Here is a 57,176-nt window from a genome sequence, read left to right as displayed (position 1 = left end):
TACTAATTTTTTAACTAAAACAGGTTGTTGTTTGTTTTATGTCCCTTGGTTCCTGTCAAAGGAGAAATGCGATTTGACTACGAAGATAGATACAAAACGTACAGAAGTGGATCACTTGAAAAAGGAATTGCAAACATTTAAGCGATTAACCTTTGCGAATGTTCCGATTGCACCTGAAAAACAACGGATTGAACAAAAAATAAAGAAATTAAACGAAGAAATAGCCAAATTAGCAGAGTCATAGGAAGATGCTGCTGCCTTTGGAAAAGGATATCAGTCCAACTTTAGTCAGATTATTCTGTTCAAAGCCAGAGAGCAGTCGATTCATGCTAATCAAGGTCAACAAAACGAAGAAGGAGTGTCTTTATGCGTCTTAGTGAATATCGTCAAACAGCCAAAGACCGTCTTAATGGTCAATGGGGAATTAATGTAGGGTTAGTAGTGATTGTCGGGCTGCTGACAGGAGCAATTAGTAATGTTTCTACGATGACTGATAATACGAATATTCAGTTAGGAATCTCATTTTTATTAGGTATTTTAGTACTTTTTGCTTTTAGCTACTCATTATATTATGTCAGCTTGTATGTCGTGCGGGGTGGTCGAGCTGAATTAGGTCAAATTTTTGTTGTTTTTCAGCAGGGCTATTATGTTCCATTGATGATTATCAATATTCTTTCCCAAATTGTACAATATGTTTTGGCAGCGATCTTTTTCATCCCGTTACTGCTGCAAGCTGGTAGCAGTGTATATGTATCGCTGATTTCAACTGGTGGATTAACAACGAACACAGAAAGTGTTTCTACGCTGATGAACATTGGTGTATTAGGACTTTATGTCATCTCAACGTTACTATTTTTACTTGTAACAACAATTATTAGTATCATCTTTAAATTTGCTGTTTGGGTAAAATTTGATTATCCTGATTTGAGCGTCGGCGATTGCATCAAGCGTGCGTGGATCTTATTAAAGGATCGCTGGGGGAAATATATCTTATTACAACTATCATTTATTGGCTGGTACATTTTAGGATTTGTCGCATTGATCGTGGGTTTGCTTTTTGTAGCAGTCTATGTAAATACGGCAAGTGCTGCTTTTTATGATCAAGCGTTAAAGGAAAAAATTGATCAGGGGGAATTAGCATGAAACTGACCGTACTCGGTTGTTTAGGCGCGTATCCGTATGAAGGTCAAGGAACCAGCAGTTATTTGCTGCAGGCTGACGGATTTAACTTATTGTTGGATGCTGGCAGTTCGACTCTTGTAGAATTGGAAAAGGAACTTGATCCGTTGGATTTGGATGCAGTGATTTTATCTCATTATCATCACGATCATATTGCGGATCTTGGAGTGCTGCAATATTATTGGCAGCTGTATCCAACACAAACACCAAAGCCTATTTTGCCGATTTATGGACATACGGAAGATGAATTTCATTTTAACGATTTGACAATGGATGGTGTTACTGAAGGCCGTGCTTACTTTGAAGCAGAAGAATTGAAACTTGGACCGTTTCTTGTTACGTTTATGAAGACGATTCATCCAGTGCCTTGCTATGCGATGCGTTTTGTGGAAGAAAAAACAGGTGCTGTTTTTGTGTTTACAGGAGATTCAGGTTATCTGGAATCCTTTAATGAGTTTGCTAAAAAGGCGGATCTATTCTTAGCTGACACCTACTTATTTGACGGCAACGAAAAACATAAAGCACATTTTACCGCAGGCGAAGCTGGGACATTTGCGAAAAATGCGGCAGTTAAAAAGTTAATTCTGACTCATTTACCGCAACATGGCGATTTAGAAGAGCTGCGTCGACAAGCTGCAGCAGCTAGCGGGAAAATTCCTGTCGAGTTGGCTCAGCCGCATAAAGTTTTTGAGATTTAAACGAATTTATTCCTTAATAGGGGTTAGGAGTTGGAACTATGTTATATGTACCAAATGACAAAGAACGTGATCCACGAGTAAATCTTGCTATTGAGACGTATTTATTACAAAATATGCCTCTAGATGAACCAATCTTGCTTTTTTACATCAATGAACCCTCGATTATCATTGGTCGTAATCAAAATACGATTGAGGAAATCAATAAAGAATATGTTGATGAAAAAGGTATCCATGTTGTTCGCCGATTAAGTGGCGGAGGCGCTGTGTATCATGATTTTGGAAATTTAAATTTTAGTTTTATTATGCCAGATGACGGCAACTCCTTTAGAGATTTCAAAAAATTAACGGAACCAATCGTTGAAGCCTTGCATAAGCTGGGGATTGAGGGTGCGCAACTAAAGGGGCGGAATGACCTTGTGATTGAGGACAAGAAATTCTCTGGTAATGCCATGTACTCAACCAATGGCCGGATGTTTGCTCATGGCACCTTAATGTTTGATAGTGATATTGATGAAGTTGTGAATGCATTAAAGGTGAAAAAGGATAAGATCGCATCAAAGGGCATCAAGTCGATCCGTTCCCGTGTGACGAACATTAAAGATTATTTACCTAAAGATAAGCAAGCAATGACGACAGAAGAATTTCGTCAAGCAATTCTTTTACAAATTTTTGGTGTTGATAGTGTGGATCAGGTGAAGACTCATGAGTTGAATGAGGAAGACTGGAAAGACATTAACCAAATTTCGGAGGAATACTATAAGAATTGGGATTGGAACTATGGACGTTCGCCAGAATTCAACTTGGAACGACAAAAACGTTTCCCCATTGGTTCAATCGAAGTTCGTTTGGATGTTGCCAATGGTGAAATTGAAAAAGCCAAGATTTTCGGTGATTTCTTCGGTTTAGGTGAGATCAAGGATGTTGAAAACCAATTGATCGGTACCCGTTACGATAAAAAAGCACTAGAAGAATGTATCGATGAAATTGATCTGACACATTATTTTGGGAATATTACCAAAGAAGATTTTCTATCACTAATTTATTAATAAAAAACGGTCTTTCCGCATTTGGAAAGACCGTTTTTTTATAGGGTTAGTGTGATCTTAAAGTATTGCTGCTTTTCTTTATTTTGCCAGTGCCATTCGCCATTGGACCGTTTAACCGCTTGTTCCAATTCTTGATGTGAATCGTTCGTGGTTTCTGTGACGACGGATTCATCAAGAGAGTGGTGAGTGAAGGCGCTGGTATTGCTTTCAATGATTAGTTGATTTTGCTCCTGTTTGATCAAAATATCGATGGTTCCAAAGCTTGGATCGCTTAGAAATTTTTCGAATAGTTGGATCAGCAAATACAATGTTTCATCGTTTAGCACGTTCGTCTCTTCTTCAACTGTGTACTGACAGGAGAAAAATTTTGCTTGTTTATGGAATTCTTTTTGATAATACTCTCGCATTTGTTGAAGATGAGAGGTTAGGGAGGCTGCTGGCTTATTTCTAGCAGCTTCTTTTTCAGCTAATAAGTTGAATGTCATCAATAGATTCTTTTGCTTTTCTTTTATGATAAGTTGCTGTTGCGCAAATTCCTGCTGCTTTATTCGATAATTCCGAATATAGTTGATTTCTTCTTCAAAATGATAGCCTGAGATTAAAAGCATTAGAGCGGTAAACAGCACTAACGGCCAGTCTGTTGTAAGATTTGCAGCGCCTGTAAACAATTGAATGTAGAAAAAACAGTGGACAAATGCAGCCATAATAATTCCTGGTGAGCAGATAGTATAAAAACGATTCTGATCGGCAGATTCAGCTAAAGCGATTGCTGAGGTGTATAACGTCATAAAGACATTAAACCCACTGAAAATCTGCATTGCAATTGGTAAAGATAGTTTTCCGATAGCAATACAAAATGTTCCGACAGTCAAAAGAGTGATCTGTGAACCGACACCATAGAGATAGTAGTGCTGATATTTTTTTGTCCGCAGCAAATAGTAATTCGTTAGAAAAACCGGAATCAAAATCGCCGTCAGATTATAAAGAATCGACAAGCTTTTCGGACTGAACAAGGTACTTGCTGGAACATTCAGAACGATTGATTGCAGCCCAATTAAGAACGTAAAACCGATTAAAAGCAGAGAAGAAAGCAACTGTTTCTTCGTATAGTTCGGTCTTAAAAAAAGCAAGCCCAGCATGAGGACAATTAAGGCCGAGCAGATACTTAAAAGTAAAAACTGTGGCAGTGAACGAAGCAGAAAGAATCGACTGACTTCTGTGGAATTTCCGATAAATACTTGAGCAGGAATCCCAGCGTAATATTCATAAGGTGTCTTCGTAATGATCCGCAGCTTGTGTTTCCGATAATCATTTGGCAGCTGGATGGTCGTCTGAAGCATGCCTGGTTCCTTGTGCTTCTCGGTAGCGGCATATTTGTAAAGGAGCCGCTCTCCGACAACTACCGAGACCCACTGATGATTAGACCGAACAACTAGCTGAGGTTCTTTGAGTGGTGTCTCTAGCTGTTGCTGCATTATAAGTGCATTATTCGGTTGTACATTTTTCAATCGCTGGTCTGTGTTTCCGTAAATATAGTAATCAGAATGATTCTTGACAATAAATGTCCAATGTTTTTTTAATTCTGTAACGTTTGTTTTTTTTAGTTCGTCAATAGTTTTTAATGTGATAGTTGAAATCACTATTAAAATAACTAATATTATTAAAATTAATCGTTGTTTTGAACAGAATTTTAAAAAGCGTTGGTTGCTTAGTTTGGTAATGATAAACAACACCCTTTCATTTGGAGGAAGGTAATCAAAATCGTTAAATACAATAATAATAGTAACACATTGCGATATTCAGTCAAAATTTTATTCAATTAGAAACTAAAAAATAGATTTTTTTGACGAGTGTGATATGATGAATACAGATAGTTTTTTCCTTTAAAGGGAGGTGGTTCCGAGTGTTGAAAAGCAGAAAAATAACACTAGTATATGCTGTATTGATTTTCTCGATCTTTCTCTTAGCGATTTTGACAATCGTTATTCCAAAAGTGTTGAATGTGACACCATATGTCATTTCAGACAATAAAATGGCACCAGAATATCAAAAGAACGGACTTGTTTTCGTAAAGGATGTGATGGAGCCTATTCATGTTGGCGACACAATCACTTATTACGAAAATCAGGGAAAATCGATCAAAACACGGCGAGTATTAGCGGTTGACAATAAAATAGACGGTTATTTTGTTAAAGGAGACAATTCTGTTAAAGCAGAGATGGGACTTGTTCATGAACGAAATTTGATCGGCCGACCACATTTTTACCTTCCATACATAGGTTTTTTAGCAGACACAAAAGTGATGACGATTATTAAAAGCAGTTTTTTTGTCGGAGCCATCTTGATGACACTCTTAACCTTGTTTTTCCAAACAGAAATGAAACGTAAAATTCGGCAGCAAGTCGAATAAAAAAGACCTTCGCGAAGGAAGGTCTTTTTCAATAGGATGATTATTTTCAAGTAAATTAACAAAAATCAGCTGACTTTAATACGACAATTCTAGACCATCCTTAAGCTCGTTTTTCACTTCTTTCATTTCTTCCTTGATTTCTTGTTGCTGTTCTGCCAGCTCAAGTTTGGTTGTTTTACGACTTTCCTTCAATTCATTCTTTACTTCTTTAGACGCTTCTTTAATATCATCTTTGCTGTCGTTCACATCTTCTCGGATGTCGCTTTTAACCTGTCTCATTTCAGTCCGAAATTCTGATTGCCATAAAGGGCGTAAAATATACCGATTCACTGTCAATAAACCAATGCAAGCAATTCCCAATATTACTACCGTCATATCTAAACCATTTCGCTTCATTTTTTATTCCTCCTAATTTCTACCAGCAACATTTACCAATTATGAATGATTATTTCTGTTTTATCTCTACACTCTCATAATAAGAGAATAGCGAAAGCGTTTCGTCCAATCAAAGTCCTATTTTCTTCTCGGAAAAAAGGCTGGATAAGTCTAAAAAATGAAAAATACATAAAAAAAGAACCTTAAAAGGCTCTTTTTGGCAAAAAATCGTTTATGCGACAGTATATCCACCTTCACGTAAAGCTGTAATGGCAGCATCAAACTTATCGGTCTTAATTAAAACATAGTCCGTATTGTAGGTTGAAACGGCAAAAATACTAATTTCCTTCTCTGCTAACAATGCAGCGATTTTTGCCAAAATTCCAACTAAGCTGAAATCCAATACACCTTCAATCTTGAAGGCTTTCCAACTGTCCTCACGATTGATCGTATTTGTAGGGACATTGGCAGTAGCGGAAACAACCGATATTTCCTCTTCGGTTACACTAATAAAAAGTGGTTGCTGGGTGAAATCTATTTCCTTCAGGTCTGCAACCTGATAGACAGATAATTCCTGTGGCAAAGTGACTAAGTTCATGGGCAAAGGACTCCTCTCAAGGATTTGTGTTCATTCAAAGGTATCAAACGCGGGGAGAAAATGCAATCTGATTCTTTGCCGGAAAAAAAGCTTCATAGTATATTTGAGAAAATAATCAATAAAAAAGAGGGACAGTTAATGAAAGCTTTGTATTTTGAAAATTTTGGCGACAGTAACGTTTTACAATATGGTGAGCTTCCTAAACCGGTGATCGGGGAAAATGATGTTCTAGTACAGGTAGCATATATCGGTTTGAACTTTGCCGATATCTATCGCCGCCGTGGTGAGTATCATATTGAAAAACATAAACCCTATATAAATGGCTATGAAGGTACAGGCATTGTTGTTGAAATTGGCTCTAAAGTAACGAAACAAGCGATTGGAGAAACAGTGCTGTTTGTCGATGTCCCTTTAGCGAATGCGGAATATGTCGTAGTACCAAGTGTGCAAGCGATTCCTTTACCGGCGGACATCGACAGTAAATTAGCGGCGAGCATTGGACTGCAGGGGATGACAGCCGATTTTCTTGCTCATGATCTCGGCAAAAATGATCCCGGCGAGAAAGTCTTTATTACAGGAATTAGCGGCGGTGTTGGTCAGTTATTGTCACAAATGCTGATAGCAGATGGGATAGAAGTCTATGGTTCTGCCTCTTCTGAAGAGAAACAGGCATTGGCGTTGTCTCATGGGGTTAAGCAGGTTTATCCAAGTCGAGAAAACAATTGGACTGAAGCGGTTAAAGGGCAATTTTCGACTGCTTATGATGGCGTCGGTTCTACCATTCAGCAAAGCTTAGATTTGATCAAGCATCGTGGAAAGGTCATCTTTTTCGGAATGGCTGGAGGCGATCCAGTGAAAATTGATCCAGTCGCGTTAATGGCTGAATCAAAAAGTTTGTTAACGGGAGATCTTTGGGATTATTTGACCAGCTATGAAGAAAGAAAAGTTCGTAGTGAGCGCTTATTCAGCTACTTCATTAAAGGACAAATTAGCATCAGCGAACCAACAATTTTTCCTTTAGCGGAGGGACGAAAAGCACATGACTATCTTGAGAACGGAAAGAGCATCGGGAAAGTGTTGCTGCAGCCTAATCAACCTTTGAAATAGAGATGGGAAAGTTGAGGGGATGTATGTTTGGCAATCTCTTTATTCTTTTTTCTGATAACTTATCTAATAAACAGCATCGTCCTTACTTTACTGCAGCCAAGCAAAGTAAGGTCTTTTTTTAACCTGACACGTGTTTGCCAGTTTACGATGCTATACTGATGATGGAGGTGAGTAGTGTGGCAGAGTATCGATTATTTCAGATGGTGTATTATTTGATGGATAAAGGCAATACGACCGCACCTGAATTAGCGGAAAAGTTCGAGGTTTCGATCCGAACGATCTATCGCGATATTGACATCCTTAGTTCAGCAGGGATTCCTGTTTATACGACACAAGGAAAAGGCGGCGGGATCTTCCTGTCGGAAAATTTTATATTGAACCGTTCCTTGATTTCAGAAGAAGAACAAAATCAGATTTTGGCCGCTTTGCAAGGTTTAAGTGGAGTGGATGAGAAAAACAATCAAGCGTTGTTAAAAAAACTGGGTAGTGTTTTTCAGAAACAAACCACGAATTGGCTCGAGATCGACTTTTCAGATTGGCATCCGCAAAATGAAGAACAATTTCAGATTTTACAAAAAGCGATTTTTCAAAAAACACGCCTTCGTTTTCATTATTTTAGCCGAGGAAAGCTTGGCTCTGATCGTAAAGTTGAACCATTAAAGCTGATTTTTAAAGCAAGAGAGTGGTATTTATATGCGTATTGCTGCGAGAAGCAGGCGTATCGTCTCTTCAAGCTGAAACGGATCAAGCAGCTCCAGCAAACTACTGAAACCTTTGAACGAACCGCACCAGAAAAAGTGCTTGACCCACAAAAAATTTATACCGAAAAGAAGCAAATGGTGCGGCTTGCCTTTACACCAGAGCTGGCCTATCGGGTTTATGAAAATTATGAGCAGGTGGAAGAAGCAGAGGATGGGCGTTTGCTGGTAGAAGGGGAATACCCAGTGAATGAGAGCTTTTATAGTTTTCTACTTTCCTTTGGCGGACAAATCGAAGTCTTATCTCCACGCTCCGTGCGCCAAGAAATGAGCAAGAAAATCGACCAATTGAAAACTATTTATTAAACCTGACACGAGGTTGCAGGTTTTACTCGCTATAATGAAGTCAAAGCTGAAAGCGAGGGAAAAAAATGAAGTATGATTGGAAAAAACAAGAGAAGCATCTATATGGAAAGAAAAAGAAGCCAGAAATTGTGACGGTACCACCGCAAAAATTTCTTACGATTAAGGGAGAAGGTGATCCTAACAACCAAGATTTCTCAGCTAGAGTCGGGACACTCTATCCAGTAGCCTGGAAGATTAAGATGGGATTTAAGAAGTTTTATCAAACACACGAAGAAAATCAGTCTGAGTTTGATTATAGTGAGTTTGCGATCTTTCCACTAGAAGGTATTTGGTCCACTAAAAATACGGCAGATATTACTGATAAAGCCAGCTTTGAATACAAAATTATGCTGCGACAGCCGGATTGGATCACGCAAGAGATGTTCGAGACGGCGCTTGCCGCTGTGGCAGAGAAAGAACCCAATGAGTTGCTGCAGGAGCTTTGCTTTGAAACAATCGAAGATGGAAAATGCGTTCAGATGTTACATGTAGGTTCTTTCGACGATGAACCGGCTTCTTTTCAAAAGATGAATCAGTTTGTGAAGGAGCAAGGGTTAACACGCAGAAGCTACCTTCATCGCGAGATTTATTTAAATGATGCTAGAAAAACTCCACCAGAAAAACGGCAAACGATTTTGCGTTATCAAGTTGAATAATTAGGGAAAATTCGAGATTGTGTGGGCACATTCTTAGTCTTCCATCAGGCTTTCTAGTATAGTGGTTCTGAGGGAGGTGAAGACATGGAAAATCTTATTTTAGTTGGTCACATCGTTTTTGGGTTCGCTTCATTTGTTGGTTCATTATTATTGACGATCGGTTTTAGAAATACTTTCGCCAAACTGACGGGAATCCAAAAATCAGGCATCGTTTTAACCGTTGCCAGTCTTTTCGGTACGATCGCCTTTGCGATGCTCACGAAAGGGAATGTCATGGGGGCAGTACTTTTCATCGTATTGGGATTAGCAATGTGTGTTTTACTTGTGGCACCAAAAGCAGTGAAAACGAAAATAAAATAATAAAGAAAAACCGATAGAGACTCAAGTCTCTATCGGTTTCTTTGACATCACAGGAGAAATTATTTATAGTAGAAATAGGTAGAATCAGATAGAAGAAACGTGATTAAATCAACGTTCTTTAAATCTGGAAAGAACCAGTTTTTTAAAGTTTTGGCACAAAAATTGGCTATGGTTTTTAATCGGAAATCACCGTGTTTTTGCCAAAATCGGAAAATATTTCCGAACAATTTAAGGCGTAGAGATTGGAGCATCCGTATTTTTTGCGTCCCTTTTGGAATTCGAACCATAAATGCTATCTATGGCCTTAGCTATCTTAGGTCGATTCTTCCTTTTCAATTCATCTAAAATATGAGAGTAAACTTCTTGGGTTACTGAAGTATCTTTGTGACCTAACCGTTCAGCGATAGATATTAGATTAATTTCTTGTGTGAGTAAAATCGAAGCATGAGTATGTCGCAAACCGTGAAAAGTGATCGGCTGCTTAATATCCAATTGGCACTGTATTTTTTTCAACTCTTTATTAACTGCACTGGAAGAAATAACTCCATCTCGATAATTGAAAAAAACTAAGTTATTCTCATTATCAATTTTTAACTCTTCGAACAATTCTTTCTGTTCCCTCTTATAATTTTTCAATAAATCATTCGTGCGATTATCAATGTCAATAATCCTATTTGACGATGGATTCTTTGTCGGAGCGAACCCCTGGTTAAGTATCCATGTTTTATTTATATCGATTAGTTGAGCATTTAGATCAACATCCTCCCAAGTTAACCCTTCTAGTTCTGAAAATCTAGCACCAGTCGCGCTCCCTAAAATAATTAGATAAGGTGAGGTGTATCTCGGATCTAATCTTCCTTCACAGTCATGAATCAATCTTTTCAGCTCATCCAGTTCTAAAAACTTTTCACTGGCTTTCTTTGTCTCTACTTTACCCTTAATTACAGGTTTTCGGGTTACATCATTAAGTACAATTTTATTATCTAAAGCATCGAGCATCATGGCTCTAAAATGCGTATGGAATCTCTTTGTTGTTGCTTTTGCATGAGACTCCGCAAATTCATTAAGCATCTCTTGATAATCTTTTTTTGTGACCTCGCTTAAAGAAGTAGTCGGAAGATATTTTTTTATATTGTTTAAAGTATGCTTGTAGCAACCGTAAGTTCTCTCCGAAACTTCATCCTTTTTATAATTTTTCATCCAAGTGGCGAAATAATCAGAAACTAGCATATTCTTCATATCTGGGTTGTATCCCTTATGCAACTCTAACTCCATTTCGGCAGCTGCAGCTTTTGCATCAGCTTTTGTACGAAATCCGCTTTTGCGCAGTTTTGCATATTTACCATCTTTTTTCTTATAAGAAATCTCATATTGCCATGATTTACCTCGTTTTACAAAATTCGCCACATTGAATCAATCCCTTCATTTTGATACAATAGGCATGCGAAAGAACCTATTGTATAGGTTTTATCTCAATACGATTCTGACTCTTGGAGGGGTGGGAATCGTATTTTTTTGTCTATCAAACTTGAACTACATAAACAATTACTTTCCCGTAAACAACTAAGTTCTCAGCTTCCGAGTAACTAACTACAATATCAGTGAACGAAATATCATTTGAATCAGGCCTGAAGATTATTCTTTCATTCGTTTTGTCATTAATAAAACGTTTAACAGAAAACTCGTTATCATTACTAAAGACTACAATGTCATTATTTTCTAAATCATAGACAGAATCTATTTTTTTTACGGCGAGCATTGATCTGTTAGGGATTATATTATTCATAGACTCCCCGTTTATAGTTGTAAAAAATATATCTGAACAACCGGCGTATTTTCCCATTAACATATCTGGGATTGCGATCTGTTCAACGTGATCTTCATCAAAAGCTTCTACAGTCGAAGGAGCGCCAGCAGAAATATTTGCATCAAAGTAATTATAATCATGTGCATCGTGATACAAAGCAGTGATTGAATTTCCTCTATCCGTGGTCATTGAAGATAGACCTATTCCCATAGAATTAGCTTTATCCGCTAACCTCACGAAATCATCACCTGTAATACCTTTTTTAGCCTCGTTTAACTCTTCAACAATTTCTTTTTTCAGATCAATGAAATTATAGTTTCTGGAATGTCTAGGATCAATGTCAGCTTTGTCTACATTAAAGGCTTTTGCGATCTTAGTTAAGTTTTCTTCTTTGATCGTTGATCTTTTTGCAAAATATCCTGAGAGAGTAGAAGTAGGTATTCCTGTGAGTTCTGAAATCTGTGCTTGAGTCATGCCCCTCGTAATGCTCTTCAAATTATTTGCTATCTCATTTCTAAGTTGTTTTTCAAAACTACTGATTGGTGGTCTGCCCATGTTATTTGAAGCTCCTTTCTTATAATCGATAATTGAATTCTAACGACTTTTCTCGTTTTTTTCAAGAGGGACGCTCTAAAATAACCTCGTTTTTTTAAGAAAATAACGATAAAATTGTTGACGAAACGAGTTTACTCGTTTATAGTTGTCTTATCGAAAGGAGGCGTAAGCAAATGAGTAAAAAAATTTCACTAGAGGCTGCACGTGTTTTAGTCGGGTTATCCCAGAGGGAAGCAGCTGAAAAGTTTGGCGTTCATCCGCAAACTGTTGCTAGTTGGGAGAATGATTCAAGTAAAGTAAAGCAGAAATATGTCCAAATGATTCCACAAATTTACTTAGTAAATCCAACAGATATTTTTTTTGGAACTAAAAACGAGTTTACTCGTTATTATGAAGGAAAACATGAAGAAACTATTTAAATAACTTCGTTTTGGTAAGGAGGGCCGAGAAATGATGCAGTATTTGGAAGCTAAGATACCAATTCCAGAAGATTGTGTAATAATTGCAAGAATTGAATATGAAGAACTGAAAAAAGCAAATGATTTAGGAGACACAATGACGCTTGAAGAAGTCGCGGATCGCTTGAACAGATCTAAAAAATGGGTAGTAGATGAGGTCTTAAAAAATCCAAAGTTTAAAAGACACCTAGACATTAGACATGGAGGCTTTGTTCATTACGAACAAGGCGGAGGAGACAAGTATATCTTTTTAAAATCAAAAACCTTAGATTTCATTGAAAATAATTTCTCGAAGTTACTAGGTTAGAGGAGGAGGAAACAAAATGAATCAACCGCAAATTATTGAATTGTACAATCAACGATTATTAACGACGGAACAATTAGCAGAGTTTTACGAGGCTAGTGAAACACAAATAAAGACCAATTTTAACCGCAACAAAGAAAAATTTATTGAAGGAAAGCACTTTATTACCCTGAAAGGTGACGATCTCAAAGGATTTAAGGACAGCGTTACAAATTGTAACCTTGTTGGAAAGAATGCAAATCAACTTATTTTATGGACCAAACAAGGCGCAAGTCGTCATTCGAAAATGTTAGGAACAGATCGAGCATGGGATATGTACGATGAATTGGAAGAAAACTATTTCAATCCTAAGTCACAAATTGACGAAACGAATCTTAGCCCGGAACTCCAATTCATGAATAGCGTAGTCAAGTCCTTAGCGAAACAGGAATTAGAAACGAAACGTGTGGAATCAAAAGTAGACAGCATCACTGAGATTGTCGCACTTAATACAACGGACTGGCGAAGAGAAGCACGCCGTTTGATTAGAAAGATGGCCAAAAATCAAGGTGGTTTTGATGCCTATCAAGAAATTCAATCTGAGATTTATCAAGAACTTGATCGGAGAGCTGGGTCAGATATTGAAAGACGACTGGTTAACCTTCGTAACAGGATGGCTGGAGAAGGTGCTTCGAAATCAAAATTGAAGAAAACGAACAAACTTGATGTAATCGCGAGTGAGAAACGGCTTCTTGAAATTTATTTGGCTGTGGTTAAGGAATTTGCGATCAAGTATGGCGTATGGAAAGACAAATAGGAGGAGATATCAATGAGAGTTATTTACCCGCCACTAGTGGAACAAGCGTATCAATTCATCGTCAATCAAGGAATCGATGCCACAAAAGAGGGAGTATACAAAATGATGGTGACTGATGGCATGTTGACTCCAACTGGTAATCCAACTGATAAAGCATTAAATCAAGGGGTTATCGCAGAATATAAGCAACATTACGATACTTTAAAGGAATTCAAGAGAGCTTACCCGTTGTTTAAACATTATCCGGTTAAAGAATTTACTCAGCAAGATGGCATTTGGTACGTGTCACAAAAAGTCATTCAAGATATCCAAGCAATTCTTGATGCGAACAATTGCGATAAAGACACGCTTATGCAAATTGAAACCTATTTTAGATTTCGAAACTATGATAATCCGCATGGAAGTATTGCAGAAACAAAAGGTGTTTATCATCCGTTGTATACACCGTATGAAGATGGCGAATTTCAGATTGTAGACGGGCTTGTTGCTATACCAAAAAGCATTATGTCAGACATTGTCCGACGCTGTGAAATTGGCGAGCTTGATGTCGAAGAGAAAACATTTCTGGGATTTAAAGAAATGCTTGCGAGGATGGAGGAATAAAAATGAAAAAAATATATTGGCTACGTCGATTAACACTTCTAATGGCGGTGATCGGCGTTGGTGCCGCAACAACTGGATTTATACCAGTATGGATCAAGATTCTACTTATTGCGGGCATGGGAGGAAATCTCTTATTGACTGAGGAGTTCGAGTTCGATCTTCGAAGTAGAGCTAGTGGGAGGTGATCAATTTGGCGAAAAACTGGACCACAAAAGAAATCCAATATTTAAAGAAGCATGCCTTACTGGCAGAAACCAATGAAGTTTTAAACATTGCTGAAATGGCAAGAAAACTAAATCGTTCTGCCCAATCGGTACGAAGTAAAGTTTACTATCTGCAACGATCAGAAGAGCTTCCCAAAATAGATCGTTCTAAATCATTTGATACTGTTGGGAAACCCTGGTCAAAGGAAGAAGACAATCGGCTTATTGCCATGAGAAAAAACGGATCTACCCACTCGGAAATTGCAGAGCACCTCGGAAGGACTGAAAACTCAGTAGTTAGTCGAGTACACCGATTAAAAAATTCAGGGAAAGTCAAAAGTATTCGAAATAGGTGGACAGATGAAGAAATCCAATTGATTCTTGACCACGTGAAATTCGATTCGAATGGATTCGTTTGTAATTACGATGAGCTTGCTCGTCTTGTAAGGAAACAACTCCAACAAGTCTACGCGAAAATCTCAAGGTTAAGAAAAGAAGGTGTAATAACCGAAGCTCCTATACAAGGAACTACCAGTGTAAAAGTTAAAGAATCAATGACTAGATTTAACGATGCTCGTTTTGCTCATGTTCCAAAGAAAAAGGAGGAGGTTCTAATGAATGGACCAGCTGTAAATCAACCAGATGTTTCTATTGAATCGAAACAAGTTAGTTTGATTTTAACCACAGTTATTGTTAGCGGTCAGCGAACAGACCAATATTTCACCCAAGAAGGGGAATTGATTGCAACAAAAAAAGAGCCTACCTCGTCTGCCAACGAAGTAAGCAATAAATAAGAATACATCTAAGGAGAGTTTAACACATGACTGAAATTTTAATCAATAAAATCAAGTACAAGCATTTCAAAGGATTAGAAAACTTTGAACTTGTATTGAACGGCACATCTGCAGTTGTCAGCGGTCGTAATGGGTTGGGAAAGACGACACTCAGCGATGGACTTCAATGGCTTTTCTTCGGAAAAGATACTACTGGAGCAAAAATTAATCCTAAGCCACGTGATGAACAGAATCAGGAGCGATTAGGTTTAGAGCCAACAGTGGAAGCTGAAATGATCATCGATGGAAAAGTAACAGTGCTTAAACGAATTCAAGAGGAAAAATGGACGACAAAAAAAGGAGAGCTTGAAAAGACTCGCGGAAACGACACTACAAAATATTTTATTGATTCCGTGCCAATCAAAGAGAAGGACTGGAAGTCTTTCCTCGAAAAACTAGGCGGAGATTTATCGTTACAGATGCTTTCTAGTTCATCTTTCTTTATGTCCTTAAATTGGAAAGAGCGCCGTGAAATTTTGATTGACTTCACTGGTTTGACTGATCAACAAATTATTGACTCTGATTCTGAACTAAAGGAAATAAATACATTTCTAGGTGATCATTCGATTGATGAAATAAAGAAAATTCTCAAAGGCCGAAAGACTGAAATCAAGCAAAATATTGATGGTATGCCGGCACGGATTCAAGAAGTCACTGACATGAAGTCGAACCTAAACCTTGGCGATCGGACTCAAACTGCCATTCAAAAAGATATCGATGAAATGAATCAGCTGATAAGCGAAAAGGAGTCTTGGCTTGTAGAGGCAAAGACTGGAGCAGTTAATACAGAATTGGTTGAACTAAAACAAAAGCAAGCTGACTTGAAAGTTAAACTTGCTGATCAAAGAGCGGTTTTTATTACTAATGCGAATGCTGCTACAGCCACTTTGACCGAAGATTTAAACAAGCAACAAAAAACCGTCAACTTATTACGTTCAAAAGTAAATGAGCTTGAAAGTAGTGAATACAGAACAAATCAAGCCATTCAAGAAAAGACCGATTTTCTAGAAAATCACTTAGAAAAGTATAAAGAACTTAAGTCGATTGAGTTTGATGAGAATCGAACCACCTGCCCAACTTGTCATCAAGAATTGCCTGCAGAAGAAGCTGAGCAAATGCGTTTAGATTTCAATCAAAGGAAAGCAACAGTATTAGAGCAAAATATATCTCTAGGGAAAGCGGCCCGGCAAGACAAAGAGAAACTTGAGGCTGAAATCGAAAAAATCAAGAAAGACTTAACTGCAGCTCGAATGGATCTGAAAGCAGCTAGTGATCGCTTAGACCTGATTAACAGTGAATTGAATTACGAACAAAAACGTAATGGTGAGTTCGAAGACTCTCAAGTATATAGAGACATAAATGCTGAAATGGCTCAGGTAGAGATCGCTATTGAACGTGCTGCTAATAAGGATACCAATGCTGAGGTAGAGAAACTATCATCTGATATTCAATCAGATAAAACGATCCTTGCTGGATTGAACCAAGAAATGCAGAAATTTGAGATGGTGAAAACTTACGATATTCGCCTCAATGAGTTAAAGGAACAGGACAAGTCGCTTAAGGAACAGAACCAAGAAGTAGAGAAACAATTATGGCTTATTGAAGAGTTTACGCGCCGCAAAGTGAAACGTATCGAGGATTCAATCAATGAGCGTTTCTCAATCATTAAATGGAAACTTTTCGATGTCCAGAAAAACGAAGGTATAAAAGAAATGTGCGAAGCAACTTATCAAGGCATTGAGTATAGTAGCGGTCTGAACAACGGCGCTCGGATCAATTGCGATCTTGACATTATCCGCACGTTGTCGCGGGAGCTTGGAATTACGATGCCAGTCTTTGTCGATAACGCCGAGTCAGTAAATACGCTACAACCAATTGAGGGGCAAATGATTGAGCTACAAGTAACAGAAGATGAAAAACTGAAAGTAGAGGTATAGGAAATGAAAATGTTTGTTTATGCAGTAGTAAATCATGAAAAAGTTTTTCTAGGAGTATTTGAAAACCCTGAAACCATCTATGAAGATGTTGAAGATAAATTGGAAAGCTTAGGCTTCGAATCTTGGGCTCACAAACATCCTATTTATATGATGGGCGCTCAACGTGAATCATATAGATTGCTTTGGGAGGATGAAAAATAATGACTAATCAAAACACACCGGCTTTACTTCAAAAAGATATTACGGATCAAGTCAACAGTAAGCTAACGGCTTTAAAAAACGAAGGGCTACACTTGCCAGCTGGTTATGCGTCAGCGAATGCTTTAAAGAGTGCGTTCTTCGAGTTACAGGAAGTCCAAGATCGTAACAAGAAACCAGCGCTGGAAGTTTGCACGAAAGATTCAATCGCTAATACTTTGCTAGATATGGTTGTGCAAGGCCTTAGTCCTGCAAAAAAACAATGCTATTTCATTGTCTATGGGAATAAATTACAGTTGAATCGCTCGTATTTTGGAACCCAAGCTGTATTAAAACGTCTTGCCAATGTTAAAGACATCTGGGCAAACGTCATCTACGAAGGTGACACCTTCGATATTGAAATTGTCGGTGGTCGCGAAACACTTAAAGAACACAAAACAGCTTTTACTAATCGAGATAACAAAATACTTGGAGCCTACTGCATCATCGAAAAAGTCGATGGTGAAAAAGTTCTCACTACAATGACCAAGAAAGAAATTGATAAGTCTTGGAGTAAAGCAAAAACCAAAAATGTTCAGAATGATTTCCCTCAAGAAATGGCGAAACGTACAGTAATCAATCGAGCAGCAAAAGCCTTTGTTAACACTAGCGACGACAGTGATTTACTCATTGAAGCAATCAATAACACTACTGCCAACGAGTATCAGGATGACTCAGAACGAAAAGAAGCGGAGATCATCGAAGAAATCAATGAAAACGCGAATAGCGAAGTATTTGATCCGAGACCAGTTGAAATACCGACAGAATCGAAAGATGAAATTGAGCCAGAACAGCCGGAGCTTTTCAATTCTGATGAACCAACTGAGGATGTTGATCCATATGCTTAAAATAAAAAGCTTTGGGTCTGGAAGTAGCGGTAATGGATATCTAATTGACGATGGACATTCTCAACTAATGATTGAAGCTGGTGTCCAATTCAAGAAAGTTCAGCAAGCAATGAGGTTCAATTTTTCAAAAGTGGTTGGATGCTTAATTAGTCACGAGCATCGAGATCATTGTAAATATGTACCGCAACTTATTGATTCAACTTCGATTGAGTTCTTTTCTACCCAAGGTACATTCAAAGGGGTGTCAGAAGATTCAGCTCTCCATTTAGAGGCTAATGATTATTATCGATTTAGCTTTTTGAAATACAAAGAAACGACGAGGGTGGGTACTTGGTACGTGACTCCATTCGAAACTGAACACGATGCAGCAGAACCCTGCGGATTTTTAATTGACAACACTTCAGGAGATCGGCTGGTTTTCATTACGGATTCCTATTATGTGAAATATCGTTTTCCCAATGTGACTCACATGATGATTGAAGCAAATTACTCAAAAGATGTGATCGATGAAAAAATGATCAGTGGTTACGACGCTAAAAGAAAGACTAGGTTACTTGAAAGTCATTTTGATTTTGAGCAAACAAAATCTTTTATCAAGAAGAATAAATCAAGTCGACTTCAAGAAGTTTGGCTTCTCCATCTCTCGGATTCAAACAGTATTGAAAAACAATTTAAAGAAGAGACCCAGCAGCTTGTTGGAGTTCCCGTCTATATAGCTTAGGTGGTGATCGGATGAACCAAGGCTATATAAAACTTTATAGAAAAGTGACTGGTTCATTCGTTTGGACTAACTCAAATATGTTAAAGCTTTGGATTCTCTGTTTAACGAAAGCCAGTCACAAAGAAAGTCGCTTCATTTTCAACGGTCAAGAAATAGCCGTGTCCAGCGGTCAATTCGTCACAGGGCGCGCCGTTATCGAAAAAGAGTTCAATGAGGGAGTGCCGCGTGACCGACAAATTGTCGGGCGCACGTTATGGAGATGGCTAAAACGATTTGAAAACGAGCAAATGTTGTCCATCAAATCAACTACAAAATACAGCGTCATATCAATAAATAAGTGGGACGAGTACCAAGGCAGTGACCAACAAGTGTCCAGCGGTCGTCCATCAACTGTCCAACAAGTGTCCACATACAAGAATGATAAGAATGAAAAGAATATACATGATGATGGAGATGGAGTCATGAAGGAAATTTTTCAACTTTACGAAAAAACGTTTGGCGTTCTCAATTCAGTCAATGTTCAAAGTATTCAGTATTGGTGTGAGGACCTTAGCCCTGAGTTACTAGTTGAGGCACTAAAGCGGTCAAAGGGATCACGATCCTTTAAATATACTGAGGGGATTTTAAAAAAATGGGAAGCAAAAGGCGTTAAGAATATGGAAGATGTACAAGCGTTAGATTCTGAGTTTGAAAAAAGTAAATCAGGTTATAAAAATAATCGTTCTACTCCTGATAACGAACTTCCGGAAACGGGGCTTGACTGGTAATGGAAAACTTAGGAACTGCAATCGAAAAATTGATGGACAAAGTTTTGGTGATCGTCGGTGATTGTCCAGAGTGTAACGGGCCAATGAGAAAGTGGAAAAACACAAATGCTGATGGCTCAGAGAGATGTGCACCTGTTTGCACCGTTTGCGGTCATCGAGAAATGACTAAACGGAATCAAGCAAAAGAACGTGTCATGTTTGACGAAGCAAAAATGAAAGACGCGTTAGCACGACTAAATAATACTTCGATCATTACAGACAAGAGTATTTTTACAAATCACTTTGAAAACTTCAAAACTATGGACCAAGAAACCCGATTAGCAAAGGAAAAAGCTTTGGCATGGGCAGCAGAGATTGTGAATGGGAATCCTATCCACGCAATCTTAACTGGTTCACCAGGAGCAGGCAAAACTCATTTAGGTATGAGCATTCTAAATTTTACTTTAAAGAAAACTAGCTATTTGGTTACTTGTTCCGTTGTAAGTTATCGCGAATTGTTGGAACAACTCAAATTTGCTATGAGTGATCCAGAAGCGCAAAAGCAGATTCAAGGAACGCTGATGTCTGAAATCAAACGCAGTGATGTTGTTCTGATTGATGATCTTGGAAGTGAACTCGGTCGATTAGAGGATAACCAGAAGGCGACTCCCTATGATGTCGATATTATCACTTCACTTGCTGAGGCTCGATTGAACAAAGCAACAATATTCACCACCAACCTTTCATCTAAACAATTGATCAATGCATATGGTGAGCGAGTATTTTCTCGAATCATGAATAATGCCGGCAAAGACTATGCATTGAACTTTACAGAGACATCTGACAAAAGGAGGAATCCAGTTTGAGTTTTGTTGTAAAGAAAATGTGTTACCTCGATGGTCGCGGCGACGGAAAACCCAGTTTAGCTCATGCGAAACATCATGAAGATTATGAGATAGCAGATGCTGTTGCTGCAGTCTGCGGCGGTCGAGTCGTCGAAGTCATAGACCAAAAAGATAGAAAAGTTGTTCGAACTAAAATCGAACCGAAAAAGAAAAAAGCACCTAAGAAGGCGAATCAAGCTTGGATGCGAAAGGAATGATTGAATGTCCAATAGTCCAACAGCATTAAACAAGCGCGGAAATAAAGTGATCATTGACGGATATACCTTTGATTCAGAGAAAGAGGCTCAATTCTATATCAGGTTCGTTCGCGACTGCGGATTACCGTTTGAAGTACATCCACGATTCAAATTGACGGAGTTGACCGAGTTACCAACTGGCGGCGGGAAAATATCTGCAATTGCCTATTCTCCGGATTTCATTATTAAGGACCATGCCGGAAAATGGCTGCATGTGATCGACGTGAAAAACAGCTTCGGTATTTATGGAATTGATCAGGCAAATAAGCTGCGGTTCCGGCTATTCGCAATCACTCACGGTCACCCGGTCGAAGCGGTCGTGACCAGGAAGAATGATTTCAAAGTGATCACTCAAGGCGTTACGAAGCCTTTGAATGATAAAAAACCGTTTGTTACTACCAATTTTGATTATCACTGGAAAGATGCAACGAATTATTAGGAGGACAATATGATAAAAGACTTATTCAAAGCAACGGGCGGTTGCCTCACTTTAGCAATTGGACTAGTGATCTTTGTCGCTATTCTAATGGCTGTAGTTAAGATAGTTGTTCTGATGTGGCACGTCGTGTTTTAGGAGGTTAATTAATGAAAATCAGTGATTTAGGAACCATCTTGAATGGTATTTCGAAAATTCACGGTGATGAATCTAGAAAAGTCACTATCGATGCAATCCAATACGAAAAAGGTAAAACGCTGCATGTGTCTACGTCAACGGATTCTGTAGACGTAATAGCGAGCGTCATGATAGACATCAAAAACGAGGAGGACAAATAAATGTCAATTGAATTTAAACCAACAATCAAGTCGATCAATATAGCAAGCGAGGATTTGACCAAGATTACTTTAGAGGTGAAGAACGGCTCTTTGGATGGTCAATACGAGGATTTAAGAAAATTATCAGGAAAAACGGTAGTTGTGGCCATGTTGCCTGATCATTATTCTTATATTCAAAAATTTGATCGTAGTACCAATAAACCCGTTCAGGAATGGATCGTCAATCCTGACGGTACAGCAGAAATGAAGGAAACAGAACAAACCCAATTAGATGTTGATGGAAAAGGCAACATTGATATTCGAGAAATCGAGAAGAAAGTTGATAAAGATTTGATTGATGAATACATCATGAAATCTAATTCGATTGAATTCCCAGGAATCATTAATCCTCGTGATGTTATTTCTCGGTTAGACCAAGGAGATGATCTAGGAGAAGTAGCTGATGCATATGAAATGTCTGACGCCGCTCTATTGGCAGAGATCGAAAAAGCTCGGAAACATTTTGCTCCGTTTGCGGATGCATGGAATAAGGTTCGAGATGAAGTAGTATTCCAAGATTCTGACGCTGAGGAAGTCGATGCAGAAGATGAAAATGAAACGGAATCGGCTGATTTGGAAACAAAAACACCAGATTCTGACCAAAGTTCATCTTCAAATGATGAAGAGGCTCCTAGAGTTGATGCAGAAACTGATGGTGATTCACTTGGTAAATCAGATCCTTACGGAAATGAACCGGCGGAAATTGAAAATTCTGAGTCTGATGATCAAACGGATGACGAAGATCCGGAAGATGATCCATATAAATAAAAAGGATCGGATTTTGATATTGGAAGAAGCGAAATGGATTTGGTCCAACGAGGAAATAGAGCGAGCTGTCTCGCTCTTTTCCCAAGGACTTAAACCTTCAGAAGTTGCGATCGAGATGAACCAAAAAGTGATCGATGTTGGATTGCTTTATCTGCATCTGCTTGAGAAGGGAAAAATTAAAATGGAGTGATTAAATGTATCGGATTTATCACGATGGAGTAGCAGCGATTATTGTCGATGAGACGAATCACTGTTTTTGTTACACGAGCCTTTCTAAAGCGCAGCAGGTTGCAAAAGGAATTGAAGTAACTATCAGTTGCAGACCGGCACTCAACCAGCGAGAAGAATTTTTGCTGGAGCTTGGATATAAGAAGGAGAATTTTATTTCGTAGGAGGATTTGAATAAATGAGTCTAATTGAAGAACTTAATTTAGCTAATACTCAGGCATATGATACTTGGTTTGAACGCTGGTATGAAAAGAGTGATTTTCCCAACATATTTAAAAAATCGGCCCAGCAGGGATATTCGGGTTATTTCATCGAGTTAAGGCGGACCACACCGTTACCAGAAAGTGATGAATATCTGAATAGACGTCTGCGTGATCCGCGAACGGTAGTCCGATTAAAAGAAAAATTGCCAGGTATACGTGTCGAGTTCCTCAAAGAGCAGGCAACAGGCCCATTCAGGCTGAGATACACGACTGAGAAATTAGAATTTAGTTGGAAGCAAGCAAACCAGGAGGATGGCGAATGATTGCAACAACCATAATTTATACCATCGTCGGCTTCATAGTAGCTGTTATGGGTTATATCTTATTCAATGCAAGTGACAAAAGTGAAAAAGGTTGGCGAGTATTTGGAGCCGTTCTGTTTGTTTTAGGAGCTTTAATAATTCTAGGCGCTGAACTAAATATTTATTTCAACGGAACACAGGAAGATTTAATTAAGTGGATGTTTTGGATGAAAGATTAGTTCCGGTAACCACACCTTTAGCAGAGAAAAACAACTGATCTCCGAGAATAGAAAAAGGGATAGACATTAACCTATCCCAGAAACGATTATTTGTTATTTGTATCAAAGGCACCTTCATTGCAACAGTATGGACAAAGGACAAATGATTTCTCGGGAAACGCCTTTTTCGCTCGGCAAAGGGCACGGGAAGGACTAGCAGCCATACCAAGGTAGCCTCTGTCAGGCTCATGTGATAATTGTGAACATTGGATTATGTGAATGACGAGACTAGCGTCGGCATTGGGTATACAGTCATAAAAATAAATGAATGGTTTCAGACTCATGATTTTCACCACCATAACAGTATTTCAGCAAGTCTTGCTGATAACTAAAGTATATCAGATAAAAGTAAAATAAAATGCTCGGGTTTTAGTTCCGGTAACAACACCAATCAAAAAAAAAAACACTGAGTACTAAGCTCAGTGTAAGTATTAATTATTCATTTGCGTTTGACAATCGTTTATCGCATCTTGCATTTTATCAAAACTATTGATGTCAAGGTCATAGATGAAAAGCTTCATTTTCATTGCTTTGATTTCCTTTAAGTTCAAAACAGCAAATAGACTTTTAATAGGCTTCGTATGGGAACTATCAAAGTTCGCTTTTTCTAGGGAAGCGTATATTCGATAATTAGAAACATAAACATGTACAGGATAAAAGTTAATCATTGTTTTCACATCCTTATGGTACTTAATAACCATAGCATCAAAAAGGAGATTAGTGTGAATAAGTGGGTAAACGTAAGTAAAACGTAACAATGCCGAGGATTGATGAATAAAACCAGCTGTTTCCGCAGCTGGCTTAGAGCTGAATTGATGTACTTCGACTGTTTTCTTCAGCTCTTCATCAGTATAACACGTATATTTATAAAACGATTAAAACAACTACGACTGACGGTAAAAAAGATCCGCAATCTCAGCGAATTATGGAGGCATGAAATGAACCAACAGGAAAAAGCAAAAATGCATAGATTTATAAATGATAACGAGTTTACAACAATGTATGTCGGTGGTGGTGCTGAATACGAAACGACGGTTGTTGATTCACAGCGATTACGCCGATTAATTAGCAAGATGAATGAACAATCAGAGTCACAGATTACCGAGGAACAAGCTTGGAACAAGATAGCTGAGTCCTATCCAGAAAGCCCTGTTTCATTGAGGAATCTTTTTGACAATATACTTTATAGCATGTATTCAGGCTATGAAGTAACAATAAATGATTTGTCATTTCTAACTGCAAAAGAACCGCATCTTAATTCAGGACAGAATCTATTTGAAAGAGCAGAAGAAATGGCTCAAGAAAAGTATAGGCAAACAATTGATTTTGATGCTAAAAATATCGGAGTAGCCTTTGCGAATGTTTTCAGGAAAGAAAAACTTTCCGAACCGCAATACAAAGATACTATTTCGAAAGAAAATTATCTTGAAGAAATGATCAGCTACATGGAAATGCTTTATGAAATGGATTGCAAAGACTGGAGTAAAACTATGGGAAAAACAAAATCAAAGATTAAGAAGAAAAAGCGTCGGTTGCAGCAAAAAGCCAAAGCAAATGGAACAGCTAAGAAGAAAAAATAAAAAAGCCGGATTCCTCCAGCTCTTACTAATTACTCGCATTTTTAGTATATCACAAGGGGGAATCGCGGTCATGGCACTTTTTGATGTTTCTAAATACGAAATGCCGGCTAAAGAAAATGTTGATATGGAGAGAACAAAATATAACGTGGGTGTCTTTTTAGGTGAATATTTGGCATCGAGAAGTAGAGTGGGACAACCGAGAGAACCTAAAATTACATCCAGTTTCTCCCTTGTGCCTCCTACTCATTCATCAGTGAATCATCCGGAAGCAGAGCAGTTACTTATCCAAAATGAGACAGCTCAAGAAGAGTTTACCTACTTCCATAAATTATTTGTGCAAGGTTTTTCAGCAGTTCAACATCCATTTAAGCCGGATATAACTAAACGCAGAAAACAAATTTTTTATGATAGATACATTCATGGTTACTCTGTTAATTTCACCGCAGAGCGTTGCCATGTTAGCGAAGAACTAGTTAAACAAGAATCAAGCGTGATATTGATTCAGTTCGCCTCTGCATTGGAATTAGTAAGGTTCAAATAATACACGTAAACTACCCTTTTTATACCTCCTTTTTACCTGCTATCTACCTATTTTCAGAGTTATTATGGTAGTGTCGAAAGATAAGGAAAGCGATCGACCACCTAATTTAGATTACTCACAATAAAATTTAACTGGTCGATTAAATCACGTGAAACTGGCAGCTCATTTATTGGGCTGCTTTTTTGATTTTAATTAGAGAGGTTGATTTTATGTGGAAAAGTACGGTGATAACTTTTGGTACATCATTCTAAATGATAAACGACCAAAAAACAGAAATGTTATTTCGATTCAAATTAAAAAGAACTATTCAATAATTGAACTATCAACAGAAGCCGATCCCGATATTATTGATCAATGCAAATTGATTTATCTAGGACAAGGCTTCTTTTTTTGATCCTAAAATTCAAATAGAAATAGCAAAGCATGTGAGGAGAATAAATATAAATGCGAATCGTTAAGATGAAATTATCTGATTTAAAACCAGCAGATTATAATCCGCGAATCGAACTCAAACCAGGGATGCCGGAATTTGAAAAACTATCGCGATCTATTGAAGAGTTTGGATTTATTGATCCGCCAATTTTCAATGAGAGGACAGGCAATCTGATCGGAGGTCATCAGCGTGTCGCTGTGGCCTCATATCTTGGCAGCTACGACGAGATCGAAGTGTCTGTTGTAGATTTACCTCTAAAGAAAGAAAAAACTCTCAACGTTGCTCTCAATAAAATTTCTGGACGTTGGGATGAAGAGAAACTTGCAATACTATTAAAAGATATTGATTCTGACGTGACTTTGACAGGATTCGATGATGATGAAGTAGATAATTTGATTGCTGCTTATGATTACAAAGAGGATATTGAAAAACCAATCGTAGAAGATGATTTCGATGTAAATCAGTTTGTTGAAGATCATCCTGAACCAAAAACGAAACTTGGCCAGCTTTGGAAACTGGGTGATCACTACCTATTATGTGGTGATGCGACAAAATCGGAAGACATCGACAAGTTACTACAGGGGAAGAAAGCCGATCTTGTTGTGACCGATCCGCCTTATAACGTAGCTGTTTCATCCGACAGCCAAGAACTGCAGGAATCTGGTCGCGGCAAGATAATGAATGACAATATGTCAGACAGTGATTTTGATGATTTTCTTACTGCAGTATTTAATAACTATTCAGCTTCGATGAATCCTAGCGCTGCTATATATGTTTTTCATGGATCTTCTTATCAAAGAGAATTTGAAAACGCAATGAATGCTGCGGGGATTGTTGTTAGATCTCAATGTATTTGGGTGAAGAATAACGCTACATTTGGGTGGAGCCAGTATCGTTGGCAGCATGAGCCTGTGTTTTATGCGTTCAAAAAAGGAGCTGCTCCTGCTTGGTATGGCGATCGCAAACAGTCAACGGTTTGGCAAGATGATCTGTTGGAAGATTTACCAGCGACGGTATGGCGTGTCAATCGGGATGATACGACAAAATACTATCATCCAACACAGAAGCCACTATCGTTAATTGCTATACCTGTTAGAAACAGTTCCAAAAGAAACGATGTTGTTTTGGATCTTTTTGGTGGTTCAGGAAGCACCTTAATGACTTGTGATCAATTGGAGCGTGTTTGTTTTACCTTAGAACTGGACCAAATCTTCTGTGACGTGATCATTGAACGTTGGGAACAAGCAACAGGGAATAAAGCAGAATTAATTTCATAAAAAAGAGGCCGGTGCGCTAACACCAGCTCTTTCTCAGGGACACAAGCCCCAAAGACACAGAAACCACACGCGCGTGCTTTTACCTCAGTTCTGTGTCTTTTAGCATTCTATCAAACGCGGGGTGCTTGTACAAATGAAATTTGAAGGTATAAACGATGAGAACTTGGAATATGAAATAGAAAAAGCCATAGAGCAGGCAGAATCGATCGAGGAGTATAAAAAGATCATTCGTGTCGCACTTGGTAAATGGTTAAAGAACCTGCAATCAGGTGAAATTAAGCTAAACACTGTCAGCGATTTGAAGCTGCTGATTGAAGCGGACCTGATGCTTAAAGATATTGAGAAATAGAAAAACGAAACTCAATTCTATTTGATTGTGAGGTGGTGGTGAATGGATGGCTAGAAAAAGAGACCCAAGGCGTGATCAAGCAAAGTTAATCTGGATTGATTCCAATGGCGAGAAGCTTTTAAAAGATATTGCAGCCGATCTTGGCGTTTCCGATTCTCAGATCAGAAAATGGAAATCTATAGATAAATGGGGTGATTATTTTAAAAGTAACGTTACCAATGGCAAAAGTAACGTTACCAATTCAATAGGGGCTCCAGTTGGGAATGAGAATGCTAAAGGAAACCGGGGAAATAGTCGTGCTTCGCCGCCAAAGGGAAATAAAAATGCATTAAAGACTGGCGAGTTTGAAACGATCTATTTTGATCTGCTGAGTGATGACGAGAAAGCTATCTACTCAGCGGATTTTTCTCTTGTTGATCGTTTGAATCAGGATATCCAAGAGTTAACAATGCGTAAATATAGAATGATGAAGCGTATTAATGAAGCTGAAAAAGGTCTGAATCTTGTTGAAACAGAAAAACTCTATGAGTTGCGAGGTAGGAAGCAGTACGTTGATTCGGAGAAGGGTGGCAAGAAAATATCTATTGAAGTTCCTCAGGTCACTATGACTGAGATGAAAGAAAAGTCTATTCGAAAAATCGAAGATATACTTCGTATCGAGGATGCTTTGACTAGGATCAGCAACCAATTGATCAGGACAATTAAGCAGCTAGAAGAAATTTCATTAAATGAAAAACGACTGCAGGTTTTTGAAGCTCAACGAGACAAGTTGAAAGCGGAGACCGAAGAATTGCGTGGATCAAACAAAGGAAACGAAGATGCAAACAACTGGTCTGAGCTTGTGGCGGAAGCTGAAAAAGAACTAGGTGATCACAATGGATAGAGCAGCTATGAAACGTCTCATTCTTATTTGGCGTAAAAATCCTGTGATATTCGCTAAGCAAGCCCTTGGGTTTATTCCCGACGAGTGGCAAAGTGGAGCATTGAATGATATTCGCGATCATGATCAAGTAGCAATTAGATCAGGACAAGGTGTTGGTAAAACATCGGTCGAAGCAGTCATTATTTTGTGGTTTCTGGTGTGTTTCAGTAATGCTAAGGTGATTTGTACCGCACCAACTAAACAACAGTTAAATGAGGTTCTGTGGGCTGAGGTAGCAAAGTGGTTAGTTGATTCAAAGATCAAGAACATTCTAAAATGGACAAAGACTAAAGTTTATATGATCGGTAGTGAACAGCGATGGTTTGCTACTGCCAAGACGGCTACACGTCCTGAAAACATGCAAGGATTCCACGAGAACAACATGCTATTCGTAGTTGACGAAGCGTCAGGGATTGACGATCGGATAATGGAGGCGATACTTGGAACGTTATCCGGTGAAAACAACAAAATAATTATGATGGCTAATCCTACTAAAACTAGTGGGATTTTTTTTGATGCCTTTCACAAGGATCGCGCCGATTGGGTGAATAGAAAAGTATCTTCTCTTGATTCGTCTCGCACCAACAAAAAGAATATTGATCGGTTAATTCGTAGGTATGGTAAAGATTCTGATGTTGTTCGAGTTCGTGTGGATGGCGATTTCCCTCTTGGAGAGCCAAATGCTTGGATATCTCTTACTGCAGTCGAGGCAGCGATCAATAGAGAGCTACCAGAAAACTATGAAGCTATTGATCTAAGTCGTAATCTTTATGACATTCCAAGTCATGCACCAATTGATATAGGGCTTGACGTCGCTCGATTTGGCGATGATGAAACTGTAATGGCTTCAAGGATCGGGGCTATTTGTCTGAAACTGAAAAGCTTTCAAGGCCAAGACTTGATGAAAACGGTCGGACTCGTAATAAAAGAATCGAATAGGTTGCATGAGCTTTATCCAAATCATCAAATAAGAATCAAGCTTGATGATACTGGTGTTGGTGGTGGTGTTACTGATAGGCTTAGGGAAATTGTCTATGAAGATGATTTGGAATGGTTGACTATCCATCCGATCAATTTTGCTAGTAAAGGGAATAAGGATTATGACGGTATTATCTCGATGATGTACGGCAAGTTTAAAGAAGATTATTTAGAGACAATTATATTACCCAACGATGACGATCTGATGGCTCAATTGTCGATTCGTCGTTACTCAATGACTTCCAAAGGGAAAGTATTGATTGAGCGAAAAAAAGAAATGAAAAAAAGGGGATTGCCTTCTCCCGATAGAGCAGAAGCTGTCGTGATGGCATTCTATGAACCGCCAGTTGTTGGTGTTCAATTCATGAAAGGAGGAATTTGATGAAAGATGAATTTTTCGATCCACCAAAGGTTATGACTTGCGATCCTTCAAAAGAGATCGATAGTGCTTTACTTGCTTATTACATTAGCAAGCACAAAGCAGAAATTAGCCGTTATGAGATGCTTTGGAAGATGTATCGTGGTCGCCATGCGATTGTTGATGCAGAAGAAAAAGACTCATACAAGCCTGATAATCGAATTGTGGCCAACTTTGCACGTTACGTTGTAGAGACATTTAATGGTTACTTTATGGGGAAACCTGTTACTGTTTCACACGAAGATCCGGAATTGTCTAAGCAGGTGAATAGGTTAATGAAATTAAATGATCAAGACGATAATAATGCAGAACTGTCGAAGCTTGTTCGAATTTATGGCCGTGCATATGAATTTCTTTATCAAAATGAAAATACGGAAACTTGTATCACTTATAATTCACCTCTCGATATGTTTATGGTGTACGACGACACAATTGCACAACGTCCTTTTTTTGCCGTTCGTTACTATCTCAATGAGGATAACAGACTTCAAGGCGAGATTTATACGAGTGATAAAGTTTATGATTTTATCCAGGGAGAGAAAGGTTATCAGATTATCAATGATCAACCACATTATTACCAAGATGTTCCAGTGATTGAATATGTGAATAATGATGAAAGGCAAGGTATCTTTGAACCAGTCATTTCGATGATCAATGCTTTTAATAAAGCCTTATCTGAAAAAGCTAACGACGTCGATTATTTTGCCGATGCTTATTTAGCTATTTTGGGAGTTCAGCTTGATAAAGATGGCCTGCAAAAAATTCGAGATAACCGAATAATTAATTTTTTTGGTACTGACGATCCAGAGCAAATTAAAAATATCGTTGTTGAATTTCTTCAAAAGCCTGATGGAGACAGTTCACAAGAACACTTGCTTGATCGATTGGAAAAGTTGATCTATCAGATGGCTATGGTTACCAACTTAAATAGTGAATCGTTCGGTAATGCTTCTGGCGTTGGCCTTCTTTTTAAACTCCAGGAAATGGAAAACTTAGCTCTTGCTGCAGAAAGGAAGTTCACTAGTGGAATGAATCGACGTTTTAAGATGCTTTTCCGCTTACCTACTAACGTACCCTCAAGTCAGTCAGAGGAATGGTTCAATTTAGAATTTACTTTTCATAGAAATATTCCAAAAGATGTACTTTCGGAAATCCAAGCAGCACAAGAAGCTGCAGGTCTATTACCGTTGGAAGATCGCGTTTCAATGGTTTCTACTGTTAAAGACCCGAAAGCGACTGCGGAGCAAATGAAAGAAGAATCTGGCGGGGCCGTAACTGATAATTTTAGTCGAATTGATAGGAGTTGATTAGATGGCTCGATCTGATCAATATTGGCTGAAGCGTCAAGAACTGCTTCTTTCTGGCCTTGATAAAAGAGATGCAGCTTTTACCAAGAAACTCTTAAAAGAATACGACTCTCTTTTAAGCGATCTTCAAAAAGAGATCGCTTATTACTATCAGGCTTATGGGAATGATGACATTCTCGAATATCGAACTCTAATGTCACAAATGTCTGCAGCAGATCGTGAGTCAGTATTTAAAAATTTTGACGATTTTGTAAGTAAACATCCTGAATATTCCAAACTACTGCCGGTCAGACAGAACATTTATAAACTGAATAGACTTGAAGGACTAGAAATGTCGATTCGGATTAAAGTAGCGGAACTTGGAGCTATTGAGGACTCTATGATGAAAGAATATCTTTCTTCATCCTATGAGTTTGGTTACATGTCCACTATGAAGAATTTGGAGCACACGTCTAGCTTTTTTAGTATCAATAATTCGCTATTAAAACAGGCTTTAGATAATAAATGGTTCAATGAAAAGAACTATTCAGATCGTATTTGGGATAACAAAGACACTTTAAGAAATTGGATCACAAACGATTTGAAAAATGGACTTGTTTCCGGAGTCAACTATGACGATCTCGTTAAAAGTCTGTTGCGTAGAATGGACGTTGGGAAATTCTATGCAAAGCGTCTCGTTTGGACTGAGTCGGCCTTCTTTACGAACCAAGCGAATGCGGATGCTTTTATGCGAGAGGGTATTAAGAAGTATCGTTTTTCAGCAATAATGGATAATAGAACATCCACTATATGCCAAACCTTAAATGAAGAGGTCTTTGAGTTCAAAGACTATTCTCCTGGCCTGAATGCTCCGCCAATGCACAGCTTTTGCAGATCGACTGTAGTTCCAATTGAAAATAATGAACGGGGGTAATCATTTGGACTTCAAACAAGCGAAAAGAAAAAAAGAGCGTGGTCAAACTAACGAAGAATTTTTAGCATGGGTGTTTGAAGAAGCCAAGGATTTTGAACAAATATGTGTTACTGTCCAATACCCATCCGGAAGTGTTGAAACATTCTTTAGTCAAGAAGGTAGTTTTCCGATAATCGGGATGATGGAAGTTAGTCCTAAAAATAGGACTTTTTATTTTGCCCAGGCATGGAAGGCGTTAAAAGCTATGGAAGTGCAAGCATTGATCCACGTTAAAAGCTATGGAAGGAGAAACCACCATGTACAACAAAATGAATTTAATGTCTATGAGATTGCAATTTTTTGCCGAAGATAACGGTGCTGCGGGTGGCCAACAAAGCGCAGAAGGAACCGGCGAAGGAACAACGATTGAAGAATCGGAAGTAAATCTAGATAATCTTACAGATGATCAAATTCAGACATTAAAGGAAAAATACGGCTTTAAAGATAATACTGAGGTTGACTCTATCATCAAAGGCAAAAAATCTAAATGGCAAAAAGAACAAGAAGCTAAACAGAAAGAAGCCGAACGGCTCGCTAACATGAATGAAAACGAGAAGGCAGAGCATGAAAAGCAAAAATTGCTAGATCGAATTAGTGAGCTTGAGAAAAAAGACAATTTAGCGGCTATGTCTAAAGAAGCCTCTAAAATGCTTTCTGAGGCTTCAATTGCTGCGGATGAAGAAACACTTGACTTTGTTGTTAAAGAGACTGCAGAGGGAACGAAAGAAGCTGTGACAAAGTTTATTTCTTTAGTCGATAAAACTGCTGAAATAAAAATGAAACAAGCGTTAACTGGAAAATCTCCACAAGTAAATCTGACGCCAGGGAAACAATTAACTAAAAAAGAAATCATGGAAATTAAAAATCCGGCAGAGCGTCAAAAAGCAATTAAAGAAAACATTCATCTTTTTAGATAATTAGGAGGAATCATACATGAAAAACATGTCCAAAACAAATAAAGAACGTTTAATGGAAATGAACCTGCAGACTTTCGCTGCGGAAGATGGTTTAACAGTGGCTAATGATCTTGGAGAAGTTCGCTCCATTGATTTTGTAAATCTATTTGGATATTCAATTGAGGAATTGCTGCAAGTTTTAGGTGTTACACGGCGCATGACTTTGACTGGTGATGAGAAGATTCAAACATACAGATATGAAACTACAATGGCAGCTGACAATGCGGTTGGTGAAGGCGAGTTAATTCCACTTTCTAAAGTTAAGAAAGTAAAAGGTCCTGCTTACCAAGTTCCGTTGCACAAATATCGTAAAGCAGTTTCTGCAGAATCTATTCGCCGTGTTGGTAGTGATGCTGCAATAAACGAAACTGACGAAAAAATCTTGGAAGAAATCCAAGAAGCTATCAAAGGTCAATTCTTTACTTACCTTGCTTCTAATCCAACAAAACAAGATGTTGAAGGATTCCAAGCTGCACTATCAATGGGATGGGCTAAGACAAAGGAGTTCTTTAAAGGGAACGTGTCAATTATTTCAATGGTTAACGCGACCGATGTTGCAAAATATTTAGGTCAAGCACCCATTCAATCAGGACCATCGACAGCATATGGTTTTACCTTGCTAACTGGATTCTTGAGTCAAACTGTTTTAGTATTCGACAATATCCCACAGGGTAAAATTTACACTACTGCAGTAAATAATATTGTTTTGGCAAACGCAGATGTTTCAAGTTCTGATTTTGCAGCAGAGTTTGAATTAACCACTGATCAAACTGGTTTGATCGGAGTTACTCATGACACTGTTAAGAACAATTTAACAAAAGAAACGATCGCTGTTGAAGGTGTTCAGCTGTTTGCTGAAATTCAAAACGGCGTTATCGAAACTACGATTACAGAACCAGTAACAGGTGGAACTGGTGGCGGAGAAGGCTAGGAGTGATCAATGTGGGAAGCGAAACTAAGGAACCGAAAGAAACGATTGTTGAACGAGTAGGAATTCGTGAACCAAAATTGAAAGAACAGCTTGAGCTAGTATCTGAGTATACAGAAACAGCAATAGATAGAATTAAATTGTATGCAGGCCTTGCGGAATTTCCCGAGGCCTTTAATTCTATCGCTGTTGATGTGGTTCTAGCTATGTATCGACGTAAATATCATGAAGGCATAACCAGCGAAGGCGTGGATGTTATGAGTGTCACTTTCGTGAATGGACTGCTTAGCGAGTATGACAGGGAGTTTTCCAATTACAAAAAGACATTAGATCAAGAAGACGACAGCCAAAATGGAAAGCTGGTGTTCATGTGAATCTTTACCCGATCGAATTATTTGAAAATAAAAAAATCGGACAGGATAAACTTCATAATCCAATCTATGAGCTAAGTTCTTTTTTTGTAGGTGAGGGTCGTAAATCCATCTGGACGGCAACTGAAATTTCACTAGACAATCGTATCGTTTCCAAACAGCTCCAAAAGGCAGTAACTACACTGTGTCGTAGTAGATTGGAACAAGCCGTATGTCTTGAGTTGAATGGTGATCAATATTCAATCGAGGAAATCAAAGGTGAAGACGATGATCGTTGGAGAATCGTTTATTTAAAATCATACGGGAAGTGATTAAATGGCTTCTGAATTTATGATTCGCTTTTACGGTATTGAAGCATTGGAAGCTGAGATGATCAGGAAGGGCAATGCTGATTTTGTAGGAGTTCAAAGAAAACAGTTAAGAGATATCTACACTCGTGGCCAAGATCAGTATTATCAAAATGGAGCTGTTCCGGCATCCGGTGGAACACCTTATGATCAAGGGGAATTGCGAATTTCCATGTCTTATACTGGAGATGAAACAGGATACAGTAAAGACTATGGACCACATGTTGAGTTTGGTCATATGACACGAGGTGGTGGCAGTTTTGTACCAGGACAATACTTCTTGAAGAAAAACGTTGATACCCAAAAAGAAACGTACAAAGCTGACATGATTAACGAATTAAGGAAGTGATAGCGTGATTCAACAATTATCATTCGTCGACGTTCTAGCGGGAGTCATTGATCTTTTGGAAAAGAATATCGATGATATACCGGTCTTTGATCATTTCGAAAAGAATCAAAATCGGCCATTTATACACGCTGAGATTGTCGGACTAGATCCTGTTCCATCGAAAACGATGTGGAAGGATAAATTTCAAATTTATATTCATGGATGGGCTGATGGAAAACAATCCTCTCAGCCCATTTTTGATGTGGTCGACAAAATAAGATCTGCAATGACAGAGGAGGTTCAACTACCAGAAGGCTATGATCTTTTGTTACAAAAGCCAGAAGGAGCTCAACGAATCCTCGATGACGAAGACAAAACAAAACATGTAGTAATGGGTTATTCATTGACCATTACATATGGATTCAAATATAAAATTTAGGAGGGCGTAAATATGCCAGAAGTAACAGGATTCGAAAATCAATTGTATTGTGATTTCTCACAATCAGCAACAAAAGCAGTAGCTGGTAAGAACATCTTACTAGCTATTTTTAATATGACTGGTGATAAGTTACTGGCAATTGCCGGACAACAAGGACTGACTATTAACCGTTCAAAAGACTCGATCGAGATTACATCTAAAGATACTAAAGGTGGATGGAAATCTAAAATTGGCGGTATGAAAGAATGGTCGATTGATAATGATGGATTGTATGTTCGAGATGACGAGTCTCATAAAGTCTTAGGTCAATACTTTGATGGCGATGATCCGGTCTGCATTAAAGTTTTAGACATGCAATCAAAAACAGGGATGTTCGGTGGTCTAGCGATCGTAACGGACTATTCTTTAGAAGCTCCATATGATGACGCAATGACATATTCAATTAAATTAGATGGTATGGGAGCTTTAGTTGATTTGTCGGATTCAGAAGCTAATCAAATGCCGGAAGGAACAGCATCGATCAAACTAAATAAGACTACTGCTTCAATCGTTGTTGATGCTAATGAGTCATTAATCGCGACGGTACAACCGTCAACCGATACTGTTTCATGGAAGACATCTGATGTAACGGTAGCCACTGTTGACAATACAGGTAGGGTGACAGGTAAAAAAGTGGGAAATGCGATTATAACTGCTACCTCGACCTCAAAAGAAGTGGCAACTTGTTTAGTAACTATCACAGCATCTTAGGAGGAAATCATAAATGAATGAAGAAACAGCCAGTTTATTAGAAGAACAAGAATTAGAAGAGGGGCAATTTGAAGTTGATGGCGTAATTTATGAATTACGTTACAACACTCAAAAAATTAAAACGATTGAGTTAGTCACTAAAAAAAGTATCAGTGCAGAAGTTGTTCAGAATAACGGTGTTTTGTCGTTACAAATGATGGAAGCATTATTCTCTTTCGGATTAGTTCAATCAAAAGACTTGAAAGCTGTTAAGCAAAAGAAAGCAGCAGAAATGTTCGAACCCTTTATTCAAGAAAATGGAGCTTTGACTGTAAACAATTTTATCATTGAGAAACTGCAAAAAGATGCAGGTTTTTTATTCCGCTAGACCTCATTAGTTACGAATATTGGGGTAATGGCGGTGATCCAACTCCTGAAGAAAAAAGAAAAATTGAATTAGCCAAGCCTTTCTCAGATGAAATGGACTTGGCTTTTTTTGTTGTCAATTTTGGTTATTCGAAATCTGAATATCAAGAACTGACTGAAGCCGAAAAGCTATTTATTCGGAAAGAGCACGAAAAGAAATCGATTAATGATACTACATACATTCGTGATGCAGTATTTAACGCTGTGACGAACGCACTTCGTAAAAAAGGTTCACGGTTTCAAGAACTCTTTAAGAAACGGCCAGCGAGAGCTGACAAAGAATTTAACCAAGAAGCCATGTCTATTGTTCTTGAAGTTGAAGAACGGGATGGTAAGTCTTGGGTTGACAAAATATATCAAGCTAATGGGATCAAAACTCCCAAAAGTGGAGGTGGTTAGGTGGCAGATTATACATTAAGTGCTCGTGTAACAGGGGATGCTTCTAGTTTTAACAAAATGATTGATGGAGCGAAATCCAAACTAGATACTCTTTCCAGTAAGGTTTCTAGTGCTGGATCATCAATTTCAGGCTTTGGTGCCAAAACGGCGGCATTAGGAGCTGGTATGACTGCCGCAATCACCATGCCATTTGCTAAGGCAGTTAAATCTACTGCAGACTTTGAACAATCAATGAATAAAGCTGCTTTAATTGCTGACGGATCACGTGAGAATCTCGATAAAATGAAACAATCTGCTTTGCAGTTAGCGGCTGATTTTCCTGTAAATGCTCAGGAAGTTGCTGACGCAATGCAAGAAATGGCCGCAAAAGGTTATGACAGTAATCAGATTATAGACATGATGCCCGGTGTTTTGTCAGCTGCAGCGGCTTCGGGAGAAGACTTGGCTGTTGTATCTGATACGGTTTCATCAGCCTTGAATGGTTTCGGTTTGGAAGCAAAAGACGCCAGCAAGGTCGCTGATCTATTAACAGGGACTGCCAATGCTTCTGCAGCTGGTGTTGCTGATATGGGTAACGTGTTTAAATATGCAGCGCCCGCAGCACACAATCTAGGTATTAGCATGGAAGACCTTGCGACGGTATCAGGGATTATGATGAACAAAGGTCTTGAAGCTTCTCAAGTAGGTACAACAATGCGGATGGGTCTACAGCGTTTAGTAAAACCTACAAAAGCTTCGGCTGAAGCGATGGAAGGCCTCGGCTTTTCTGCCGTAGATGGAGCAGGCAAATTTAAAGACTTACGAACAATTATTGGCGAGTTAGGCCAGTCTATGGAATCTTACACCCCTGCTCAAAAAACGGCTGCATTAGCTACGATCTTCGGTACTGAGGCGGCATCAGGTATGGCAATGCTTCTAGCTGAAGGTGTTGACGGCTACGACAAAATGAACGCATCAATCGAAAAGAATAGCGATGCGTCAAAAACAGCTGCTGAAATGCAAAAAACATTATCCGCTGCTGCCGAAACAATGATGGGATCAATCGATGCTTTAGTGATGTCGATCATGGGAACTCAGACGCCAGCCTTGTCAGAGCTTGCCAAAAAGGTTGGAGATGTTGCCGACAAATTTAATCAGATGCCTGACAGCATGAAATCAACAATAGCTCAAGGGGCCGCTCTTTTAGCGGTACTAGGCCCGGTATTAGTTATTGTTGGAACTATGATTATGGGTCTTGGTGGACTTGTCTCAGCATTTGGTTTTTTAATCAGCCCAATTGGATTAGTAATAGGTGCTGTTGTCGCTTTAGGAGCTGCCTTTGTCGCAGCAATGATCAAGAACGAGGCATTTAGAGAGAAAGTCCTGCAGGTTTTTCAAAGCGTTAAAGCGACTGTATCTAGTTTTATTTCGGAAGTCGTTCCAAAGCTTCAGTCATTCGCCAGCCTTGTTGGAGATAAACTAGGAGCTGTTTTTGAGAAAGCTAAGCCAATGCTTCAATCGGGGTTCGAATCGATCAAAGGTATTTTTAATTATTTAGGAGATTTACTCGGACCTGTAATCAGTAAAATTCAACCGCAAGTCGGAGTATTTATAGCCTTATTTGCTGGAATAGCAACAAAGCTAAGTGGACCATTACTGACAGTTGGAAAAGTGCTTGTCTCAGCATTCACTGGTGTAATGCCGGTTCTAACTTCTGTAGTAGGTACTGCATCAGGAATCGTTGGTAAGTTGGTTGGTGTTTTTGCAAGACTGTCAACAGGCGCTTTGCCAGTATCCGGAATTCTTAGAGGGGTAGCAACGGCTGTAGGCGGATTATTTTCGCCTGTTGGGATTGTGGTCGCCGTATTAACCGGATTGGTTGCTACATTTGTTCAACTGATGGCGACAAGCAGTTCTTTCAGAGAAACTGTAACTAAAACAATTCAATCGGTGGCAGACGCTTTTGTTCCAGCAATCACGGCAATTAAAACGGCAATCACTCAAATAGTTAGTACGGTCGTGCCGGTAATTACTAATTTGATTTCACAACTATTACCGGTATTTCAACAAATAATACAAGTCGTTATGCAGCTGGTTGCTGCAATAGCCCCATTGATAGCTTCTCTGGCAACTCAATTAGCACCAGTGATAGTAAATATAGTGGCGGCTTTAACGAACATCATTACTTCTGTTGCACCAGTGATTGTGTCTATCATCCAAGCAATTATCACGGCTGTTCAGGCAATGCTTCCAATCATTACCAGCATTATCGGAGTAGTCGTTAACGTTGTGACAGTGGTAATTTCGACAATAGGAACAATCGTTTCGTTCATTGGAAATGCAATTGCTACGATCATGGGGATCGTAGGACCGATCGTTTCATTTATTGCCGGAATTATGGGATCTGTAATGGCGGCAATATCACCAATCGTTTCATTTGTTGCTGGAGTATTTAGTTCGGTAATTTCCTTGATCACAGCTGCTTGGAATACTGTTATGAATGTAACTTCGAGCATATTCAATGCTATCGGTGGAGTCGTTGGAGGGATCGGAGGAGTTGTCTCAGAGGCCTTCAATAATGTGGCAGCGGTTGTCGGTGAAGTTATGAATGGTGTTGGCCAAACGGTCACCAATATTTTCGACGGTATCCAGAATGCTTGGAGCGGGTTAACCTCGTTTGTCAGCGGAGTATTTGATGGCGTTGCTTCAGCAGTTAGCGAGTTAGTCTCTTCCGTAAAAGGATTTGTGAACGATGTAATTGGCGGTATTAACGGCGCCATAGATGTGATCAACAAAATACCAGGAGTTTCCATCGGATCAATTCCTTATCTGCAATCTGGTTCAACATCCTTCCAAGGCGGTTTCGCTCTAATGAATGAAGGTGGCCGAGGAGAAATGGTTGTTCTTCCATCAGGATCACAAGTAATTCCTCATGACGCTTCGATGAAATATGCGAAAGAGGCTGCCAAACGGAATGCAAATACAAATGATTACGATGGTAATGAATCAGTAATATATGATTACCGTGGAATGAATGATGGTGCTATGTTTGTTGTCAGAGAAGAAGCTGATATAGATAAAATCGCACTAGCTTTACAAAAACGTCAAGAGAGAGCTGACGGGCGGAGGGGGATACGGAAGTGACAGAAAATATTTCTCCATTAATGGAACTTCAATTAACCTCGCCTTTAGAAGGAATGCCTACTGAAGCAATGAACATCGGTGGGAAATTTTTAGAAGACATTGTTCCCGGTTATCGGACGTTAAATGTTCAAGGACGGGAGCTTTTTGAAACAAATAACGAATACTCTCAATTAGGAATTCGCGATGGCGAACGACACATTTATAATAGAATTCCTGCTAGAGAGATCATCGTTCAGTATTATTTAAAAGCCGAAGATGATGCTTCGTTTAGAGATAGGTTTAATAAGCTAAATGTTGCATTATTTACGGAAAAAGAAGTGCCAATTTGGTTCAATGATGAACCAGAAATGCTTTTTGAAGGAACAAAAGCCACAATTGATAAAGTTGAACCAGGAGTGAACTGGTGTATAAGTAGTTTCACAATAAAATGTGGAGATCCTTATAAATACACCAAATCAGATGCCACTAGTGTCATGTGGGGTTCCGAGATCATTACATTCCAAGCAAACTATCTTTTAGGCAATACTGGTTCTGGTGCAGTAAATATGGCAGTGCGTTTCGAAGGTGGGGCTTACTGGGGTTCGGATATTATTACTTGGCAGCACCAAGGATACTTAATGGGCGATACAGGGAAAGAGGCCCAGCCATTTGAGATATATCCAACAGTTGAGGGGCTTAAAGTGAAACCTTCAATCACGATTGAGGGGATGGGACGTGATGTTCAGATTCGAACTCGAAGTGACACGATCAATTTAGGCGACTTCGATAATGCAACAATTGAGATCGATACTCAAACTTTCAATATTACTAAAAACGATAAGCCAATGATACGGCCAATGAATGACTTTTATATCTATCCTTCAGAACCACTTTATGTTTCAGGAAGAGATGGCGATTTTAGATTAACAATTAAATATTCGAATAGGTATTTGTAGGAGGCGATGCCATGCTAATGACAATGAATCTAAGCAGAGAATATACGGCTATCCTCGAAAATGCTTATGATGTCAGTTATGAAAAAATAGAAAATGAAATAGGATCGATTGAATTTTCTATGCCACTTTACGATACTAAAAATTCTATGATTGAAGCTTTACAATATGTTGAATTGACCGATAACGAGAATGAATACATCGGTTTGTATCGTATTATGCCTTCTTTGGTGAAAAAGGATAAAAGCAATTACTCAATAAAATATACAGCGACGCATGTTTTAGGGACGCTATTAGACAGCGTTCTTTTCGGTTATTTTGAAATTACAAATAAGAAAACAGCCGATGTGATTAATTTTGTGTTGAATCAGCAGAAAACAAAACATTGGATTCTGAAACGATGTGATTTTACTAGATATTTTTCTTACGCATGGGAAAACGAAAATGGATTAGCGGATGCCTTATTTTCAATTCCTAAGGCTTTTGATGAAGATTATTTGTGGGAATGGAACACAAAGGTTTATCCATTTGAACTATCACTTGTTAAACCTCCAACTGAACCAGTTTGCCGAATTCAAGAGGGTTATAACATGGAAGGGTTTGAAATAGATATTGATCCGAACAATCTTGTTAATCGTGTGTATCCTCTCGGTGCTGGAGAAGGCGTAAACCAAATTAACATAAAGTCTGTAAATAATAATGTTCCATATGTTGAAGACAAAGAATCGATAAAGAAATATGGACTTGTTGAGTATGTTTGGACGGATCTTCGATTCACGCAGCCGCAGTCACTAAAAGATAATGCTACTAATATGCTTAAAAAATGGTCGATTCCAAAAGTAACTTGGAAAGTCGCTGCTGCAGATTTGATTAAATTGACGGACACACCTTTAGAGATTGATAAATTGCGGCAAGGAACGGTTGTGATGATCAACACGAACGAGTACGGATCGCTCAACCTGCGGATAAAAAAAGAAGCAAAATCCGACGTTTTTGGTGCGCCACAATCACTGGATTTAGAGATTGGAAATGTCAAGGATGACATAAATACAACTATGTCTGATCTTGGTCGTAAACAGCAAATAAATGAAACTTATTCGCAGGGTGCAACAAATATTCTGAATTACTCATATCAAGATAATTGCGAATCGGCTTATCCAGCCGAAATTGAATTCTATTTGGATGATGACGTATTTCATGTGAATACTGTTGAACTTACATTTAAAACAAAACGTTATCGCGGGTACACAAAAGCTGTAAAAGGCGGAGGAGCGAAAACAATTACGAGTGAGGCCGGCGGCCAGTCAACGCAGACCAGTAGTGCAGGTGGAGCGAGTCGTCAAACGAGTAGTGCTGGTGGGGCTTCTGTTCGTTCAACATCTGCTGGCGGGGCCACTACTCAATCGTCAAGTGCAGGTGGTGGTTCTACACAAACAAGTTCAGCCGGAGGAGGATCAACGCAGACCAGTTCAGCCGGAGGAAACCATGATCATGTGATGTTCAATGTTCGACCAGGACCAACACCTCCAGCTACAAAGTCTATGTATGTTGCAGGTGGCAGCGGTGTTCTATACGCCGAAGGAGCAGGCGGTACATTTAGGACGGCTAGTTCTTCAGGGAATCACGCGCACAGTATCAATGTACCTGCACATACTCATAATACAAGTGTGCCTGCACACACACATAGCATTTCGATTCCTTCGCATACACATAGTGTAAATATACCGAGCCATACACATACTGTACAAATTCCAAACCATACACATACGGTTAAGATTCCCGCTCATAAGCATAATGTAGTGCTACCTGAACATACACATCCTCTTGAATGGGGGATTTTTCAATCATCTGAATCTCCGTCGAGCGTCGATATCATAGTTGATGGAACAACATTGCCAAGGCATGAAACTAATCAAGATCGATTAAATATTGTTAACTATCTGAAGAAAACATCAAGCGGAAAGATTCAACGTGGAAATCATACGATCAAGATTAAGCCAAATAAACTTGCACGTATCGAGGCGCAAGTGACTTGTCGCGTATTTATTCAATCACAACTAGGAGGACAATTTTAAATGTATGTAATGCAACTAATTTTAGAAAATGGGGTTCTACTAAAAATTACCGGATCACAAGAGGATCTTGTACCGTTACAAGAGAGAATTGTAAAAGAACCAAGCTCAACAAAATTTGTCAAATTGACTGATAGCTTGACTGTGAAACCTAGAACGATTTGTGCTGTTGAAATATTTGATGTAACGGAAGGGGAAGAAGATATTGCTAATTAATGTTAAAAAAATTGACGGCGGGGAATTCACCGCTGAAACGGATAAAACTATAGAAGAATTATTCAAAGAACTATCCGACAACATGGAGGGTTCTTTTATTTTGCTTGGAGACCGAATTGAGCAAAAAATGACGATCGAATCTATTTCTAAAGCATAGAGGGGGGATTAACTTGGCAGTAGAGCATATTCAAGAAACCGATACGCTAAATGCAGGGCGTGTAAAAATAAATCAGGCAATTGACTTGTCTAATGATTCTTCAAAAAAGGTTGATCAGTTCAGTATTGATCTCGACCAAGGAATTAATGATGCTAAAAAGATTGCTACGGATGCTGGTGCAGAAGCAAAGACAATTGCCGAAACAGCTGGAACGGAAGCAAAGCAAGCGGCTTCTGCTGCCGCAACAGAAGCGAAAACAATAGCAACAACCGCAGGGAATGAAGCAAAAACTATCGCGGAGAATGCTGGTAAAGAAGCAAATAAAAAAGCCGATCAAGCTGTCGCTGATTCAAAAACAGCGGTTGATAACTCAAATCAAGCGATCGGACGTGCAAATCAGAATAAACAGGAATTTGATGCATTGCGAAACGAATTTGATGACTTAGTGGCAGAATCGGGCGATAGTAATCCAGAGATTGTACAGGCGAGAACAGATACACAAGGCATAAAACAAAACACACTGCAAAATCGTTTGAGTGCCGATTTCAGTTCGCGACTTACGAATGCAGATGCAATCAAATTGTTTAGCGGTCCAGTAGATGTTCCAAAGATGATGGACCTTGCCGGAAAGGTTGCAGGAAACACTTCAGCAAATCCACATTCTGTTTATACGGATTACACAGCAACGAGCTTGAAAAAAACAAGCGCAACTTGGACCGAAATTAGCCAAGAAAATTATAATAAGTTGGTAGGACGTGATGATCAAGGAGTTTCTGTTGGTTCCAGTCAGGGAAGTGTAATTCCGCAACAATTGAATAAGTTTGATACCGTTAAAGCCATTGAACAATTGGCTCCTCGAATTTTTGAGGGAATGACTGTAGAAGAAAAAATTCAATATATCAAAGATAATTTTATTTCTTTTTCCGTTACCACAAGAGCAAAAGCTTCTTCACCAAACAATAAAAATTTGAAAGTCGGTATTTTCTTAGAGTCAACGGATTCATATACAACAAAAATTCAAGGTGACGCTACAGAATTCACCGATTTCACTGTTGAAATCAATGATAGCAATTTTATTGATTCAAAAGGCTTTGTAAATGTACTTGCATATTGCGATAGCTCAAATGGTGTTACTGCTTCGAATATCAATGTTGACTATATCGGGGTGCAATTAAAAGTAACATTGAACCCATTAACTGTCTTAAACAAGTCAGGATTTTCTAACGAGGCTGACTTGGAACAAAAAGCAAACAAGACAGACTTGGACAATCATATTGCAGATAAAAACAATCCGCATGAGGTTGATGCAGATCAGTTGGGCGTCTATACAAAAGAGGAAGCCGATGAAATTTTTGCAACAGAAACTGTTGTAGACCAAACCTATGCTAAAAAAACAGAAGTAGAATCTACCTATGCAAAATTAACTGATTTAACTAAATCTAAAGTTGGGTTAGGTAATGTTCCTAACTACAGCGCAGCTGACGAAACAGAATCCATTGATCCTAGTGTTGATAATAAATTGATGACACCAAAGGCTGTAGCTTTGTATGTCGATAACGTAAATAAAGTGGCTGAGTACAAAATCACCGATAAATCACAGGTTCCAGATGCGAATGCAGCTACTTGGATAGATGCGTTAGAGGCTGTATTTAAAAGACGCGGCGATCGAGTAGACTTCTTTTGTCGAATTAACTTTAATAAATCAACCGGGGTTTATACACCAGGTTATTTTAAAATTCCTCAAGGGTTTAGATTGAGCACGGAATTTGATGATTTCATTTGGAATGTGCCTCTTGCGATGGCAAAATATGTTAATGCTGATGAATACAGAGGGGTTGCTTTTGCTGAAAGACGTGCTTCGAATTTCATTAGAATCGGGAATAAGGTTACTGGAAATCATTGGGTTAGTGGGTCTTGGTATACAGACGATCCGTTTCCCAGTGTGGCTGGAAGTTGATAAATTTCGGCTTTCAGCTCACCGAGGAGCGACCGTTTTCGCACCAGAGAACTCTATTGAAGCTCTACAAGAAACGGTTGCTCGTGGTTATGGTGCAGTTGAAATTGATATACAAATGAGTGCTGATGGTCAAATTTTCTTGATGCATGACCCAACAATTGACCGAACGACAAACGGAACAGGTATCGCTAAAAATATGACAATGGCACAACTAAAGACGTTCAAGTTAAAAACGGATAACTATCCGGGGCTAGCAAGCAAAACGTTAAAAATCCCTACATTTGCAGAAGCGTTGGAAGTTTTGGCCGGGCAAAAAATTGTTATCAATGTTGATGGTTCAAAATGGGATTGGACAGACGACGTATTTATCACAAAAGTTATAACATTACTCAAAGAATACAAGCTTTATGATTGGTGTTTCTTTGTTTTGACAAACAAAACTCAGAGAGATCATCTTACTAGCAGGTATCCAGATGCATGTGTAACTTGGATGACTGATAATACAACGCAGGCTGAAAAGGCTCTTGATGAAATATCAGCATATAAAAAAGCATTTGTATCCATGCCTTTGAGCATTGCATCAAATGACTTCATAGCAAAATGCAGGAGAAAAACAAATTTCATCCACGTATACAATGTTGAATCTCAAACAGATATGAGTCGACTAAAATCAAACGGGGTTAGTTTGATTGAGACTAATTCTTTATTACCTTAGCACACTTTCGAGTGGGCTTTTTATTATTGAAAGGAAGGCGGAACAATGGACATGTTCGATTATTTTAGACACTTTTTGGAGACCGAGGATCAGAAAATTCTCTTTATTTTGGCGATGATTTGCGCGGCGATGGTGATTGATTTCTTAACAGGAACGATCGCGGCTAAGGTTAATCCCGATATAGAGTTTAAATCCAAGGTTGGGATTAATGGAATTTTGAGGAAGATCATAAGCGTAATACTATTGATGTTTTTCATTCCTTTGTCAGTGATTATCCCGGGAGCAACAGGCACAGCTCTGATTTACACACTTTATGTGGGATATCTGTTGATGGAATTGAAATCTATCTTAGAAAATTACCAAAAGTTAGGTGGCACTACGGATCTGTTTCAGCGGTTTTTGGATAGTTTCAAATCGGATGGAACGAATAAGGAGGACTAGATGAAAAAGAAAATTACTTTGTTGAGCCTAGTTGCGGCTCTTTTTTTATTGCCAATTTTCCCAATGAATGTGGATGCGGCTAAAGGAGATCAAGGGGTCGATTGGGCAGTTTATCAAGGAGCACAAGGCCAATTTGGCTACTCTCATGATAAATTCAGTATTAGCCAGATTGGCGGATACAACGCTGGTGGACTCTACAATCAGTGGACGTATGAGAGCCAAGTGAATTCAGCTTTAGCTCAAGGAAAACGAGCGCATACTTACATCTGGTTCGATACTTGGGGAAACATGAGTATTGCGAAAACTACGATGGATTATTTTTTGCCAAAGGTGAAGACACCACGTGGATCAATTGTTGCTCTTGATTTCGAACATGGAGCATTGGCGACTATTCCTGACGGTTATGGTAGATATACTAGTTCTTCATCCGAGAAAGCAGCAAATACCGAAACGATCCTGTATGGTATGCGGAGAATAAAAGAAGCAGGCTACACTCCGATGTATTACAGCTATAAACCATTTACACTGAAGCATGTTGATTACCAAAGGATTATCAAGGAGTTTCCAGATAGTCTATGGATGGCTGCGTATCCGAATTACAACGTTACTCCATATCCAGTGTGGTCCGTATTTCCTAGTATGGATGGTGTTGGCATCTATCAATTCACATCCACATATGTTGGTGGTGGGTTAGATGGGAACATTGATTTAACGGGTATCACTGATAACGGATATACGACATTGCCTGATCCTAATCCTAGCGAAACAACGGATATCTACCGTGCTGGACAAAACTATTCAGTCATGGAAGTCAAAAACGATAAGGGCCACGTGGATGGTTTTGGTGCGATGGCAGGCAAGATTAAGGCAGAAGGATGGAGTACTCGTACTCACAAATATCAGTATGCTTTCATCCTTGATCGGACAACAGGCAAAGAACTTAAGCGTATCAAACTAAAAGATCTACCGCGCGCGGATGCAGCGAAGGTTTACAACCGCAGTGATACTGCAGGGTTCCAAATTGAATTCAATCAAAAAGACGTTGCAGGCCATTCGATCATTATCATGATCCGAAGCACCAATGACCCGAAAGGTGACACTAAAGGTGGATTTAACGATCTAACCGAAACGCGCTGGTACTTAGACGTGTAAACTATCCCCTCTACAGCCTTAGTTGGCTGTAGAGTTTTTTTTAAATTTGATTGTTATTAAATAAGTTTGACTATGCTATCCGTGATACTCCATTTTAAATAAAAACTATATTGAATTAATTACTGCTTTACTATATCTTTATTAAATAAACGAGTATTTTTTTTAATTCTATGATGAGAGTGAATAGGGGCGAAGTATTGAAATCAAGAGATCATCAAATTGATAACATAAAAGGTTTTTTAATTATTTTAGTAGTATTCGGGCACATGTTACTAGCTAGTACAAAAGAAAATAATTGGGTACTAACTTTAATTTATTCATTCCATATGCCAGCCTTTATTTTTATAAATGGTTTGTTCTCAAAAAATGTAAACTTAAGGAAAGTATTTAGGTTTGGAATTTTATATATAGTTATACAATTGATTTATATTTTAGTAGTGAGATTAACATCGTATCCGTGGATTCCTAGAGCTCATATTATAGCCACTCCAATTTTTCACGTTTGGTATCTTTTAAGTTTAACTTATTGGTATCTGTTTTCATTTTTTGTTAAAAAGTATAGACTTAAACCGATCCTTGTAATAATTGTATCCATTATTTTTGCTTTACTTATCAGATGCAAAAATTTCAATGTTGATGGGAATTATCTTGCTTATGCGAGGACTATTGTATTCGCTCCATATTTTATTTTAGGACACTTTTTAACAATGAAAGATATTGAGAAAGCCAGAGTGAAGTTGAAAAAAATGAAACTGTTATTGTTGTTTTTGATATTTGTACTTTTGGGTGTCAACTTTCAATATTTTGGACATAATGCAAATGAATGGATGAAAATGTTTTTCGGGTATATTAATTTTCAACAGTTTTCTGATGGTAAGTATATTTTCTTATTGAAAGAATTATTTCAGTACATTATTGGCATCGTAGCAATAACCGGAATGTTAGGATTAATTCCGAATAGAAAAAGTTTCTTAAACTATTTAGGGCAACATACTTTATATATTTTTATTTGTCATCCAATAATATATTTTGTAGTTTACAATCATATTAATAGAAATAGTATAAATATGATTGAGTCATGTTTACTCTCAATAGCTTTAACTATCCTAGCCATTATTTTTTCGTTGATAATTGAACAGATAGCAGTTAGAGTAAGATTTCAATTGAGAAGAAATGGCTAGAAGTGGCTTGTCACAAAATTGGCACATGATAAAAGAAAAACCGCTTGATATCAAGTCTCTAGCGGTTTTTTAGATATCACAGGAGGGATTCGAACCCCCGACCGTCCGCTTAGAAGTAGAGGCGCCCCTTCTCACTATTATCCCATAGAATGCTATAGAATAGCTTCATTTCGGGATTTAAAACAAAAATTTGAATCTGACATTTAATAGTTTGTGGTAGCAAATAAACTAAAAAGACAAAAAAGTGTTAGCAAGCTGTTAGCAGACCTACTAGCTTGAAAGAAAAATTTGAATACGTATAGATTAGACACATTCAATATTTGAGTGTGTCTTTCTGTTATTCTACAGTTCAATTTTTTTGTCGAAAGAAAACATAAGATTCTTCATATACATTGAAAAACAAACTCTTGGAAAGAAGGAAAGAAATTGAAACTAACGAAGCTAAAAGTAAAAAAGAATGGGTCGGAAGAGTCTTTATTCTAGGAACACAATTCAAAGAAGCACCAAAAGAAGTGAACGGTGTTCTTGGTAGTTACGTGAAATTCTATGGGGATTCTGAAAAACATGGAGCTTTACCAATTGTGGTTGATAAAAGTGCTGCGGTGTTGCCGGAAGGGGAAATTGAGATTGCTTTTGAGGAAGCCTACTTGGTTCCTGATAAAGTTCGAATTTCAAGTCGGGAAACGAATGATGATGGACGTATGATCAACTCAGTAAATGGCTATTTAGATTTCTCGCTTTATTTATCTAATGCGACAGTTAAGGAAGGTGCGTAACTATGGTTTTAAAATTTAAAGACAATAACAACATTACAGACGCTTTAGACGTTTCTAGTTTAGGCGCAATTCGCTTTAGTTCGTTGGAAGACCCAGCGCTAGGTTTTGACGAAGAAACAAGACAAAGTACAGGTGAGATTACGAAAAAGAGGGCGGAATTAGTATTTGGTGATAAAAAGAAAATTTCAAGTCGTGTTACGTTCCCGCCAACTGCTGAAATCGAGACATTTAAATGGCGTGAAGCGGTTGAATTAGTAAATCCAGAGTTCCATTTGACTTACATTGCGGCACAAGACGGGAATCGAGAATATTATGAGCTTGATATCTATGCTGATGGGCTGAAGAAAGCACTTGGTCAAAAAGAATCAGTAAACACCATTCAATCAGATGTAAATGATAAAAAGAAGAAATAGGTAAAAAATGAAATAATGATATTTCAATTTTCGTAGAGAGGTAAACAAATTTTTTCCCTCTTATATTATACTCTTTGATACATGGTATAATATCATCAAAATGAGGTGAAGTGTATGATAAAGACTAGGAGAGACCTGTATCAAAACTTTTCTAATATATTGTCTGGCAACTTTGACGTTACTTCTTCAAAGTATTTAAAAAATAGGAATGCAATTAAATCATACATAATTGAAACTCACGATTATGATTTGAAAAATCGAAATGATAGAGTTGAAGATTTTAGTGATAGATTGCGAGCAATGGATTCCAATTACAAAATTTCTGAGTTAGAAGATGAATCAATTATTCGTATTAACAATGAAACGATCGAAATGTTTGCAGATATTTCAGATGAACGATTCATGATAGTGCATTCGGCTGAAAAAACTGCATTAACTGATCCAGTCATAAATAAAATCTCTAACCTTGATAATTTTGACAGCATTTGGATACCAGGAATGCTTTTTTCAGAATTTTTACATTTTGGAGATTTTTTTGGGATTAATTTGAAATTCCAAAATATTCTTAATAAGGATATAGAAGACTTTAGTGATTCAAATAGTGATTTGGATCTTTCTACTAAAAATGAAACTGCTAAGGAAGTTTATAAAATACTATCGGATTCTAATGTGAAAAATATGTTAGGAATAACCAAACTAGCACTAAAAACTGTAGAAGATCAGAATGAAACTGAAGATCAAGAGGAAAGAGATTACATAGTAGATGACATCTATTATAATGGCAAAATCACAGCTAAAGGGAATCAATTCAGCTATCATATTGATTCAGTTTTTAATATTCTAAATCTTTACAAAACAACTCTAAATGATTTTGAAAAAATGAGCATAACTTTGGTAGAAGGCCTATTAGAAGGATCTGCTTTCAAAATAAGCTTTAGTAGGTCAATAAATATAAAGAATTTTGTGAATGTAGTTTTTAACGGTAGTAAACCATTTAGACTGTTGGGAACTAATATGGATTTAGGTGACTCACATCAAAGAGTTTATGCAGTGGATATGCATAACGGAAATATGGGTAACAGTATTACTTTTGATATTACGAACGAGTTTGTTATCTTTCATTTAAATAGTGAATCTTGTGGAAACACTGTGCTGAGATTACTTGCTAACATTAATCACTATATAGATGCTTTAGCAACTTTAGAAGTGGGGGATCGAATGTATGACAAAAGACTTTTTGGAAATTGATTTGGTCAATATAATTGCTAGTATGGCTTTAGATATTCCAAATTACCCTCGAATCTTTTATGAAGCTGGTTATCGAATTGAGTATCTAGAAAAAGAATTCTATCTTAACAATAATGGAAAGAAAGAAGAGATCAAATTTGATATTGTTCTCAACAATGTCGGAAACAATGATTCCTTACATTTAGAATGTAAGGGGGGAAACATCAATGAAAAACAGTTAGAAAAGTATTCGGGAATAGAATCAAAAGATGTTGTTCTAATTGGAGGGGTTACTTCAAATAATCCTGAGGAGCATCAACATCAAGTAGGATATGTTTTCAATTCAAGTAAAGAAAAATTGATAGTTGATGAATTGGAAAAATACAAGGTTCTAGCATTATCTTGTGAAAAAGATCCAATATCGATTTCAAAAGGAAATTCTGGTTTGACAGATTTTAATAATGAAGCTCTCTCAAATTTTTTTGAATCTCCAATTAACTATCCTAGCTATGTTTATGAAGTTTTTAGAATTGGGGCTACCACTCCTGATAAGCAAATAATACTACTGATAAATACTTGTTTGACCAGTTTTTCGTTACGAAAAAATAATGAGTTTACTTTAGATGAAGTTTGTGCAGAGGTATTTTCAATTGAACCAACATTCTTTTTTGATCATGTTGGCAAACAAGAGCAAAAGTCTGTAAAAAAAAGAGTGAATAAACTCCTGAATGAAATGTCATTGTATGAACTCAATGAGTACTTTGATTGGGATTATTCAAATAAGAAGGGTAATCTAACTAAGATTAAATTTCCAAGTAATCCTATACATTTTAAAAATATGAGAGATTTGGCTACAGAAATGGCAGACAGAGTTAATTTAGGAAAACCTGTTCCAAAAGAGTATTTGAAGGGTAGAGCAGAAGGACAACTTTCTCTTTTTGAAGAGGAGTAAAATTAATAGATTTAGATTTCTTAGAATATAAATTGGATAGGGTGAGAAGACAAGTTTAATTTCAGCTTGTCTTTTTTATTTTCAAAATTTTTGAGTAAGGGAACAATTTTATCTCGGATATTACTATCTAAGATGGGGATCGTGAGTAATATGAACTAAATAATTATGCTCACGGATTTAAGAAGGAATCGGATAAGAAAGCAGCAGATGCAATTCAAATTGGTGTAAATGACCAAAAGAAGAAATAGGTAAATTAAATTTGAGAGAGAAGGTGTTCACTTAATGAGTTTATTTTCCTACAAAGGAAAGAGGCTTCAACTGTACTACCAATACTTAAATGTATGGTACGCCTTTCTCCTCTCGATTCCATCATTTGCTATGATTGCATGGTACTGTTGGTCAAAGCAGAGAGAAATCATATCTTTGGTAAATGGGGATCAGAGGTATTTCCAAAAGAGCGTGATTACAGGAATACTTTGTTTAGTACTACTGATCTCAAATATTTGCGTTTCCATGTCAGTCATTAAAAATTCCAAATTAAAAGATAGTTATTTTAGCAGGCTCCAAAGATGCCAATGGTTGTTGAAATACCTTATTGAAAACAATTTGGTAGATATTAAAAAGGTGAAAACTGAAACTGGTTCGAAAGAACTGATCCAATTACCAAAGGTATACTATAAAAAAATGAATTCATTGGATTGTTTCACCTTCGAGCTTGGTGGGAAAAATCATAAGGAATTTCTGATGATGGGATCGGTATTGGAGGAACTATTTCTTGGTGATTTAGTTGAGATTGATCGGAAACCGATGTTAGTCACCTACAAGTTATTGCTGGATACCATTGAGCGCCGCTTGTCTATTCGAGAGGTCAAAGCAGAAAATGGCTCAATTGAAATCATGAAGGGTGTCTTTTGGGAATATGACAAGCTGCCGAACCTACTTATTAGCGGCGGGATCGGTGGTGGGAAGACCTTTTTCATTTATACGCTAATCAAGGTGTTTATGGAAATCGGCACGGTGAAAATTGCTGATCCAAAGAAATCAGATTTAGGTGTTCTAGCGGATTTACCAGCTTTTAAAGGACACGTAGTGATGGAAAAAGAAGAAATATTTCGCTTGCTAGAAGACAGCTTTGAAATGATGATCAAGCGCTACAAGTACATGCGAGAACACAAAAATTATACTATGGGAAAAAACTATGCTTTCTATGACATGCCGCCTTACGTTGTGATCATTGATGAATGGGCCGCATTTTTTAGTACCTTGGACTACAAAGAAACGGATAGGGTTTTAAAAGTATTAATGCCGTTAATTCTTCAAGGTCGTCAAGCTGGTGTGTATATGATCATTGCCTTGCAGCGTCCAGATGCTCAAAGTTTGCCGAATGGTATTCGAGACAATCTACTCGCAAAAGTGTCATTGGGAAGATTATCTGAGCTGGGCTATAAAATGAGCTTTGGCGACGAAAATAAAAATAAAAGTTTTGTTAATAAATCAGGAGTTGGTCGGGGCTATTTAGATATTGGGAAAGGGATTCCCCAAGAATTGTATAGTCCCTTTGTTCCGAATGATTTTGATTTTCTAACGGAGTTTGCCAAATTTGATCACATGATCGAACTGGGTTTTGAACCAGCACGAATAACTGTAGAAGACCAAAAATTGATGGATGACATGTATAGTGCTGATGATGAAAGGCAACTCAGAAAAATGGTTTCAGAAGAATATCAGAGAAAGCGGCAAGAGAAGTTGAATAAAGCTGGTGATATTACCATCGAGTAATCTATTAAGCGAGTGAGGTGATGACATGTGAGTGAAAAATATTATCGAGTACGAACGGCCGCAAAGTTGATTGATTCGGAATTCTCTTCAAGGACACTGTATTCGTGGATCGCTAAAATTGAAAAACGGACCACCTATCTTTTCTTGCGAAAGGATATTTTGAGGAATGGGATTCCTGTAAGTCAAATTTTACTGACAGAAGAAGATATTTTATTGTTGAAAAAGCTTCATCGGTTGAGAAATGGAGAGAGGAAAGAGTTAACGGCTGCGATTTTCGCCACCTTTTTGTCACCGGAAGATCTTGCGGAACGATTGATGATTGAAGAAAACATTTTATAAAAAATGATCCACTGTAGATACTGGAGGGGAAACTATGCCCGCATAGCCATGCACTCAGTAGAGCGTGGCGTTTGCACTGGCAGCGGCGCCAGCCGCGTATGGCAAGGGCAAACGCACACGCCAAGTGTGTGCGTGGATGGTTTAGGGCAGGCGCTTGCGCCTGCCCTAAACCGTTACCCCCCAGTATCTAATAGGGGGGGGAGAAATAAAATAACGAAACAAAAAAAGCTCAACAAAGATGGCTATATAAGGCTTCATCGAAGATGAACGTTTGTGTCCTTTTCAACGATTTTGAAGGGACACAAAAATTAAGAGTCAATAATCCCAAAGGTTTGATGGCTCTTTTTGAAGAGTCGAAAAAAATCAATTTCGTTATTTAATTGAGGTGTAGAAAAATTGGAGCCTAAAGAACTGCGAAACTATCGATACAGATTTGGGTTATCCAATGCGAAGACTGGAAAACAAAAGCCAGTTTCTCAACGAAAATTTGCACAAATACTGGACATCTCTTTGTCCTATTACAAAAAAATGGAACAAGGCAAGCGCCCGATTCCAGAAGAGGTGAAACAAAAGCTCGAAGAGTATTTTCGTGTCTACATGAAACATGGGGTAGAAATGAGAGTCATGATCGATTATTTGCGCTTGTCCTTTTTTGATGCAACACCTAAAGATATTATCCAACGAGTGTTAGGCATGGATGAGTTAGAGTTTGAAACCCGTTCAACAGGACTCTACATGTTTGACCAGGTATCTGTACGAGGAAATATCTGGGTGTTTTGGCATACAAAAGAAACAACGAAAAATGTATTGATTCAATTCTCAGGACAAGGTTGCCGTGAGTATGAACTGGTGTTGAAGGAACGAAAAACAGACTGGCAGGAATACCTATTACACCTTTGGCAAAAACAAGGAATGCTAGAAAGTTGCTATAGCCGTGTTCAATGCAGCCGGATCGATATTGCCATTGATGAAATGTGGATGCGAGATGATGACGAATACTTTGATTTGTTTTCTATTCTGGAAAAGGAACACAAAGGACTGATCGAAGATAGCTTCAAATTATTTGAAAACTATGGGGGATATTATACAGAATCAGGGGTAGCTAGAAACAAGGGGCTATCCCTTTATTTTGGATCAAGAAAATCCCCGATGTTCTTCAACTTCTATGAAAAACGCTATGAGATTGCCAATCGTGAGCGTATTTCAGTGGAAGATGCCTTACTAAAATACGGTATCTACAATCGCTACGAATTGCGTAGCGCTGCTGAAAAAGCAACTGAGATTATTGATCGCTTTATTACCGGAACGAGCTTAGGGGAGATCGGCGCTGGATTGATCAATGACAAATTGACGGTTTATGACTTGCTTGATTCTGAATCAAGAATTGTGAATGAGCGGTGGGCCAAAATGTTTCGGACAGTCAGAGAGTTGAACTTTTCCATGAAAGCAGAAAAGTTTTCGATCGAACGAGCGGAACGATGGTTTGAAACCCAAGTAGCGCCCACACTAAAGCTACTAAAAATTGTCGATGAACTTTCTGGTAGAGATTTTGTGAACGCAACGATTGAAAATGTGGAGTTGAGTGAGGATAAAGAAAACTATCTTACTTGGTTTCAATCATCAGGAGGTGATTTAGTTGGAGGATAACAAGGACTATCTTTTTTCAGGAATTAGTCACTGTCAGGAAAAAATCGAAGCGATTAATCAACGAGTTCGAGCATTGAGTGTCTTCAATAATTCGATGGATTTGATTGAACGAATTCTTGAACGTGGTGAATTTCAGGGTGATCCGGCATGGCAAGAAATTGCACGATTGCTGGAGGTGAGAAAAAGTTACGAACTCAAATTGGAGGAGTTAAGTTGGCAGGTGAAACCAAGTGATTTAAGTCAGATTGAATTTTATTCTTTCAGTGTCCCGAAAAGTGCTTTGATCGCTGTGAAGATTGGTGTAAAGCCACTGATCGTTTATTCGAACTGCGTGATCGAAGTGTATAACAAAAAAATTGAATACAGTTCTCTATCAGTTGATGAAGTGCGGCAATTATTAAGCCGGTCTATTTGTGAAGATACTAATCATGGTATGACGGAAGAGAGCATTCAAGAAGAATTACTTGATCTCGGTCGATATGTCAATGAATCATTTTATCAAGGATCAGTCTTACTGATAGAAAGTGTATTTGTTTAGATAAGGAGTGCATTCGATGGAAGCACAAATATATATAGCTAATTTGTCTAAATATGTCAGTGGAACTATTCAAGGCGGCTGGTTTGACCTACCAGTAGACTACTCTGATATAGCACCGAAACTAGGTTTAAATGAATCCGAAGAAGAAACCATCATTTTGGATTCGGATGCGCCATTTACTGTGACTCAATACGATAGTTTGGATCGCTTAAATGAATTATATGAACAGTATTCGGAATTACCCAGCGAGGTACGAGATCATGCAAAAGAATTAATTGGAGATTTGTTTTCGTCAGAAGAAGATTTACTGGAGAATGCTGAGGATGTCATGTTTCTACCGGATGTTGATACGGATGAAAAGCTGGGAAGTTATTGGGTTGATCAAGGCTTGATCACTGTACCCAAGGAATTAGAAAACTACATTGATGAAGAAGCTCTTGGGCGAGATATTCGATTGGAAGGACAAGTTGTCTATGTTTCGGATGGCTGTTTCATGAAGTAGCTCTTCTTTGGTTAGAAAGGTGTTTCTCATACGATGGAGTTGATCAAATATGCAGGTTCCTTTC

Annotated in this window: 74 protein-coding genes (1 of these 74 running past the window's edge); 68 read left to right on the top strand and 6 right to left on the bottom strand. The window is 38.2% G+C overall.

Annotation, left to right across the window (positions count from 1 at the left end; all coding sequences use genetic code 11):
* The 5 genes from OMU_RS15850 to lplA all read left to right on the top strand — a co-directional run.
* Positions 1–6, top strand: the final stretch of a protein-coding gene (locus OMU_RS15850) for a M42 family metallopeptidase (RefSeq protein WP_016180875.1). Its footprint begins 1,074 nt before the window's first position; the window shows 6 of its 1,080 coding nt (coding positions 1,075–1,080); the start codon falls outside the window, past its left edge; its stop codon occupies positions 4–6.
* Positions 7–73: 67 nt separating this feature from the next.
* Complete coding sequence (locus OMU_RS23460; protein WP_016180874.1) at positions 74–244, top strand: hypothetical protein; 171 nt, start codon at positions 74–76, stop codon at positions 242–244.
* Between the two features lie 122 nt (positions 245–366).
* Positions 367–1,143: a DUF975 family protein gene (locus OMU_RS15845; protein ID WP_016180873.1), complete on the top strand. Its 777-nt coding sequence runs from the start codon at positions 367–369 to the stop codon at positions 1,141–1,143.
* On the top strand, positions 1,140–1,877 hold the full coding sequence (locus OMU_RS15840) for an MBL fold metallo-hydrolase (protein WP_016180872.1): 738 nt from the start codon (positions 1,140–1,142) through the stop codon (positions 1,875–1,877). Before OMU_RS15845 ends, OMU_RS15840 begins: the two co-directional genes overlap by 4 nt.
* Positions 1,878–1,915: 38 nt before the next feature.
* Complete coding sequence (gene lplA / locus OMU_RS15835) at positions 1,916–2,923, top strand: lipoate--protein ligase (protein ID WP_016180871.1); 1,008 nt, start codon at positions 1,916–1,918, stop codon at positions 2,921–2,923.
* 38 nt (positions 2,924–2,961) lie between these two features.
* On the opposite strand, the gene OMU_RS15830 is transcribed toward lplA, so the two are convergent.
* Positions 2,962–4,563 carry a hypothetical protein gene (locus tag OMU_RS15830; protein ID WP_016180870.1) on the bottom strand — a complete coding sequence of 534 codons (1,602 nt, stop codon included), beginning with the start codon at positions 4,561–4,563 and terminating at the stop codon, positions 2,962–2,964.
* 263 nt (positions 4,564–4,826) lie between these two features.
* On the opposite strand from OMU_RS15830, the gene OMU_RS15825 reads away from it, so the two are divergent.
* Entirely contained in the window at positions 4,827–5,333 is a 507-nt protein-coding gene (locus OMU_RS15825; RefSeq protein ID WP_016180869.1) for a S26 family signal peptidase, read from the top strand.
* Positions 5,334–5,408: 75 nt separating this feature from the next.
* On the opposite strand, the gene OMU_RS15820 is transcribed toward OMU_RS15825, so the two are convergent.
* Positions 5,409–5,729 (bottom strand): YtxH domain-containing protein, encoded by a 321-nt coding sequence (locus OMU_RS15820; RefSeq protein ID WP_016180868.1) that lies wholly within the window; start codon positions 5,727–5,729, stop codon positions 5,409–5,411.
* 211 nt (positions 5,730–5,940) lie between these two features.
* Positions 5,941–6,306 (bottom strand): ACT domain-containing protein, encoded by a 366-nt coding sequence (locus tag OMU_RS15815; protein WP_016180867.1) that lies wholly within the window; start codon positions 6,304–6,306, stop codon positions 5,941–5,943.
* Positions 6,307–6,444: 138 nt separating this feature from the next.
* Here OMU_RS15815 and OMU_RS15810 point away from each other — a divergent pair, with 138 nt between their 5' ends.
* The 4 genes from OMU_RS15810 to OMU_RS15795 all read left to right on the top strand — a co-directional run bounded on the left by OMU_RS15810 (position 6,445) and on the right by OMU_RS15795 (position 9,532).
* Positions 6,445–7,413, top strand: a complete 969-nt coding sequence (locus tag OMU_RS15810) for a zinc-binding dehydrogenase (protein ID WP_016180866.1) — start codon at positions 6,445–6,447, stop codon at positions 7,411–7,413.
* Between the two features lie 176 nt (positions 7,414–7,589).
* Positions 7,590–8,477: a helix-turn-helix transcriptional regulator gene (locus tag OMU_RS15805; RefSeq protein ID WP_016180864.1), complete on the top strand. Its 888-nt coding sequence runs from the start codon at positions 7,590–7,592 to the stop codon at positions 8,475–8,477.
* Between the two features lie 65 nt (positions 8,478–8,542).
* Positions 8,543–9,172 (top strand): GyrI-like domain-containing protein, encoded by a 630-nt coding sequence (locus tag OMU_RS15800; protein WP_016180863.1) that lies wholly within the window; start codon positions 8,543–8,545, stop codon positions 9,170–9,172.
* Between the two features lie 84 nt (positions 9,173–9,256).
* Positions 9,257–9,532, top strand: coding sequence for a hypothetical protein (locus tag OMU_RS15795; protein ID WP_016180862.1), 276 nt, complete (start codon positions 9,257–9,259; stop codon positions 9,530–9,532).
* 228 nt (positions 9,533–9,760) lie between these two features.
* On the opposite strand, the gene OMU_RS15790 is transcribed toward OMU_RS15795, so the two are convergent.
* Together OMU_RS15790 and OMU_RS15785 are read right to left on the bottom strand one after the other, a co-directional pair.
* The gene (locus OMU_RS15790) at positions 9,761–10,939 is read right to left on the bottom strand and encodes a tyrosine-type recombinase/integrase (RefSeq protein ID WP_016180861.1); all 1,179 of its coding nucleotides are present in this window, start codon (positions 10,937–10,939) and stop codon (positions 9,761–9,763) included.
* Between the two features lie 115 nt (positions 10,940–11,054).
* Positions 11,055–11,894 carry a LexA family transcriptional regulator gene (locus OMU_RS15785; protein WP_016180860.1) on the bottom strand — a complete coding sequence of 280 codons (840 nt, stop codon included), beginning with the start codon at positions 11,892–11,894 and terminating at the stop codon, positions 11,055–11,057.
* Positions 11,895–12,067: 173 nt separating this feature from the next.
* On the opposite strand from OMU_RS15785, the gene OMU_RS15780 reads away from it, so the two are divergent.
* From OMU_RS15780 to OMU_RS15685, 20 genes are all read left to right on the top strand, one after another.
* Positions 12,068–12,313 carry a helix-turn-helix domain-containing protein gene (locus OMU_RS15780; RefSeq protein ID WP_016180859.1) on the top strand — a complete coding sequence of 82 codons (246 nt, stop codon included), beginning with the start codon at positions 12,068–12,070 and terminating at the stop codon, positions 12,311–12,313.
* A 34-nt stretch (positions 12,314–12,347) separates the two neighbouring features.
* The gene (locus OMU_RS15775; protein ID WP_034876622.1) at positions 12,348–12,659 is read left to right on the top strand and encodes a DUF771 domain-containing protein; all 312 of its coding nucleotides are present in this window, start codon (positions 12,348–12,350) and stop codon (positions 12,657–12,659) included.
* Between the two features lie 16 nt (positions 12,660–12,675).
* Complete coding sequence (locus OMU_RS15770) at positions 12,676–13,452, top strand: ORF6N domain-containing protein (RefSeq protein WP_016180857.1); 777 nt, start codon at positions 12,676–12,678, stop codon at positions 13,450–13,452.
* Positions 13,453–13,464: 12 nt separating this feature from the next.
* Positions 13,465–14,055, top strand: a complete 591-nt coding sequence (locus OMU_RS15765) for a hypothetical protein (RefSeq protein ID WP_016180856.1) — start codon at positions 13,465–13,467, stop codon at positions 14,053–14,055.
* A gap of 190 nt (positions 14,056–14,245) precedes the next feature.
* Positions 14,246–15,052, top strand: coding sequence for an SANT/Myb-like DNA-binding domain-containing protein (locus tag OMU_RS15755; protein ID WP_016180854.1), 807 nt, complete (start codon positions 14,246–14,248; stop codon positions 15,050–15,052).
* Positions 15,053–15,078: 26 nt separating this feature from the next.
* The gene (locus OMU_RS15750) at positions 15,079–17,028 is read left to right on the top strand and encodes an AAA family ATPase (protein ID WP_016180853.1); all 1,950 of its coding nucleotides are present in this window, start codon (positions 15,079–15,081) and stop codon (positions 17,026–17,028) included.
* A 3-nt stretch (positions 17,029–17,031) separates the two neighbouring features.
* Positions 17,032–17,229, top strand: coding sequence for a hypothetical protein (locus OMU_RS15745; protein ID WP_016180852.1), 198 nt, complete (start codon positions 17,032–17,034; stop codon positions 17,227–17,229).
* Complete coding sequence (locus OMU_RS15740) at positions 17,229–18,113, top strand: recombinase RecT (RefSeq protein ID WP_016180851.1); 885 nt, start codon at positions 17,229–17,231, stop codon at positions 18,111–18,113. The genes OMU_RS15745 and OMU_RS15740 overlap by 1 nt, the downstream gene beginning before the upstream one ends.
* Positions 18,106–18,834, top strand: coding sequence for an MBL fold metallo-hydrolase (locus OMU_RS15735; RefSeq protein WP_016180850.1), 729 nt, complete (start codon positions 18,106–18,108; stop codon positions 18,832–18,834). Before OMU_RS15740 ends, OMU_RS15735 begins: the two co-directional genes overlap by 8 nt.
* Positions 18,835–18,845: 11 nt before the next feature.
* Positions 18,846–19,601 (top strand): DnaD domain-containing protein, encoded by a 756-nt coding sequence (locus OMU_RS15730; RefSeq protein WP_016180849.1) that lies wholly within the window; start codon positions 18,846–18,848, stop codon positions 19,599–19,601.
* Entirely contained in the window at positions 19,601–20,446 is an 846-nt protein-coding gene (locus OMU_RS15725; protein WP_016180848.1) for an ATP-binding protein, read from the top strand. The genes OMU_RS15730 and OMU_RS15725 overlap by 1 nt, the downstream gene beginning before the upstream one ends.
* Positions 20,443–20,682, top strand: a complete 240-nt coding sequence (locus OMU_RS15720) for a hypothetical protein (RefSeq protein WP_016180847.1) — start codon at positions 20,443–20,445, stop codon at positions 20,680–20,682. Before OMU_RS15725 ends, OMU_RS15720 begins: the two co-directional genes overlap by 4 nt.
* A gap of 4 nt (positions 20,683–20,686) precedes the next feature.
* Positions 20,687–21,160 (top strand): DUF1064 domain-containing protein, encoded by a 474-nt coding sequence (locus tag OMU_RS15715; RefSeq protein WP_016180846.1) that lies wholly within the window; start codon positions 20,687–20,689, stop codon positions 21,158–21,160.
* 9 nt (positions 21,161–21,169) lie between these two features.
* Positions 21,170–21,295 carry a hypothetical protein gene (locus OMU_RS23955; protein ID WP_016180845.1) on the top strand — a complete coding sequence of 42 codons (126 nt, stop codon included), beginning with the start codon at positions 21,170–21,172 and terminating at the stop codon, positions 21,293–21,295.
* Positions 21,296–21,306: 11 nt separating this feature from the next.
* On the top strand, positions 21,307–21,495 hold the full coding sequence (locus OMU_RS15710; protein WP_010743320.1) for a hypothetical protein: 189 nt from the start codon (positions 21,307–21,309) through the stop codon (positions 21,493–21,495).
* On the top strand, positions 21,496–22,302 hold the full coding sequence (locus tag OMU_RS15705) for a hypothetical protein (RefSeq protein WP_016180844.1): 807 nt from the start codon (positions 21,496–21,498) through the stop codon (positions 22,300–22,302). It abuts the gene before it with no gap.
* 19 nt (positions 22,303–22,321) lie between these two features.
* Positions 22,322–22,492 (top strand): hypothetical protein, encoded by a 171-nt coding sequence (locus tag OMU_RS15700; RefSeq protein WP_370447995.1) that lies wholly within the window; start codon positions 22,322–22,324, stop codon positions 22,490–22,492.
* Positions 22,493–22,496: 4 nt separating this feature from the next.
* A complete protein-coding gene (locus tag OMU_RS15695; RefSeq protein WP_016180843.1) occupies positions 22,497–22,694 on the top strand; it encodes a hypothetical protein in 198 nt (65 codons plus the stop codon).
* Between the two features lie 14 nt (positions 22,695–22,708).
* Positions 22,709–23,056, top strand: coding sequence for a hypothetical protein (locus OMU_RS15690; RefSeq protein ID WP_016180842.1), 348 nt, complete (start codon positions 22,709–22,711; stop codon positions 23,054–23,056).
* On the top strand, positions 23,053–23,274 hold the full coding sequence (locus OMU_RS15685; RefSeq protein ID WP_016180841.1) for a hypothetical protein: 222 nt from the start codon (positions 23,053–23,055) through the stop codon (positions 23,272–23,274). The genes OMU_RS15690 and OMU_RS15685 overlap by 4 nt, the downstream gene beginning before the upstream one ends.
* 470 nt (positions 23,275–23,744) lie before the next feature.
* Here the strand turns inward: OMU_RS15685 and OMU_RS15680 are convergent, their stop codons facing one another.
* Positions 23,745–23,981 (bottom strand): hypothetical protein, encoded by a 237-nt coding sequence (locus OMU_RS15680; RefSeq protein ID WP_016180840.1) that lies wholly within the window; start codon positions 23,979–23,981, stop codon positions 23,745–23,747.
* Between the two features lie 270 nt (positions 23,982–24,251).
* Between OMU_RS15680 and OMU_RS23595 the strand changes: the two genes are divergently transcribed.
* The 38 genes from OMU_RS23595 (at position 24,252) to OMU_RS15490 (ending at position 57,112) form a co-directional block, all read left to right on the top strand.
* Positions 24,252–24,893 carry a hypothetical protein gene (locus tag OMU_RS23595; RefSeq protein ID WP_016180839.1) on the top strand — a complete coding sequence of 214 codons (642 nt, stop codon included), beginning with the start codon at positions 24,252–24,254 and terminating at the stop codon, positions 24,891–24,893.
* A gap of 70 nt (positions 24,894–24,963) precedes the next feature.
* Positions 24,964–25,434 (top strand): ArpU family phage packaging/lysis transcriptional regulator, encoded by a 471-nt coding sequence (locus OMU_RS15670; protein WP_016180838.1) that lies wholly within the window; start codon positions 24,964–24,966, stop codon positions 25,432–25,434.
* 211 nt (positions 25,435–25,645) lie between these two features.
* Positions 25,646–25,828 (top strand): hypothetical protein, encoded by a 183-nt coding sequence (locus OMU_RS15665; RefSeq protein WP_016180837.1) that lies wholly within the window; start codon positions 25,646–25,648, stop codon positions 25,826–25,828.
* A 50-nt stretch (positions 25,829–25,878) separates the two neighbouring features.
* A complete protein-coding gene (locus OMU_RS15660) occupies positions 25,879–27,144 on the top strand; it encodes a site-specific DNA-methyltransferase (protein ID WP_016180836.1) in 1,266 nt (421 codons plus the stop codon).
* Between the two features lie 133 nt (positions 27,145–27,277).
* Positions 27,278–27,493, top strand: a complete 216-nt coding sequence (locus OMU_RS15655; RefSeq protein ID WP_016180835.1) for a hypothetical protein — start codon at positions 27,278–27,280, stop codon at positions 27,491–27,493.
* Positions 27,494–27,539: 46 nt separating this feature from the next.
* Positions 27,540–28,376: a phage terminase small subunit gene (gene terS / locus OMU_RS15650; protein WP_016180834.1), complete on the top strand. Its 837-nt coding sequence runs from the start codon at positions 27,540–27,542 to the stop codon at positions 28,374–28,376.
* On the top strand, positions 28,369–29,775 hold the full coding sequence (locus tag OMU_RS15645; RefSeq protein ID WP_016180833.1) for a DEAD/DEAH box helicase family protein: 1,407 nt from the start codon (positions 28,369–28,371) through the stop codon (positions 29,773–29,775). The genes terS and OMU_RS15645 overlap by 8 nt, the downstream gene beginning before the upstream one ends.
* Positions 29,775–31,118 (top strand): phage portal protein, encoded by a 1,344-nt coding sequence (locus OMU_RS15640; RefSeq protein ID WP_016180832.1) that lies wholly within the window; start codon positions 29,775–29,777, stop codon positions 31,116–31,118. Before OMU_RS15645 ends, OMU_RS15640 begins: the two co-directional genes overlap by 1 nt.
* A 4-nt stretch (positions 31,119–31,122) precedes the next feature.
* On the top strand, positions 31,123–32,031 hold the full coding sequence (locus OMU_RS15635; RefSeq protein ID WP_016180831.1) for a minor capsid protein: 909 nt from the start codon (positions 31,123–31,125) through the stop codon (positions 32,029–32,031).
* Positions 32,032–32,035: 4 nt separating this feature from the next.
* A complete protein-coding gene (locus OMU_RS15630) occupies positions 32,036–32,383 on the top strand; it encodes a hypothetical protein (protein WP_016180830.1) in 348 nt (115 codons plus the stop codon).
* Positions 32,310–32,987: a DUF4355 domain-containing protein gene (locus OMU_RS15625; protein WP_233421627.1), complete on the top strand. Its 678-nt coding sequence runs from the start codon at positions 32,310–32,312 to the stop codon at positions 32,985–32,987. Before OMU_RS15630 ends, OMU_RS15625 begins: the two co-directional genes overlap by 74 nt.
* Positions 32,988–33,003: 16 nt before the next feature.
* On the top strand, positions 33,004–33,957 hold the full coding sequence (locus tag OMU_RS15620; protein WP_016180828.1) for a hypothetical protein: 954 nt from the start codon (positions 33,004–33,006) through the stop codon (positions 33,955–33,957).
* An 11-nt stretch (positions 33,958–33,968) separates the two neighbouring features.
* Positions 33,969–34,328: a phage head-tail connector protein gene (locus OMU_RS15615; protein ID WP_016180827.1), complete on the top strand. Its 360-nt coding sequence runs from the start codon at positions 33,969–33,971 to the stop codon at positions 34,326–34,328.
* Positions 34,325–34,636, top strand: coding sequence for a hypothetical protein (locus tag OMU_RS15610; RefSeq protein WP_016180826.1), 312 nt, complete (start codon positions 34,325–34,327; stop codon positions 34,634–34,636). Before OMU_RS15615 ends, OMU_RS15610 begins: the two co-directional genes overlap by 4 nt.
* Positions 34,637–34,640: 4 nt before the next feature.
* Positions 34,641–35,021 (top strand): hypothetical protein, encoded by a 381-nt coding sequence (locus OMU_RS15605; RefSeq protein ID WP_016180825.1) that lies wholly within the window; start codon positions 34,641–34,643, stop codon positions 35,019–35,021.
* 4 nt (positions 35,022–35,025) lie between these two features.
* On the top strand, positions 35,026–35,439 hold the full coding sequence (locus OMU_RS15600; protein WP_016180824.1) for a DUF5072 family protein: 414 nt from the start codon (positions 35,026–35,028) through the stop codon (positions 35,437–35,439).
* 12 nt (positions 35,440–35,451) lie between these two features.
* A complete protein-coding gene (locus OMU_RS15595) occupies positions 35,452–36,189 on the top strand; it encodes a phage major tail protein, TP901-1 family (RefSeq protein ID WP_016180823.1) in 738 nt (245 codons plus the stop codon).
* A 13-nt stretch (positions 36,190–36,202) separates the two neighbouring features.
* Positions 36,203–36,556, top strand: coding sequence for a hypothetical protein (locus tag OMU_RS15590; RefSeq protein ID WP_016180822.1), 354 nt, complete (start codon positions 36,203–36,205; stop codon positions 36,554–36,556).
* A gap of 92 nt (positions 36,557–36,648) precedes the next feature.
* Positions 36,649–36,993 (top strand): hypothetical protein, encoded by a 345-nt coding sequence (locus tag OMU_RS15585; RefSeq protein ID WP_016180821.1) that lies wholly within the window; start codon positions 36,649–36,651, stop codon positions 36,991–36,993.
* Positions 36,994–40,116 carry a phage tail tape measure protein gene (locus tag OMU_RS15580; RefSeq protein WP_016180820.1) on the top strand — a complete coding sequence of 1,041 codons (3,123 nt, stop codon included), beginning with the start codon at positions 36,994–36,996 and terminating at the stop codon, positions 40,114–40,116.
* Positions 40,117–40,136: 20 nt separating this feature from the next.
* Positions 40,137–41,051 carry a distal tail protein Dit gene (locus OMU_RS15575; protein ID WP_034876631.1) on the top strand — a complete coding sequence of 305 codons (915 nt, stop codon included), beginning with the start codon at positions 40,137–40,139 and terminating at the stop codon, positions 41,049–41,051.
* Between the two features lie 11 nt (positions 41,052–41,062).
* A complete protein-coding gene (locus tag OMU_RS15570) occupies positions 41,063–43,123 on the top strand; it encodes a phage tail spike protein (RefSeq protein WP_016180818.1) in 2,061 nt (686 codons plus the stop codon).
* Positions 43,124–43,336 (top strand): hypothetical protein, encoded by a 213-nt coding sequence (locus OMU_RS15565; RefSeq protein ID WP_016180817.1) that lies wholly within the window; start codon positions 43,124–43,126, stop codon positions 43,334–43,336.
* Positions 43,326–43,493 carry a hypothetical protein gene (locus tag OMU_RS15560; RefSeq protein WP_034876578.1) on the top strand — a complete coding sequence of 56 codons (168 nt, stop codon included), beginning with the start codon at positions 43,326–43,328 and terminating at the stop codon, positions 43,491–43,493. Before OMU_RS15565 ends, OMU_RS15560 begins: the two co-directional genes overlap by 11 nt.
* A 13-nt stretch (positions 43,494–43,506) precedes the next feature.
* Positions 43,507–45,450, top strand: a complete 1,944-nt coding sequence (locus tag OMU_RS15555) for a hypothetical protein (protein WP_016180816.1) — start codon at positions 43,507–43,509, stop codon at positions 45,448–45,450.
* The gene (locus tag OMU_RS15550) at positions 45,434–46,165 is read left to right on the top strand and encodes a glycerophosphodiester phosphodiesterase (protein ID WP_233421628.1); all 732 of its coding nucleotides are present in this window, start codon (positions 45,434–45,436) and stop codon (positions 46,163–46,165) included. The genes OMU_RS15555 and OMU_RS15550 overlap by 17 nt, the downstream gene beginning before the upstream one ends.
* A 51-nt stretch (positions 46,166–46,216) precedes the next feature.
* Positions 46,217–46,606: a phage holin family protein gene (locus OMU_RS15545; protein WP_016180814.1), complete on the top strand. Its 390-nt coding sequence runs from the start codon at positions 46,217–46,219 to the stop codon at positions 46,604–46,606.
* Positions 46,607–47,758, top strand: a complete 1,152-nt coding sequence (locus OMU_RS15540; protein WP_016180813.1) for a GH25 family lysozyme — start codon at positions 46,607–46,609, stop codon at positions 47,756–47,758.
* Positions 47,759–47,955: 197 nt separating this feature from the next.
* Entirely contained in the window at positions 47,956–48,939 is a 984-nt protein-coding gene (locus tag OMU_RS15535) for an acyltransferase family protein (protein ID WP_233421629.1), read from the top strand.
* A gap of 407 nt (positions 48,940–49,346) precedes the next feature.
* A complete protein-coding gene (locus OMU_RS15530) occupies positions 49,347–49,715 on the top strand; it encodes a hypothetical protein (RefSeq protein ID WP_233421630.1) in 369 nt (122 codons plus the stop codon).
* 2 nt (positions 49,716–49,717) lie between these two features.
* On the top strand, positions 49,718–50,128 hold the full coding sequence (locus OMU_RS15525) for a DUF961 family protein (protein WP_016180810.1): 411 nt from the start codon (positions 49,718–49,720) through the stop codon (positions 50,126–50,128).
* 114 nt (positions 50,129–50,242) lie between these two features.
* The gene (locus OMU_RS15520; protein ID WP_016180809.1) at positions 50,243–51,376 is read left to right on the top strand and encodes a hypothetical protein; all 1,134 of its coding nucleotides are present in this window, start codon (positions 50,243–50,245) and stop codon (positions 51,374–51,376) included.
* Positions 51,351–52,307, top strand: coding sequence for a hypothetical protein (locus OMU_RS15515; protein ID WP_016180808.1), 957 nt, complete (start codon positions 51,351–51,353; stop codon positions 52,305–52,307). The genes OMU_RS15520 and OMU_RS15515 overlap by 26 nt, the downstream gene beginning before the upstream one ends.
* A gap of 282 nt (positions 52,308–52,589) precedes the next feature.
* On the top strand, positions 52,590–54,086 hold the full coding sequence (locus OMU_RS15510; protein WP_016180807.1) for a hypothetical protein: 1,497 nt from the start codon (positions 52,590–52,592) through the stop codon (positions 54,084–54,086).
* 27 nt (positions 54,087–54,113) lie between these two features.
* Positions 54,114–54,425, top strand: a complete 312-nt coding sequence (locus tag OMU_RS15505) for a hypothetical protein (RefSeq protein ID WP_010740720.1) — start codon at positions 54,114–54,116, stop codon at positions 54,423–54,425.
* Positions 54,426–54,821: 396 nt separating this feature from the next.
* Positions 54,822–56,072 (top strand): replication initiation factor domain-containing protein, encoded by a 1,251-nt coding sequence (locus OMU_RS15500; RefSeq protein WP_010740719.1) that lies wholly within the window; start codon positions 54,822–54,824, stop codon positions 56,070–56,072.
* The gene (locus tag OMU_RS15495) at positions 56,062–56,610 is read left to right on the top strand and encodes a hypothetical protein (protein ID WP_016180806.1); all 549 of its coding nucleotides are present in this window, start codon (positions 56,062–56,064) and stop codon (positions 56,608–56,610) included. Before OMU_RS15500 ends, OMU_RS15495 begins: the two co-directional genes overlap by 11 nt.
* A gap of 16 nt (positions 56,611–56,626) precedes the next feature.
* Positions 56,627–57,112: an antirestriction protein ArdA gene (locus OMU_RS15490; protein ID WP_010740717.1), complete on the top strand. Its 486-nt coding sequence runs from the start codon at positions 56,627–56,629 to the stop codon at positions 57,110–57,112.
* Positions 57,113–57,176 lie beyond the last annotated feature (64 nt).

It is taken from the genome of Enterococcus avium ATCC 14025, from assembly GCF_000406965.1.
Lineage (GTDB): Bacteria > Bacillota > Bacilli > Lactobacillales > Enterococcaceae > Enterococcus_A > Enterococcus_A avium.
Note: the sequence above shows the minus strand (reverse complement) of the source record. Positions and strands in the feature narration are given on the sequence as shown.

Excerpts from the sequence above, each read along its gene's own strand:
- OMU_RS23595 (WP_016180839.1), top strand. The coding sequence starts at position 24,252 with ATGAACCAACAGGAAAAAGCAAAAATGCATAGATTTATAAATGATAAC.
- OMU_RS15770 (WP_016180857.1), top strand. The coding sequence starts at position 12,676 with ATGAATCAACCGCAAATTATTGAATTGTACAATCAACGATTATTAACG.
- OMU_RS15515 (WP_016180808.1), top strand. The coding sequence starts at position 51,351 with ATGACAAAAGACTTTTTGGAAATTGATTTGGTCAATATAATTGCTAGT.
- OMU_RS15810 (WP_016180866.1), top strand. The coding sequence starts at position 6,445 with ATGAAAGCTTTGTATTTTGAAAATTTTGGCGACAGTAACGTTTTACAA.
- OMU_RS15510 (WP_016180807.1), top strand. The coding sequence starts at position 52,590 with ATGAGTTTATTTTCCTACAAAGGAAAGAGGCTTCAACTGTACTACCAA.
- OMU_RS15730 (WP_016180849.1), top strand. The coding sequence starts at position 18,846 with ATGAACCAAGGCTATATAAAACTTTATAGAAAAGTGACTGGTTCATTC.
- OMU_RS15765 (WP_016180856.1), top strand. The coding sequence starts at position 13,465 with ATGAGAGTTATTTACCCGCCACTAGTGGAACAAGCGTATCAATTCATC.
- OMU_RS15640 (WP_016180832.1), top strand. The coding sequence starts at position 29,775 with ATGAAAGATGAATTTTTCGATCCACCAAAGGTTATGACTTGCGATCCT.
- OMU_RS15670 (WP_016180838.1), top strand. The coding sequence starts at position 24,964 with ATGGCACTTTTTGATGTTTCTAAATACGAAATGCCGGCTAAAGAAAAT.
- OMU_RS15740 (WP_016180851.1), top strand. The coding sequence starts at position 17,229 with ATGACTAATCAAAACACACCGGCTTTACTTCAAAAAGATATTACGGAT.
- OMU_RS23955 (WP_016180845.1), top strand. The coding sequence starts at position 21,170 with ATGATAAAAGACTTATTCAAAGCAACGGGCGGTTGCCTCACTTTAGCA.
- OMU_RS15795 (WP_016180862.1), top strand. The coding sequence starts at position 9,257 with ATGGAAAATCTTATTTTAGTTGGTCACATCGTTTTTGGGTTCGCTTCA.
- OMU_RS15625 (WP_233421627.1), top strand. The coding sequence starts at position 32,310 with ATGGAAGGAGAAACCACCATGTACAACAAAATGAATTTAATGTCTATG.
- OMU_RS15635 (WP_016180831.1), top strand. The coding sequence starts at position 31,123 with ATGGCTCGATCTGATCAATATTGGCTGAAGCGTCAAGAACTGCTTCTT.
- OMU_RS15660 (WP_016180836.1), top strand. The coding sequence starts at position 25,879 with ATGCGAATCGTTAAGATGAAATTATCTGATTTAAAACCAGCAGATTAT.
- OMU_RS15840 (WP_016180872.1), top strand. The coding sequence starts at position 1,140 with ATGAAACTGACCGTACTCGGTTGTTTAGGCGCGTATCCGTATGAAGGT.
- OMU_RS15750 (WP_016180853.1), top strand. The coding sequence starts at position 15,079 with ATGACTGAAATTTTAATCAATAAAATCAAGTACAAGCATTTCAAAGGA.
- OMU_RS15595 (WP_016180823.1), top strand. The coding sequence starts at position 35,452 with ATGCCAGAAGTAACAGGATTCGAAAATCAATTGTATTGTGATTTCTCA.
- OMU_RS15735 (WP_016180850.1), top strand. The coding sequence starts at position 18,106 with ATGCTTAAAATAAAAAGCTTTGGGTCTGGAAGTAGCGGTAATGGATAT.
- OMU_RS15785 (WP_016180860.1), bottom strand. The coding sequence starts at position 11,894 with ATGGGCAGACCACCAATCAGTAGTTTTGAAAAACAACTTAGAAATGAG.
- OMU_RS15540 (WP_016180813.1), top strand. The coding sequence starts at position 46,607 with ATGAAAAAGAAAATTACTTTGTTGAGCCTAGTTGCGGCTCTTTTTTTA.
- OMU_RS15710 (WP_010743320.1), top strand. The coding sequence starts at position 21,307 with ATGAAAATCAGTGATTTAGGAACCATCTTGAATGGTATTTCGAAAATT.
- OMU_RS15820 (WP_016180868.1), bottom strand. The coding sequence starts at position 5,729 with ATGAAGCGAAATGGTTTAGATATGACGGTAGTAATATTGGGAATTGCT.
- OMU_RS15645 (WP_016180833.1), top strand. The coding sequence starts at position 28,369 with ATGGATAGAGCAGCTATGAAACGTCTCATTCTTATTTGGCGTAAAAAT.
- OMU_RS15525 (WP_016180810.1), top strand. The coding sequence starts at position 49,718 with ATGGTTTTAAAATTTAAAGACAATAACAACATTACAGACGCTTTAGAC.
- OMU_RS15800 (WP_016180863.1), top strand. The coding sequence starts at position 8,543 with ATGAAGTATGATTGGAAAAAACAAGAGAAGCATCTATATGGAAAGAAA.
- OMU_RS15655 (WP_016180835.1), top strand. The coding sequence starts at position 27,278 with ATGAAATTTGAAGGTATAAACGATGAGAACTTGGAATATGAAATAGAA.
- OMU_RS15605 (WP_016180825.1), top strand. The coding sequence starts at position 34,641 with ATGGCTTCTGAATTTATGATTCGCTTTTACGGTATTGAAGCATTGGAA.
- OMU_RS15725 (WP_016180848.1), top strand. The coding sequence starts at position 19,601 with ATGGAAAACTTAGGAACTGCAATCGAAAAATTGATGGACAAAGTTTTG.
- terS (WP_016180834.1), top strand. The coding sequence starts at position 27,540 with ATGGCTAGAAAAAGAGACCCAAGGCGTGATCAAGCAAAGTTAATCTGG.
- OMU_RS15815 (WP_016180867.1), bottom strand. The coding sequence starts at position 6,306 with ATGAACTTAGTCACTTTGCCACAGGAATTATCTGTCTATCAGGTTGCA.
- OMU_RS15695 (WP_016180843.1), top strand. The coding sequence starts at position 22,497 with ATGTATCGGATTTATCACGATGGAGTAGCAGCGATTATTGTCGATGAG.
- OMU_RS15685 (WP_016180841.1), top strand. The coding sequence starts at position 23,053 with ATGATTGCAACAACCATAATTTATACCATCGTCGGCTTCATAGTAGCT.
- OMU_RS15845 (WP_016180873.1), top strand. The coding sequence starts at position 367 with ATGCGTCTTAGTGAATATCGTCAAACAGCCAAAGACCGTCTTAATGGT.
- OMU_RS15690 (WP_016180842.1), top strand. The coding sequence starts at position 22,709 with ATGAGTCTAATTGAAGAACTTAATTTAGCTAATACTCAGGCATATGAT.
- OMU_RS15680 (WP_016180840.1), bottom strand. The coding sequence starts at position 23,981 with ATGATTAACTTTTATCCTGTACATGTTTATGTTTCTAATTATCGAATA.
- OMU_RS15570 (WP_016180818.1), top strand. The coding sequence starts at position 41,063 with ATGCTAATGACAATGAATCTAAGCAGAGAATATACGGCTATCCTCGAA.
- OMU_RS15715 (WP_016180846.1), top strand. The coding sequence starts at position 20,687 with ATGTCCAATAGTCCAACAGCATTAAACAAGCGCGGAAATAAAGTGATC.
- OMU_RS15545 (WP_016180814.1), top strand. The coding sequence starts at position 46,217 with ATGTTCGATTATTTTAGACACTTTTTGGAGACCGAGGATCAGAAAATT.
- OMU_RS15775 (WP_034876622.1), top strand. The coding sequence starts at position 12,348 with ATGCAGTATTTGGAAGCTAAGATACCAATTCCAGAAGATTGTGTAATA.
- OMU_RS15705 (WP_016180844.1), top strand. The coding sequence starts at position 21,496 with ATGTCAATTGAATTTAAACCAACAATCAAGTCGATCAATATAGCAAGC.
- OMU_RS15565 (WP_016180817.1), top strand. The coding sequence starts at position 43,124 with ATGTATGTAATGCAACTAATTTTAGAAAATGGGGTTCTACTAAAAATT.
- lplA (WP_016180871.1), top strand. The coding sequence starts at position 1,916 with ATGTTATATGTACCAAATGACAAAGAACGTGATCCACGAGTAAATCTT.
- OMU_RS15490 (WP_010740717.1), top strand. The coding sequence starts at position 56,627 with ATGGAAGCACAAATATATATAGCTAATTTGTCTAAATATGTCAGTGGA.
- OMU_RS15590 (WP_016180822.1), top strand. The coding sequence starts at position 36,203 with ATGAATGAAGAAACAGCCAGTTTATTAGAAGAACAAGAATTAGAAGAG.
- OMU_RS15585 (WP_016180821.1), top strand. The coding sequence starts at position 36,649 with ATGGACTTGGCTTTTTTTGTTGTCAATTTTGGTTATTCGAAATCTGAA.
- OMU_RS15745 (WP_016180852.1), top strand. The coding sequence starts at position 17,032 with ATGAAAATGTTTGTTTATGCAGTAGTAAATCATGAAAAAGTTTTTCTA.
- OMU_RS15620 (WP_016180828.1), top strand. The coding sequence starts at position 33,004 with ATGAAAAACATGTCCAAAACAAATAAAGAACGTTTAATGGAAATGAAC.
- OMU_RS15520 (WP_016180809.1), top strand. The coding sequence starts at position 50,243 with ATGATAAAGACTAGGAGAGACCTGTATCAAAACTTTTCTAATATATTG.
- OMU_RS15780 (WP_016180859.1), top strand. The coding sequence starts at position 12,068 with ATGAGTAAAAAAATTTCACTAGAGGCTGCACGTGTTTTAGTCGGGTTA.
- OMU_RS15575 (WP_034876631.1), top strand. The coding sequence starts at position 40,137 with ATGGAACTTCAATTAACCTCGCCTTTAGAAGGAATGCCTACTGAAGCA.